The 53,776-nt window shown below is 67.5% G+C and carries 45 protein-coding genes and 6 pseudogenes (1 of these 51 only partly in view); 24 read left to right on the top strand and 27 right to left on the bottom strand.

The genetic code is table 11. The features are described from left to right. Positions 1-570 precede the first annotated feature (570 nt). From ABTZ94_RS01985 to ABTZ94_RS01980, 3 genes and pseudogenes are all read left to right on the top strand, one after another. Complete coding sequence (locus ABTZ94_RS01985) at positions 571-768, top strand: hypothetical protein (protein WP_351196505.1); 198 nt, start codon at positions 571-573, stop codon at positions 766-768. A 45-nt stretch (positions 769-813) separates the two neighbouring features. Then, the gene (locus tag ABTZ94_RS37730) at positions 814-1,176 is read left to right on the top strand and encodes a helix-turn-helix domain-containing protein (RefSeq protein WP_502967163.1); all 363 of its coding nucleotides are present in this window, start codon (positions 814-816) and stop codon (positions 1,174-1,176) included. Beyond that, positions 1,167-1,868, top strand: a pseudogene (locus tag ABTZ94_RS01980) (IS630 family transposase). The gene ABTZ94_RS37730 and the pseudogene ABTZ94_RS01980 overlap by 10 nt, the downstream one beginning before the upstream one ends. A 139-nt stretch (positions 1,869-2,007) precedes the next feature. Here ABTZ94_RS01980 and ABTZ94_RS01975 read toward each other — a convergent pair. Beyond that, positions 2,008-3,339 carry a type III PLP-dependent enzyme domain-containing protein gene (locus ABTZ94_RS01975; RefSeq protein ID WP_351196503.1) on the bottom strand — a complete coding sequence of 444 codons (1,332 nt, stop codon included), beginning with the start codon at positions 3,337-3,339 and terminating at the stop codon, positions 2,008-2,010. Between the two features lie 234 nt (positions 3,340-3,573). Here ABTZ94_RS01975 and ABTZ94_RS01970 point away from each other — a divergent pair, with 234 nt between their 5' ends. After that, the gene (locus ABTZ94_RS01970; protein WP_351196501.1) at positions 3,574-4,944 is read left to right on the top strand and encodes an APC family permease; all 1,371 of its coding nucleotides are present in this window, start codon (positions 3,574-3,576) and stop codon (positions 4,942-4,944) included. A gap of 62 nt (positions 4,945-5,006) precedes the next feature. Here ABTZ94_RS01970 and ABTZ94_RS01965 read toward each other — a convergent pair whose 3' ends face one another. Continuing rightward, entirely contained in the window at positions 5,007-5,600 is a 594-nt protein-coding gene (locus ABTZ94_RS01965) for a response regulator (RefSeq protein WP_351196499.1), read from the bottom strand. Positions 5,601-5,793: 193 nt separating this feature from the next. Here ABTZ94_RS01965 and ggt point away from each other — a divergent pair, with 193 nt between their 5' ends. Further along, positions 5,794-7,569, top strand: coding sequence for a gamma-glutamyltransferase (gene ggt / locus ABTZ94_RS01960; protein WP_351196497.1), 1,776 nt, complete (start codon positions 5,794-5,796; stop codon positions 7,567-7,569). A gap of 10 nt (positions 7,570-7,579) precedes the next feature. Here ggt and ABTZ94_RS01955 read toward each other — a convergent pair. Further along, positions 7,580-7,957 (bottom strand): annotated as a pseudogene (locus ABTZ94_RS01955) (transposase); the annotation flags it as partial. Here ABTZ94_RS01955 and ABTZ94_RS01950 point away from each other — a divergent pair. Beyond that, positions 7,917-8,525 (top strand): NUDIX domain-containing protein, encoded by a 609-nt coding sequence (locus ABTZ94_RS01950; RefSeq protein ID WP_502967162.1) that lies wholly within the window; start codon positions 7,917-7,919, stop codon positions 8,523-8,525. The pseudogene ABTZ94_RS01955 and the gene ABTZ94_RS01950 sit on opposite strands and share 41 nt — an antisense overlap. A gap of 215 nt (positions 8,526-8,740) precedes the next feature. Here the strand turns inward: ABTZ94_RS01950 and ABTZ94_RS01945 are convergent, their stop codons facing one another. From ABTZ94_RS01945 to ABTZ94_RS37725, 4 genes and pseudogenes are all read right to left on the bottom strand, one after another. Next, entirely contained in the window at positions 8,741-9,178 is a 438-nt protein-coding gene (locus ABTZ94_RS01945; RefSeq protein WP_351196492.1) for a DUF6892 domain-containing protein, read from the bottom strand. Positions 9,179-9,371: 193 nt separating this feature from the next. Next, positions 9,372-9,620 (bottom strand): DUF7660 family protein, encoded by a 249-nt coding sequence (locus ABTZ94_RS01940; RefSeq protein ID WP_351196491.1) that lies wholly within the window; start codon positions 9,618-9,620, stop codon positions 9,372-9,374. A gap of 292 nt (positions 9,621-9,912) precedes the next feature. Beyond that, positions 9,913-10,157: pseudogene (locus tag ABTZ94_RS01935) on the bottom strand (DUF6357 family protein); the annotation flags it as partial. Positions 10,158-10,174: 17 nt separating this feature from the next. Next, entirely contained in the window at positions 10,175-10,486 is a 312-nt protein-coding gene (locus ABTZ94_RS37725; protein ID WP_502967161.1) for a hypothetical protein, read from the bottom strand. A gap of 408 nt (positions 10,487-10,894) precedes the next feature. Here ABTZ94_RS37725 and ABTZ94_RS01925 point away from each other — a divergent pair, with 408 nt between their 5' ends. Continuing rightward, positions 10,895-11,410 carry a GNAT family N-acetyltransferase gene (locus tag ABTZ94_RS01925; protein ID WP_351196489.1) on the top strand — a complete coding sequence of 172 codons (516 nt, stop codon included), beginning with the start codon at positions 10,895-10,897 and terminating at the stop codon, positions 11,408-11,410. A 244-nt stretch (positions 11,411-11,654) separates the two neighbouring features. On the opposite strand, the gene ABTZ94_RS01920 is transcribed toward ABTZ94_RS01925, so the two are convergent. Next, complete coding sequence (locus ABTZ94_RS01920) at positions 11,655-12,473, bottom strand: NAD(P)H-binding protein (RefSeq protein ID WP_351196487.1); 819 nt, start codon at positions 12,471-12,473, stop codon at positions 11,655-11,657. Positions 12,474-12,546: 73 nt separating this feature from the next. On the opposite strand from ABTZ94_RS01920, the gene ABTZ94_RS01915 reads away from it, so the two are divergent. Then, on the top strand, positions 12,547-13,491 hold the full coding sequence (locus ABTZ94_RS01915; protein WP_351196485.1) for an AraC family transcriptional regulator: 945 nt from the start codon (positions 12,547-12,549) through the stop codon (positions 13,489-13,491). 129 nt (positions 13,492-13,620) lie between these two features. Here ABTZ94_RS01915 and ABTZ94_RS37720 read toward each other — a convergent pair whose 3' ends face one another. Both ABTZ94_RS37720 and ABTZ94_RS01905 read right to left on the bottom strand, forming a co-directional pair. Then, the gene (locus ABTZ94_RS37720) at positions 13,621-13,827 is read right to left on the bottom strand and encodes a hypothetical protein (protein ID WP_502967160.1); all 207 of its coding nucleotides are present in this window, start codon (positions 13,825-13,827) and stop codon (positions 13,621-13,623) included. Between the two features lie 36 nt (positions 13,828-13,863). Further along, positions 13,864-15,116, bottom strand: a protein-coding gene (locus ABTZ94_RS01905; protein ID WP_351196483.1) for an IS3 family transposase whose coding sequence is annotated in 2 segments (ribosomal slippage) — positions 13,864-14,834 and positions 14,834-15,116 — 1,254 coding nt in all. Because the reading frame shifts where the segments join, the coding sequence is not laid out codon by codon here. Positions 15,117-15,579: 463 nt separating this feature from the next. Between ABTZ94_RS01905 and ABTZ94_RS01900 the strand changes: the two are divergent. Further along, positions 15,580-15,916: pseudogene (locus ABTZ94_RS01900) on the top strand (helix-turn-helix domain-containing protein); the annotation flags it as partial. A 542-nt stretch (positions 15,917-16,458) separates the two neighbouring features. Next, positions 16,459-16,866 (top strand): muconolactone Delta-isomerase family protein, encoded by a 408-nt coding sequence (locus ABTZ94_RS01895; protein ID WP_351196479.1) that lies wholly within the window; start codon positions 16,459-16,461, stop codon positions 16,864-16,866. Between the two features lie 245 nt (positions 16,867-17,111). Here the strand turns inward: ABTZ94_RS01895 and ABTZ94_RS01890 are convergent, their stop codons facing one another. Both ABTZ94_RS01890 and ABTZ94_RS01885 read right to left on the bottom strand, forming a co-directional pair. Then, a complete protein-coding gene (locus ABTZ94_RS01890) occupies positions 17,112-17,462 on the bottom strand; it encodes a hypothetical protein (RefSeq protein WP_351196477.1) in 351 nt (116 codons plus the stop codon). A gap of 2 nt (positions 17,463-17,464) precedes the next feature. Beyond that, positions 17,465-17,929 (bottom strand): prevent-host-death protein, encoded by a 465-nt coding sequence (locus tag ABTZ94_RS01885; RefSeq protein ID WP_351196475.1) that lies wholly within the window; start codon positions 17,927-17,929, stop codon positions 17,465-17,467. 675 nt (positions 17,930-18,604) lie between these two features. On the opposite strand from ABTZ94_RS01885, the gene ABTZ94_RS01880 reads away from it, so the two are divergent. Next, a complete protein-coding gene (locus ABTZ94_RS01880; RefSeq protein WP_351196473.1) occupies positions 18,605-19,804 on the top strand; it encodes an argonaute/piwi family protein in 1,200 nt (399 codons plus the stop codon). Between the two features lie 171 nt (positions 19,805-19,975). Then, complete coding sequence (locus ABTZ94_RS01875; RefSeq protein WP_351196471.1) at positions 19,976-20,383, top strand: hypothetical protein; 408 nt, start codon at positions 19,976-19,978, stop codon at positions 20,381-20,383. Between the two features lie 239 nt (positions 20,384-20,622). Here ABTZ94_RS01875 and ABTZ94_RS01870 read toward each other — a convergent pair whose 3' ends face one another. From ABTZ94_RS01870 to ABTZ94_RS01830, 9 genes are all read right to left on the bottom strand, one after another. After that, positions 20,623-21,549, bottom strand: a complete 927-nt coding sequence (locus ABTZ94_RS01870) for a restriction system modified-DNA reader domain-containing protein (protein ID WP_351196469.1) — start codon at positions 21,547-21,549, stop codon at positions 20,623-20,625. Positions 21,550-21,747: 198 nt separating this feature from the next. Continuing rightward, positions 21,748-22,389 carry an AAA family ATPase gene (locus ABTZ94_RS01865; RefSeq protein ID WP_351196515.1) on the bottom strand — a complete coding sequence of 214 codons (642 nt, stop codon included), beginning with the start codon at positions 22,387-22,389 and terminating at the stop codon, positions 21,748-21,750. Between the two features lie 461 nt (positions 22,390-22,850). Continuing rightward, a complete protein-coding gene (locus ABTZ94_RS01860; protein WP_351196467.1) occupies positions 22,851-23,297 on the bottom strand; it encodes an OLD family protein in 447 nt (148 codons plus the stop codon). Between the two features lie 34 nt (positions 23,298-23,331). Then, complete coding sequence (locus ABTZ94_RS01855; protein ID WP_351196465.1) at positions 23,332-24,777, bottom strand: HsdM family class I SAM-dependent methyltransferase; 1,446 nt, start codon at positions 24,775-24,777, stop codon at positions 23,332-23,334. 52 nt (positions 24,778-24,829) lie between these two features. After that, positions 24,830-26,179 carry a restriction endonuclease subunit S gene (locus tag ABTZ94_RS01850; RefSeq protein ID WP_351196463.1) on the bottom strand — a complete coding sequence of 450 codons (1,350 nt, stop codon included), beginning with the start codon at positions 26,177-26,179 and terminating at the stop codon, positions 24,830-24,832. After that, positions 26,179-27,474 carry a type I restriction-modification enzyme R subunit C-terminal domain-containing protein gene (locus ABTZ94_RS01845; RefSeq protein ID WP_351196461.1) on the bottom strand — a complete coding sequence of 432 codons (1,296 nt, stop codon included), beginning with the start codon at positions 27,472-27,474 and terminating at the stop codon, positions 26,179-26,181. Before ABTZ94_RS01845 ends, ABTZ94_RS01850 begins: the two co-directional genes overlap by 1 nt. Beyond that, positions 27,393-27,962, bottom strand: a complete 570-nt coding sequence (locus ABTZ94_RS01840; RefSeq protein WP_351196459.1) for a DEAD/DEAH box helicase family protein — start codon at positions 27,960-27,962, stop codon at positions 27,393-27,395. Before ABTZ94_RS01840 ends, ABTZ94_RS01845 begins: the two co-directional genes overlap by 82 nt. Continuing rightward, a complete protein-coding gene (locus ABTZ94_RS01835) occupies positions 27,877-28,692 on the bottom strand; it encodes a DEAD/DEAH box helicase family protein (protein ID WP_351196457.1) in 816 nt (271 codons plus the stop codon). Before ABTZ94_RS01835 ends, ABTZ94_RS01840 begins: the two co-directional genes overlap by 86 nt. Then, positions 28,689-29,219, bottom strand: coding sequence for a hypothetical protein (locus tag ABTZ94_RS01830; protein ID WP_351196455.1), 531 nt, complete (start codon positions 29,217-29,219; stop codon positions 28,689-28,691). The genes ABTZ94_RS01835 and ABTZ94_RS01830 overlap by 4 nt, the downstream gene beginning before the upstream one ends. Positions 29,220-29,481: 262 nt before the next feature. On the opposite strand from ABTZ94_RS01830, the gene ABTZ94_RS01825 reads away from it, so the two are divergent. Then, positions 29,482-29,664 carry a hypothetical protein gene (locus ABTZ94_RS01825; RefSeq protein ID WP_351196453.1) on the top strand — a complete coding sequence of 61 codons (183 nt, stop codon included), beginning with the start codon at positions 29,482-29,484 and terminating at the stop codon, positions 29,662-29,664. A gap of 524 nt (positions 29,665-30,188) precedes the next feature. Here ABTZ94_RS01825 and acnA read toward each other — a convergent pair. Next, entirely contained in the window at positions 30,189-32,903 is a 2,715-nt protein-coding gene (acnA, locus tag ABTZ94_RS01820; RefSeq protein WP_351196451.1) for an aconitate hydratase AcnA, read from the bottom strand. 317 nt (positions 32,904-33,220) lie between these two features. On the opposite strand from acnA, the pseudogene ABTZ94_RS01815 reads away from it, so the two are divergent. Next, positions 33,221-33,592 (top strand): annotated as a pseudogene (locus ABTZ94_RS01815) (TnsA-like heteromeric transposase endonuclease subunit); the annotation flags it as partial. Between the two features lie 8 nt (positions 33,593-33,600). Here ABTZ94_RS01815 and ABTZ94_RS01810 read toward each other — a convergent pair. After that, positions 33,601-34,041 carry a hypothetical protein gene (locus tag ABTZ94_RS01810; RefSeq protein ID WP_351196519.1) on the bottom strand — a complete coding sequence of 147 codons (441 nt, stop codon included), beginning with the start codon at positions 34,039-34,041 and terminating at the stop codon, positions 33,601-33,603. A 74-nt stretch (positions 34,042-34,115) separates the two neighbouring features. Between ABTZ94_RS01810 and ABTZ94_RS01805 the strand changes: the two genes are divergently transcribed. From ABTZ94_RS01805 to ABTZ94_RS01790, 4 genes are all read left to right on the top strand, one after another. Further along, entirely contained in the window at positions 34,116-34,751 is a 636-nt protein-coding gene (locus ABTZ94_RS01805; protein ID WP_351196517.1) for a hypothetical protein, read from the top strand. Between the two features lie 409 nt (positions 34,752-35,160). Beyond that, positions 35,161-36,432, top strand: a complete 1,272-nt coding sequence (locus ABTZ94_RS01800; protein ID WP_351196449.1) for an MFS transporter — start codon at positions 35,161-35,163, stop codon at positions 36,430-36,432. 217 nt (positions 36,433-36,649) lie between these two features. Further along, positions 36,650-36,847 carry a hypothetical protein gene (locus ABTZ94_RS01795; RefSeq protein WP_351196448.1) on the top strand — a complete coding sequence of 66 codons (198 nt, stop codon included), beginning with the start codon at positions 36,650-36,652 and terminating at the stop codon, positions 36,845-36,847. Between the two features lie 683 nt (positions 36,848-37,530). Continuing rightward, the gene (locus tag ABTZ94_RS01790; RefSeq protein ID WP_351196446.1) at positions 37,531-39,060 is read left to right on the top strand and encodes a helix-turn-helix domain-containing protein; all 1,530 of its coding nucleotides are present in this window, start codon (positions 37,531-37,533) and stop codon (positions 39,058-39,060) included. 1,391 nt (positions 39,061-40,451) lie between these two features. Here ABTZ94_RS01790 and ABTZ94_RS01785 read toward each other — a convergent pair. Beyond that, complete coding sequence (locus ABTZ94_RS01785) at positions 40,452-41,021, bottom strand: DUF4303 domain-containing protein (RefSeq protein WP_351196444.1); 570 nt, start codon at positions 41,019-41,021, stop codon at positions 40,452-40,454. A gap of 150 nt (positions 41,022-41,171) precedes the next feature. Here ABTZ94_RS01785 and ABTZ94_RS01780 point away from each other — a divergent pair, with 150 nt between their 5' ends. The 3 genes from ABTZ94_RS01780 to ABTZ94_RS01770 all read left to right on the top strand — a co-directional run bounded on the left by ABTZ94_RS01780 (position 41,172) and on the right by ABTZ94_RS01770 (position 44,272). After that, entirely contained in the window at positions 41,172-42,410 is a 1,239-nt protein-coding gene (locus ABTZ94_RS01780; RefSeq protein ID WP_351196513.1) for an IS110 family RNA-guided transposase, read from the top strand. 129 nt (positions 42,411-42,539) lie between these two features. Continuing rightward, positions 42,540-43,793: an IS256 family transposase gene (locus ABTZ94_RS01775; protein WP_351196442.1), complete on the top strand. Its 1,254-nt coding sequence runs from the start codon at positions 42,540-42,542 to the stop codon at positions 43,791-43,793. After that, a complete protein-coding gene (locus tag ABTZ94_RS01770) occupies positions 43,790-44,272 on the top strand; it encodes a hypothetical protein (RefSeq protein ID WP_351196440.1) in 483 nt (160 codons plus the stop codon). The genes ABTZ94_RS01775 and ABTZ94_RS01770 overlap by 4 nt, the downstream gene beginning before the upstream one ends. Positions 44,273-44,540: 268 nt before the next feature. Here the strand turns inward: ABTZ94_RS01770 and ABTZ94_RS01765 are convergent, their stop codons facing one another. Continuing rightward, positions 44,541-45,719: a hypothetical protein gene (locus ABTZ94_RS01765; RefSeq protein WP_351196438.1), complete on the bottom strand. Its 1,179-nt coding sequence runs from the start codon at positions 45,717-45,719 to the stop codon at positions 44,541-44,543. 1,095 nt (positions 45,720-46,814) lie between these two features. Between ABTZ94_RS01765 and ABTZ94_RS01760 the strand changes: the two genes are divergently transcribed. Further along, positions 46,815-47,690 (top strand): hypothetical protein, encoded by an 876-nt coding sequence (locus ABTZ94_RS01760; RefSeq protein ID WP_351196436.1) that lies wholly within the window; start codon positions 46,815-46,817, stop codon positions 47,688-47,690. A gap of 619 nt (positions 47,691-48,309) precedes the next feature. Here the strand turns inward: ABTZ94_RS01760 and ABTZ94_RS01750 are convergent. Then, the gene (locus tag ABTZ94_RS01750) at positions 48,310-49,503 is read right to left on the bottom strand and encodes an IS4 family transposase (RefSeq protein ID WP_351196434.1); all 1,194 of its coding nucleotides are present in this window, start codon (positions 49,501-49,503) and stop codon (positions 48,310-48,312) included. Between the two features lie 70 nt (positions 49,504-49,573). On the opposite strand from ABTZ94_RS01750, the pseudogene ABTZ94_RS01745 reads away from it, so the two are divergent. After that, a pseudogene (locus ABTZ94_RS01745) lies at positions 49,574-49,837 on the top strand (NF041680 family putative transposase); the annotation flags it as partial. A 173-nt stretch (positions 49,838-50,010) separates the two neighbouring features. After that, positions 50,011-52,089: an AIPR family protein gene (locus tag ABTZ94_RS01740; RefSeq protein WP_351196432.1), complete on the top strand. Its 2,079-nt coding sequence runs from the start codon at positions 50,011-50,013 to the stop codon at positions 52,087-52,089. Positions 52,090-52,200: 111 nt separating this feature from the next. On the opposite strand, the gene ABTZ94_RS01735 is transcribed toward ABTZ94_RS01740, so the two are convergent. Next, positions 52,201-53,776, bottom strand: the 3' portion of a protein-coding gene (locus ABTZ94_RS01735; protein WP_351196430.1) for a type I restriction endonuclease subunit R. It continues 1,502 nt past the right edge of the window; the window shows 1,576 of its 3,078 coding nt (coding positions 1,503-3,078); the start codon falls outside the window, past its right edge; it ends in the stop codon at positions 52,201-52,203.

Here is a 53,776-nt window from a genome sequence, read left to right as displayed (position 1 = left end):
CGCAGATCTGCGTCCGGCGGCTGACGTCTCAGAGCATGACGAGCTGGATGCTTCTTCTGGCCCCCCAGACGTTCTTCCATGTCAGCCCTGGGTATTCAGCGTAATTCGGTGATCTGACGCCCCGGGTAGCAGAAAGGTGCCGCTGACCTGCAAGGATGCGAGTGTTGAGTCCGTATCCGCTGCGAGTGTCAGGGCACCAATCTGGTGAGTGAGCCTACAGGGTGGGACCGGCGGCTGCCGTAGTCGCCGACGGGAGGGGGCTGGTCGGGCATGCCGGGGCGGTGTTGCTGCGTCGGCTGGCGGACCGTACGGGGCTGACGTCCGCGCTGGCACTGGTGCTGCAGGGCGGAGGCGGCCACGGCTGGCGTGATCGTGGTGCGGTGCTGGTCCAGCTCACGGTCGCGATCGCGTTGGGGGCGAGGAACCTCGGCGAGGCTGAGGCCCTGCAGGCCCACCATCAGGGGCTGTTCGGGCCTGCGGTGTCGGGCTCCACTGAGGTGTCCCCCGGAGTGTGGACACAGAGCGGTGGCCGCAGATCTCGGTATCACCGCGGAATCGCTGCGGACGTAGGTGCGCAAGGACGAGACCCAGGCCACGCCCGAGGGCCGCGACGGCAGCGTGAGCGCTGCCGAGGAGCTGGCTCGGCTGTGGGTGGAGAACGTCCGGCTGCTCAAGGCCGAGCAGGAGTGGCAGCTGGAGCGCGAGATCCTGCGTCGGGCAGCTGCCTATTTCGCTCGGGATTGTGTCCTGAACACGAAGGGGAATTGACAGTATGATCCGAAACGCTTGTGATTCTGGGTTGTTGAGCTGGGTGTGAGTGATCTGGTGGGGGACGCGCGGCACTTGTCGCCGTCGGCGCAGGAGGTGCTGCGTCTTCGGGCGGTGGTTGCGCTGGTGGCGGGGCGGGAGAGGGAGGACGTCGCGGCAGTGTTCGGAGTGTCGCTGAAGGCCGTGGGCAACTGGTGGGCGCGGTGGCAGGCCGGTGGTCGCGACGCGCTGCTGGCACGGCCGAAGGGCCGGCCGGTGGGGGTTCACCAGGTCCTGGCGGAGGGCGAGCAGGCCGCGGTGCGCCAGGCGGTGCTCGACCACCGTCCGTGTGATGTGGGCCTGGTGGGGCAGTTGTGGATGCGGCGTCTGGTCGGTGACCTGATTGCGAAGCTGTACCGGTGCGGCTGACCGAACCGGGAGTGGGCAAGTACCTGAAACGGTGGGGCCTTTCCTTCCAGCGGCCCGACAAACGGGCCGTGGAGCAGGATCCCGAGAAAATGGCCCGCTGGCATGAGGAGACCTGGCCACAGATCCGCGCCCGGGCGGGGGCCGACGGTGGCGAGATCCTCTTCGCCGACCTGGTCGGAGTGTGCTCCGATCAGGTCACTGGCCGGACCTGGGGCAAGAAGGGCAGGACTCTGATCATCGTGCGGCGCACCGGCAACCGGTTCTCGGCCAACTCCATGTCCGCGATCAGTACCAGGGGCCGGATGTACTTCATGGTCTTCACCGAGTCCTTCGACTCGGCCATGATGTGCCGCTTTCTGGACCGGCTCGTCGGACACTTCGACCGCAAGATCCATCTGGTGGTGGACGGGCACTCCGCGCACCGCTCGAAGAAGGTGAAGGACTGGCTCGCCGACCACGCCGAGTAGATCGAGCTGCACTTCCTGCCGCCGTACTCGCCCGAGCTGAACCCCGATGAGATGGTCAACGCGGACCTCAAGCACAGGCTCCCCAAGAGCCACCAGGCCCGCAACCAGGACCAACTCGCCGCCGAGACCGCCGGTTCTTCCGCCGCCGCCAACGCCAGCCCCACATTGTCCGCGGCTACTTCCACGGCCCCCACGTCCGCTGCACCCTCAACGCGAACCCCTTGAGTTTCTGATCAATATCTGGTATTAACGCTGGACCTGCTGCCCGATCCCGTCTATCTGGACGACATCGGCGTCCTGCTGCTCGCGCTGCGGTCCTTGCACGCGGCCGCAACGCGGAGCCGCTCCATCAGGTGACGGGTGCTCAGTTGCCGCCCGACTCGGCGATCAGCTCCTCGATGGTCTGCGCCCGGCGGATGACCGTGAAGTGCGGTGCACCGGCGGCGTCGAGGTCGAAACCGTAAATGGCGGGCCGGAGCAGGCTGTTGTAGCCGAAGGGCGTGGAGGCGTAGTACGCGCCTGTGTCCAGGAGCGCCGCCAGATCGCCCGGCTCCAGCGCCGGCAAGGCGCGGTCCCGGGCGATCAGATCGCCCGCGAAGCAAGCGGGCCCGGCCACGTCCTGGTGGATCACCGGTCCGGTCTTGCGCCGGCCGTCGGACCCGTACGCCGCGACCCGCAGCGGCCAGGACTCGGGGGCGAACACCGTCCGGGTGGCGACCTGCACACCGGCGTGGGTGACCGCGATCCGGCGGCCGCCCGCGTACTTGGTGTACTCGACCCGGGCAAGCAGCAGCCCCGCCTTGGCCAGCAGTGAACGGCCGAACTCGGTGACGATGCCGTAGCGGCCGTCGAAGAGCCCGGGCACCTCCGCGGCAAGCAGCTGCGCGTAGTCGCGGTGGGAGGGCGTGACGGCGTCGGAATCGAAGTTGACGGGCAGCCCACCGCCGATGTCCAGCGTGCTGATCTGCTGCCGGCCCGCGGCCGCGTTGATCTCCTCGGCCAGTTCGTACGTGACCCGGACGCCGTCCACCAACCGGGCGAGGGAGATGCCCTGCGAACCGGTGTGACAGTGCAGTCGGTTCAGCCAGGGGCGGGCCGCGAAGGCCTCCAGAAGCCAAGCCCGCGCGCCCTCGTCCCGCAGCGCCACGCCGAACTTCGAGGTGGCGGTGGCGGTGCTCATCGCGTCGATACTGCCCGCGCCGAGCTGTGGGTTGATGCGTATGCCGATCGGCGCGGTGGGCGCGCTGGCGGTGCGCTGGGAGTCGATCCGGGCGAGCTCCTGCGGGTTGTCGACGTTCACCGCGATGCCCTGGGTGAGGGCGGCCTCCAGTTCGGCGACGGTCTTGGCCGGGGAGTCGAGGACGATCCGCTCTGCGGGTACGCCCGCCGCCCGGGCCAGCGCCAGTTCACCCGGGCTGGCCACCTCGCAGCCGATGCCGAGACCATTGAGCTGCCGCAGTACGGGCACCAGCGATGCCGCCTTGACGGCGAACGTGTGCTGAATGCGCTGTGGCTGAGCGGCCACCTCCGCGAAAGCCTCGTGCAGGGCGCGGGCCGAAGCCCGGACGGCCGAAAGGTCCAGCAGGGAGACGAGTGGTCGGTCCTCGTCGAGCAGCCCGTGCCCCACGGCGGAGCCGACCATCAGGTCGTACCGGGTGGGAGCGGGGGCTTGTTTCGTGCCGGTGACGTAGTCCATGGCGGCGAGCCAAGCACAGCGCGCCGACAGCCCAAAACGTGGTTACGGCAGATCCCTTGGCGGCTGGGGAGGCGGTCATCCCGCAGGGATGATCCGGCCGCACCGAGGCCCGTCATATGGTTCCCCGGCAGTCGGAGACCCCCTTCTCCGGCCCCACCGCGCGGACCCGAGGCGCGGCGTGACAACGGGTACTTCACACCTCCTTCGAGATCCCGAACGGGGCGACGCCTTCCCATGACTACACCGCCAACTTCCCCCTCCGGCCCAACTGCCGCTACGGAAAGACCCGATGACAGCACGCCGCTCAAGAGAGCCATCGGCCCCAAGCTCCTGATCCTCTTCGTCATCGGAGACATCCTCGGCACCGGCATCTACGCCACCACGGGCAAGGTCGCCGGAAAGATAGGCGGCGCGATCTGGCTGCCGTACGCGATCGGCTTCGTCGTCGCCGCACTGACCGCCGCCTCCTATGTGGAGCTCGTCGGCAAGTACCCGAAGGCCGCGGGTGCCGCGCTCTACACCCAGAAGGCCTTCAAGACCCCGTTCCTGACCTTCATCATCGCCTTCATGGTGATGTGTTCGGGCCTGGCCTCGGCCAGCGCCGCGGCCCGCGCCTTCAGCGGCGCCTACCTCCAGGAATTCGTCGACATCTCGCCGACGCTCGTCGCGATCCTCTTCATCGTCGCGCTCGCGGCGCTCAACCTCCGCGGCGTGGCGGAGTCGGTCAAGACCAACGTGGTGCTGACCATCGTCGAGGTGACCGGCCTGCTCGTCATCATCGGAATCGGCGTGGCGGCTGTCGTCACCGGCGAGGGCGACGCCTCCCGGCTGACCGACTTCGAGGCGAGCGGCACCGGAACGGCTCTGATCACCGGTGTCCTCGGCGCCACGGCGCTCGGCTTCTTCGCCTTCGTGGGATTCGAGGACTCGGTCAACATGGCCGAGGAGACGAAGGATCCGACCCGCAGCTTCCCCCGTGCGATCTTCCTCGGCGTGGCGGTCACCGGCACGATCTACCTGCTGGTCGCCGTCGTCTCCTCCCTCATGGTCAGCCACACCGACCTGGCCGAGTCCTCGGGTCCGCTGCTCCTCGTCGTCAAGGAGAGCGGTGTCGAGTTCCCGCCGAAACTCTTCGCCCTCATCGCGCTCTTCGCCGTCTCCAACTCGGCCCTCATCAACATCATGATGGCCTCCCGGCTGTGCTACGGCCTCGCCAACGAGCGCGTGCTGCCACGCGCCATGGGCAGGGTCCTGCCCGGCCGCCGCACGCCGATCGCCGGCATCCTCTTCGTCACCGCGCTGGCCATCGGCCTTGTCTCCACCGGCGAGATCGAAGGCCTCGGCGATACGACGGCCTTCCTGCTGCTCTGTGTCTTCGCCGTGGTCAACGTCGCCGTGCTCGTGCTCCGCAAGGACGAGGTCGGCCACCGCCACTACCGCGCGCCGACCTGGGTCCCCGTGGTGGGCGCGATCACGGCGGCCATCCTCGCCAGCCCACTGGCCGACCGTGCCGCGGAGGTCTACATCCGCGCCGGCGTACTGCTCGCCATCGGCATCGCTCTGTGGGGCGTCAACAAGCTGGCCCTGCGCAGAGCGAACGACTGAGATCCGTGGCCGGGGCCGGCGACCGGCGGGCATTCCCGCCGTCCGCCGGCCCCGGCCACGGATCAGAAGAGATCGCGCCGGCTGGCGAGGCCGAGCTTGCGCAGCAGCCCGCGTACATGCGTCTTGACCGTGGGCAGCTGGAGCTGAAGGGTCTCGCCTATCTGCGCGTTGCTGTAGCGCAGCAGCATCAGGCCGAGCACCTCCTCCTCCCGCGGCGTCAGCCCTGGTGCCCCGCGCGGCCGGGCGCGCGCGGCGCCTTCCGCGGGGGCGGCCGACGGCATCCACACCCGTCGGCCGCGGTAGGTGTCCCGGATGCTGGTGATCAGCTGGCGCCGGTCGGTGCGCCGGTGCACGAAAGCGTCGGCTCCCGCGAGGAAGCAGGTGGAGGCGTCCGCCGCCGAATCGAAGGCGGTGTAGACCAGCACGGCCGGCGGCTGCGGCAACCGCTTGACGACCCGGCACACCTCCGGGCCGCGCAGCTCGCCTTCGAGCCGGAGCGCCAGGATGAGCACATTCGGCGTCAGCGCGTGCGCGGCCGCAATTGCGTCGGCGACGGTGCCCGCCTCGCCGACGATGGTCATATCCGGCTCCATCTCGACGGCTGCCCGCAGTCCGAGCCGAACGATCGGGTGGTCCTCCACCAGCAGGATGCGCATCTCAGCCCCCAAAAAGTGACGGCAGTGTACTGCCGCATCGGGCACCACGGGCCGTGGCCGCCCCCTCATCCTTCAGGGATGAAGACGTGCATGACAGCACAGACTTACGCTCCGCACGGAAAAGCGACCCTCAAATCCCCAAAAATTAAAGGGAGTTGCCTTGCTACTGACTAGTTGGCGTCCTCGAGTCGCGGTGACCACCGCTGCCTGCGCCGTGACTCTCGCGCTCGTCCCCGCCCACCACACCGTCGCCGCATCCGCACGGACACCGGACAAGCAGCCGGTGGCCATCGGGACCGGCGGCGCGGTCGCCTCGCTCGACCCGTACGCGACCGAGTCCGGGCTCGAGATCCTGCGCGCGGGCGGTAACGCCGTCGACGCCGCCGTGGCCGTAGCCGCCACACTCGGCGTCGTACGCCCCTACGACGGCAGCATCGGCGGCGGTGGCTTCATGGTGCTGCGCGACGGCAGCACCGGCAAGATCACCACCATCAACTCCCGCGAGACCGCGGGCTCGCAGGTGACGCCCGAGCACTTCCTGGATCCGGCGACGGGTGAGCCGCTGTCGTTCACCGAGGCCCGCCGCTCCGGGCTCTCCGTCGGTGTCCCCGGCACCGTCGCGGGCTGGCAGTTGGCGCTGGGCAAGTACGGCACGATGAACCTGGCCGAGGTGATGGATCCGGCGACCATGATCGCGAAGCGGGGCTTCGTCGTCGACGCGGAGTACCAGGCCCGTACCCAGGACAACTTCAGCTATCTGAACGCCTTCACCAGCAGCCAGGACACCTGGCTGATCGACGGTGCGGCGCCGAAGGAAGGCACGGTCTTCCGCAACCCGGACATCGCTAGGACCTACGAGCTGATCGCCAGGGACGGTGCCGACGCCTTCTACAAGGGCCCGCTCGCGAAGGCCATCGCCGATGCCGTCACCAACCCCCCGGTCTCGGGCACCTCGCCCACCGAGGTACGCCCCGGCAAGATGACAACGGAGGACCTGGCCTCCTACCGAGCCACCGAACTCGCCCCGACGCACTCCGACTACAACGGCTATGACATCTACGGCATGGCAGGTCCTTCCAGCGGTGGTACGACGGTCGGCGAGATCCTCAACATCCTCGAACCGACGGACCTGTCCGGCCTCTCCGAAGAGGAGATCCTCCACAAGATCATCGAGGCCTCGGCCCTGGCCTTCGCCGACCGCGAGGCCTATCTCGGCGACCCCGACTACGAGTCGGTGCCGTACAAGGGCCTGATCTCCGACGAGTACGCCGCCGAGCGCCAGGCCCTGATCACCGACGCCGCCTCGGCCAAGCCGGTGGCCTCCGGCAACCCGTGGCCGTACGACGGTGGCGCGGGTGTGGGCCTGGACCTCGCCGCCAACTCGCCCGCCGGCGGCCAGACGACCCACCTCACCGTCGCCGACAACCAGGGCAACATCGTCAGCTACACCTTCACCATCGAGGGCATTGCTGGCAGCGGTATCACCGTGCCCGGCTACGGCTTCCTGCTCAACAACGAACTGACCGACTTCAGCTTCGACCCCAAGCACCCCGCCAACGCCCCCGCGGGCGGCAAGCGCTCCCGCTCCAGCATGAGCCCGACCATTGTCCTGAAGGATGGGGAGCCGTACGTGGCGCTCGGCACCCCGGGCGGTTCCCGCATCATCACCACGGTGCTTCAGCTGCTCGTCAACCATCTCGAGCTCGGCATGCCGCTGCCCGAGGCCATTGCCGCACCGCGGATCTCGCAGCGCAACACCACCTCCACCGAGCTGGAACCGCCGCTGTACAACTCTCCGACAGTCGACGCCCTGAGGGCACGGGGTCAGAAGGTGTCGCAGAACGTGGTGATGAACAACGCGACGGGTGTGTCGTTCCTGCCCGACGGCACCATGCTGGCGGCCGCGGAGCCTGAGCGTTACCACGGCGGCGCCGCCGGCGTCGTCCGTCCCACTGGGGCGCAGTACTGACTTCGGCTGCTCAGGGTGACGGTGGATCGTCGAGGGTCAGGCCGGTGCCGGCTATGAAGCCGTCGAGGGTGGCCGGCCGGTACTGAAGGCGTTTGAGCCGGTTGCGTACGAGGGCTTCGAGTCGGTCGAGGGCGACGACGGCGAGGTTGGCGAGGCTGCGTTTGACGTGTGCCCATACCCACTCGACGGGGTTGAGGTCGGGCGAGTAGGCGGGCAGCAGGAACACCGTCAGCCAGGCCCGTTCGGCGATCAACTCTCTTATGACGTGGGAGACGTGGGTGTTCAGGCGTTCCCAGACCAGCACGATCGGTGCCTTGACGAGCTGATGGGTGCCGTCGATCAGCGCGATGAAGTCGTGCTCGCCCATGCTGCGGCGCCGGCTGGGACCGCGTCGACTACATCCCCGACCCGCATCGGTCGCTGACCTCCGCTTCGTCTTCTACGCTGTCCACACCCCCGGCACAGACGCACCCTGGCAGCCCAAGACGGACGTCAGCCTCACGGAGCTCAAGGGCAAGGTGACGGACCTGGACGGACAGGCAACTCCCCTGAACGCCTCTGCGCTGATCTACAACTCGTACGGTGAGTACCTGCTGCACCTGCGGGACATGCGGGAGGATATCTGGGCACCAGGGTGCTGGGCCCTGCTGGGCGGCGCCCACGAGCCCGGCGACCGTACCCCCGAGGACACGATCCGGCGCGAGCTCAGAGAGGAAGCAGGCATCGCTCCCAGGCGGCTGGAGGCGTTCCTGGACGAAGAGGTCCAAGACGCAGACGGCCTGACCGTGCCGGTCCGGATCTTCGCCACGCTCTGGGACGGCGACCCGGCCCGGCTCCGTCTGACCGAAGGCGTGATGCTCGCCTGGTTCCCTCCAACCACCGTGCCCCGCCTCCGCCTTGGCGGAAAAACCCTCGACCTGATCCAACGCCACGCCCGCACCCCTGCACGCGGATGACGCACGGCCCGCGCGCTCGCCCCCCTGTCCCCACAAGCCCCCCTTTCCGCGCCAAGCATCAGGCGAGTACTCGCCCGAGCTCTTCACCCATCTCACCACCCGGCTTGGCCCCGACAATACTCAGGATGCGGCGGCAAGCCCGGCGGTGGACTCGGTCGCCACCGGCCCGGCGGTCTGTACGACGCCGCGGGCGCAGCCGCCGCGCTGGAACTTGGTCAGTGGGCAGTGACGCCGCGGGCCGCGAGGACGTCCAACTTGTCCGGGACCGCGAGCAGGGCCTCGTCCGCGCCGACGATGCGTTGGAGATTCGGCACGAGGGCGAGATCTGTGAGTGAGCGGACATCGAAGAGCTCGTCCTCGCCGTCCCAGACCGGCGCGCACTCCTGGTACACCTGGTGACCGCCGTCGATGGTCAGTTCGTCGACCGTGAGGAGCAGTTCATCCGGTATATCCAGTCCCTCGAAGTAGGCGCGCGCCTCGGGGAGGACCTTGTAGGCCAGGTCGTTGTCGACCGCGTACTGGTAGAGGTCGGTGATCCCGCTCTGCTCGCGCATGTGCTCCCCAAGGCTGAACTGCGGCGTCAGCACCTCGTCCCAGTACATGAGCTTTTCGATAACAAGCAGCTTGAAGTTGAAGTCACTGAAGGCGATCATGCGGTCAATGTAGAACAGGGCACTGACAGGGCCCGCACCGCCGCCCCACATCACCCTCACCGCTGTCGCCCGTCACTTCGGTGTCTGGCCCGCCACCATCTCCACCCTCGAACGCGGAATCCGCCGAGACGACAAACTCACCCACGCCTACCGCGACTGGCTCCACGCGGCCTGACCGTTAGACGCGAACACTTCACTCATAGACAGTGGCGGCCTGAAGCGCTCTGGCCAGGAAGGTCCAGTCCCCGCCTTCTGGGAATTCCTTCCCGACGTTCTGGTACCAGCCCGGCGAGTCATGCATCCATGCCGCAAGAGCCTCAAGGAAGCGGTCGAGGCTCTGGTTCTCCCATTCGTGTCCTCTGCGGAGGTAGTCCTGACTCAGTTCTCGAACGAAGGAGACCAGTTCGTCGCGGCTGCGGACTTCGTCGGGAGTCAGTGACATGCAGCGAAAGTACCTTGCGCCTCGTGCCTCAGAACGCTTGACGAGCAATAGGAGCATCATCGACCCCGCACCTGGAGGCATCCCGGTACCGGGCCCTCGGCGACCGACGTTGCTGAAACTGATCACCACCTGCCTCATGACTTCCTCGACGGGCAGGTGAAGCGACGGCATCCCCAACCGCTCAGGAGAGCGATGCGGCCGAGTCAGCTGGCTGCGTCGGCCATTGCGCGGACTCCTGTACCCGCTCTTTCGCAGGTCCTTCCGACGGCGCGTGCGCGGGCTCCCGCTGGGACTACCCGGCATCGCGCCGCCGGCGCGCGCGCTCGAGCTCAGCGGCATCCGACATCCAAGAGCCGTGCTGTTCGAGTGCGGCGCAGCCGCCGCGGACGAAGGCGCTCACCAGGTTCCGGTACCCGCCCATCCCGTCGACCAGGCTGTACTCGACCCGGTACTGCGGATCCGACCCGCTTTGCCCTCGTGCACCGTCGTGATCCGGGCGATGGAGTCCGCGTAGAAGTGGAGCTGGATCCCTTCGCCGTCCGCCACCCATTGGCTTACCTGTGTCGCGAAGCTGTGGGCGTTTCGGACGTGCAGGGCGTTCGCGACTTCCCGGGGAGTCCAGGCCCGGTCCGGGTTGCGGGCCATGAAGTGCAGGGCGCGGTTTCGGTAGCCGGCTCCGACCGGTCCGGGGCCGCGGCTGGCGCGCCTCCCGTCCCGCGGTGCGTCGTGCGCGGGGGCAGAAGGAGAGATAGGTCGGCGGGATCGCGACGGTGATCGAGCAGAGTGGTCGCCAGCCGGAACAGCGCCAAGGCTACAACGAAGTACATTCCGACCCGGGAGGGCAGGCATCGCAGCCGCCGCTGCACGGTCCGGGCCTCCTCAAGAGTGAATCGATGAGCTCGGCGGGAAGGTAGCGGGTGAGCTCACCCAAGTGACCGGCGCGAAAGCGAACTCGCCTCGGCTGTCGGGCGGTTGAGCCACAGTAGTGACACACTGATCCAGCAACGGGACCTCGCATGACAGGACGGTCTCGGTCGATCCACTGCTCTACACGAGGTCCCGTTTCCTGTCCGGCCAACACCTTCAGATTCACCCCTTGACGAGGGCCGCCGCCCCTTAACTACGCGGCGTTGGACGCCAGCCGCATAGCCCGTGTCCAAGATTCGGGGTCAAGGCCCCGCTTTCCCCCCCAGGGCCGCCGCGCCGACCCCTGAGTGGGGTGTCTCGGCACCATGACGTGCAGCGGGTTGGGCGTTGATGCTTACTATCGAGTCATGTTGTCTTCTGATTCGTTTGAACGTGATGAGCGTGGTCGGCCTGGCTTCGTGGTCCGCGAGTTGGATCTGGCTGATGAGGCGACGGCGGCAGCAGTGCACAGAGTCGGCCGCCACGCCTATGCGGTCGAGGCCGATTTGATCGATTTCGATGGCATACCGGCTTTGCGAGAGAGCCTGGAAGAGATGCGATCCCAGCCCTTGCGTTGGATCGGGGCGATTACGGATGACGGAAGGATTGCTGCCTTCGTCGCCTGGCAGCTGCTGGCGAGCGAAGGCGCCCTCGACATCGACCGCGTGTGCGTGGACCCCACGTGGTTCCGCCGAGGGCTGGCATCACAATTGCTCGGCCATCTCATGACTGACCTGGTCCCCAGCGGTCCCGTCCTGGTGAGCACCGGTGCCGACAATCTTCCGGCAGTTGCGCTTTACGAGCGCCTCGGGTTCTCCCGTATGGGCACCATCGAGCCCGCTCCCGGATTGCGGCTAGCTCAGTTCCAGCTCATCCGGGACTGAGCTGAACAGCGTCTTGAGAAGAGGCCGGCCCATGTCGATGACTGGGGCGAGACCGCCTCAGAGGTGGTGCAACAGCCGTCGACCATGAGCACGCCGCACGTCGGCTGGGCGCGAATGAGCCAGTACGGTCCGCCGAACCGAAGCCGCGCAGCAGGGAGTCACCAGCTGCGCGGCCGGCGCAGCATGCGGGGCTGTGTACCTGGGCGCTCCGCAGCGTCCAGGCAACGCTCCACATCCAGGTTGGTCAGGTGTTCCACACTCCCGTCGCCGCGGTTTTGCTGACGTATTCCTCGAAGGAGCGTGGAGCGCGGCCAAGGGCCTCCTGTACACCCTTGCTGACGTAGTCGTCATTCCCGTGCCGGATACCGTCGAGGAACAAAGCAATAGCTTCGGCATCCGCGGCAGACATGGCCGCAGCGATCTGGGCGGCGGCGTAAGCGTTCGGTGTCTGGTAGCGGTGGCGGAGTTCACGGCCCGTGGCCTCACCGATGATGCCCAGTGCCTCGGCGAAGGTGAGCGTCCGCGGTCCGGACAACTCGTAGGTCTTCCCCACGTGACCAGTGCCAGTAAGGGCGGCGACCGCCACGTCGGCGATGTCCTCCACGTCGATGAACGGCTCACGACCATCTCCCGCAGGAGTCGCAAGCTCACCGGTGAGGACCTCGCCCAGGAAGAAGTCCGGCGCGGCGAAGTCCTGCGCGAACCAGCAGGGCCGCAGCACGGTCCACTCCAGCCCCGACTCCCTGACCGCAGACTCCGTCTCCGGTACGCCACCGTCGTGGTCGATGCCGCGCACGGACAACTGGACGATCCGCCGCACCCCGGCCGCCTTCGCCCGGTCAACGAACTCTGCGCGCTCGGGCAGGCCGAGCGTTTCGGTCGGGACGAGATAGACGGCTTCCGTACCGGACAGCGCCGCGTCCCACGTGCGGGGGTCGGCCCAGTCGAAGGGCGGGGTGCCGGAACGGGAAGCGGAGCGGACGGTGTGGCCGAGAGCCTGAAGGCGGGGAACGACGCGGCTACCGGTCTTGCCGGTCGCACCGAGTACAAGTATCTGAGTCATGCCCCCAGTCAAGACGGATGAGGCCGGACGATCCATGGTCAAAACGATCGTTTTCCTGTGTCATCGTTCCACTATGGATCTCCTCGATGACTACCTTGCCGACGTCCGGGCCCGCGGGGCAGTGTTCTGCAGCACGGTGAGCGCGCCGCCCTGGGGGCTGCGGTTCACCGAACCCGCACCCCTCGCGCTCGCCGCGATACTGCGCGGCGAGGCATGGCTCGTACCCGCCGAGGGCAAACCGGTCGGGTTGCGCCAGGGAAGCGTCGCGCTCATACGGACACAGTGGCCCTACACGGTCTCGGACCGTCCGGACAGTCCTCCGCGGGTCCTGGTCGACGGTGACGACCGCTGCACCCTCACCGACGCCCCCGCAGAGCCGGGAAGCCTCTGGTCGGTGGTTGGCCGCACCGTCGGCGACACGACTGACGCCGGTTCGGACCTGCTGGTCACCGCCGCCTACCGGGGCGGTGGCGCCTTGTGCGAACCGCTGCTCGACGCGCTGCCTCAGACAGCGGTGGTGCGGCCGGATCCGAGCCTGGCGTCGCTCCTGGACCTGATCGCCGCAGAGGTCGAGCGTGACGAGCCGGGCCAGCAGGTCGTTCTGGACCGCTTCCTGGATCTGCTCCTCGTCCGCGTCCTGCGGGCGTGGTTCGCCGGAGCTGAGAGCACTCCACCACCGGGGTACCGCGCCCTTGCAGACCCACACATCGGACACGTACTGCGGCGACTCCACGAGGACCCGGCCCGGCCATGGACCGTCGCCTCGCTGGCAGGCGAGGCGGGTATGTCCCGTACGACCTTCGCCCGCCGCTTCTCTGCTCTGGTCGGCCGACCCCCCCTGGCATACCTCACCGACTGGCGGATGGCACTGGCAGCTGACCAGCTTCGCGTGCAGGGCGCCACGGTGCAGTCCGTGGCCAGAGACGTGGGATACGCGGACCCCTTCGCGTTCAGCGCGGCCTTCAAACGCGTGCGCGGAGTCAGCCCGACCAGCCACCGCGACGGCGCTCTGCGGTGACCACGCTGCCCGCGCCATCAGCCCAGAAGTTGCCTTACCGGGAGGCTGCCGCTCGGTGCCGCTTCCGGCGGCTGCGCGTGGGTTCTTGGCCCGGACGCCGATGGGGTAGTCGGCGCACGCGATGTCGTTTCACTTGGTGAGTAGGCGGTAGCCGATGAGGGCTGCTGCTATGCCGACGAGGGCAAGGAAATACTCGGCCTTGCACTCGTAGCGGCGGTGCAGGCGGGCGACATCCCGCGAGCCGCGCCGGGTCGTCGATCGCCGTGCCAGTGTGGACTTCCCCACGCCACCGGGGCCGTGGATGTGGAAGAAGAACTGTGTCGCCTCCTCGGGCACCTATCGCAGTGAACCGCCCCGGGTTCGGTGGAGATCTCAGATTGTGGTTGTGACCTGGGGTTTCGTGGATTTCATGTAGTGGTTGGTCTCGTATTCGACGGGCGGGACGTGGCCTATCTCACCGTGGAGTCGGCGGTGGCAGTACCAGTCGATCCACTCGGCGGTGGCGAGCTCGACCTGAGAGAGCGTCTTCCAGGGCCGGCCGGGTTTGATCAGTTCAGTTTTGAACAGGCCGATCGTGGACTCCATCAGGGCGTTGTCGTAGGCGTCGCCGACCGAGCCGATTGATGCCGCGATCCCTGCTTGGTCCAGATGCTCGGCCAGCGCGAACGATGTGTATTGCGATCCCGCATCCGAGTGATGTATCAACTCACCCTGCATATACGGGAATCCGTCCCGGTCGCGCTGCCACAGCGCCATCTCCAGCGCGTCCAGGACGAGCCTGGTCTCCTTGGTGGCAGCGGCGGACCAGCCGACGATGCGGCGGGAGAAGGTGTCCACGACGAAGGCGACGTAGACGACCCCGCTCCAGGTGGCGACGTGCGTGAAGTCGGCGACCCAGCAGCGGTTGGGTGCGCTGGCGACGAAGTCGCGGTCGAGGAGGTCCGGGGCCCGCTCGGCGGCCGGATCCAGGAGCGTGGTGATCACCTTTTTGCCGCGGACGGCGCCGGTGATGCCGATCTCGCGCATGAGGCGCTCGACGGTGCAGCGGGCCACAGTATGGCCCTGCCGGTTCAGCTCGCGCCAGATCTTCCGGGCTCCGTAGACACGGTAGTTGGACGTGTAGACCTCCTGGATCCGCTCCTTCAGTTCCTCATCGCGCACGGAACGGGCGGAGGGGGTAGCGAGGCGCTTCTTGTGGGCGTAGTAGGTGGAAGGGACGATCTTGCAGTCGTGCTCGGTGAGCGTCCTGCAGATCGGCTCGACGCCGCCGAAGCGGTCCCGGTGCTCGTCGATGAACGCTACGAGCGTGTGTGTGGCCGGTCGAGCTCGGCCGCGAAGAAACTCGCCGCGGCCTTCAGGATCTCGTTGGCCCGCTTGAGTTCGGCGTTCTCCTTCCTCAACGCCTTGAGCTGGGCGGACTCCTCCGTCGTCGTCCCCATCCGCTGGCCCGCGTCGATCTCGTGCTGCTTCACCCAGTTCCGCAGCGTCTCGTGGGAGCCGATGTCGAGCTTCTCCGTGACCGCCTGCAAGGCGGCCGTCTCGTTCGGGTAGTCGTCGCGCACTTCGGCGACCATGCGCACCGCACGACGGCGGAGCCCAAGCGGGTATCGGGAAGGTCGTGCCATGACTCGATCCTTTCATGAAATCGAGTCTCCATTCGAACCGGGGCGGTTCACAAAACACCTGGTCAGAGGCGTGTCGAGGGATACAAATAGGCACTAACTCGCAGTTGGTGAAGCACCTCAGTTCACATGCTTCGGTTGCGGTACTTGAGATCGCGACCTCCCCTGAAATCCGACGTTGCGATCGACCCGGGGTCCGAGCCGAGCTTCCGCGCTTGGCACCGGCTTCGGCGGCCATGGGTGGGCATGGCAGCGCTGCTGCGGGCAGGCGAAGACCAGTCGTCCTGAGCGAAACCGACGCGTTCGGCTGACGAGTCGAGAGCGGCTCGTACGTGAGGAAGGAGGCTGTCGGTGTGAGGTCTCAGGAGATGCTTAACCGTTTGTGCTCTGGACATGGTTGACACATTCGGCTGAACGTCCGCTATCCCCCAACTGCCGGTGCGGCAGGGGTGCTTCCGTCGGAGTCATGGACGTACAGCAGTTGGCCGAGTACCGCTACCGGGCTGTCCGCGAAGTGCTCGGCGGGTCTCCGATCGGTGAGGTCGCGGCCCGGTACGGCACCTCGCGCCAGACCCTGCACAGCTGGCGGCGGCGGTTCGAGCAGGAGGGCGTGCCCGGTCTGCTGGATCGCTCCCGCCGGCCGCGGAACAGTCCCACGCGCCTGTCCGCCGAGGTTGAGGCCGAGATCTGCGAGCTGCGCCGCCGGCATCCTGGTCCGCGCCCAGGAACAGCAGCATCCGCGCAAGTACCGCCGGTGGCAGCGTGAGGCGCCGATGCACCTGCGGCAGATGGACCTGGCCGGAAGGAGGCAACTGTCGGGTTCATCAGCTGCAGCAGACGACACAGCCGAGAACAGCAGCGATGTACCACGGTCAGTTCGACACTCGGCACATACGGCCGTGAGCGCAGAGCACGCCGACAATCAGAGCGCCTCGCGAACACGACGGCCGCGCCACCCGGCCTCTCCGGTCGTACTCGAGGACCTCCGGAAGGCGGGAGCCGCCAAGGCCGAGGGCGCGCCTCCTCTGTCACAGGCGCAAGTCGACCGGATCGTCGCCATCCTGCGCCACGCAGGCTCTCAGGGCCAGTGCACGCCGTGGACGCGGAGCGCCACACCGGACGGCTGGGGGCCGTGGGAGCGGTACTCGGCACCGGCGGCACGGGGTGCGGTCACGCTCCTCTCGCGTTCGCGCTCACCCAGTGCCCGCAGCGCGAGCCCGCTGGTCTGGTCCTCCCTGATCGCGACCGAGACGGACTACTGGACCGGGATGGCACCGGCGATGCTGGTGATCGCCCTCGGCTTCGGGACCGGCGTCATCGCCCGGACCAGGCCGCAGTCTATGGAGTGGACCACGACAACCGGAGATCGCCCAGGCGCTGCTCACCTCCGCCCAGCACCTCGGCGTCGCCCCCGGCCTCTCGATCCTGGCGAGCGTCGCCGCTGCAGTCAACGCCGCGCCGCGACGGCTGGCGCGAGTACTTCGTCGAGTTCGTCCTGGGCGACACCAGTGGCCTGGCTCCGGAGCAGCTCGCAGACAAGTGGCAGCAGGAGGCAGTGGCTGCCGGCAACGCTGCGCCGGCGGGCCTGCTGCGCCGTCTCTGGCCCCGCCCGGACGGGCTCCCTGCCCTCGGGGTGTGGCAGGCGACCGACCGGGCGCTCGAGGGTCTCCCCATGGCTCCGTGGCTCATGATGCCGGTCACTCACCTGGATCCACACCCGAGCGACCCCGTCGAGCAGGCGCTCGCAGTGTGACGAGAAAGCCCTCTCTCTATCGAGCATGCACGATTTCTTGGACTAGCGGCGCGAGCCCTCCAAGCTGACGAAGCCGCTTCACGCAGAGACTTCCCCTCCGCGGAGTGATCGGGGAGATCGAGTCGCCCTTTCCCGAGGCCGCGCCGCCCTCGAGTGAAGTCAAAGTCCCTGGTCGCGGCAGCCACACGGCGATCATCCCCATCGGATGCGCGCTCACCGACGATGCGCGACGCTGCGAAGCCCCCCTACTTCGTCTCGTTCGGGTGGCTCGTGTGCACCTGCTCCAGGAAGACCGTGCGCTCGTGGACGTAGAACCAGATGCGTGCGGTGCCCTTCGCAGTCGGTTTGTGCTGCCACCGCTCATGGGTCGCGCCGCCACGCTCGATGACGCCGAGCTCACCCTTGAGTCGATAGTTCGTCGGCGTCGTGGACAGTGGCGTCCGCGTGAGGAAGTCCCAGGTCTCCGTCATGGGGTTGCGGATCGTCGCGACGAGGTTGCGCCATCCCTTCTGCGCGTCGGCTGTGGCGAAGCGGATCTCGTACTCGATCTTCTTCGGAGGGCGAGGAACCAGCTCGCCCTTCCTGGCGGCCGCCACGGCTACGGACGCTCCACGGTCTCATCGTCGTCGAGCCACTCCAGACCGGCGCTGCCGCTGCTGAGCCCGGCTGCCACGGCGGTGGCCGTCTCCTTCCAGGAGGTCAGCTCTGCGATCGCGAGGTGCGGCTGGTCGGTGGAGAACGACGCGCGCGCCGCATCGACGAGGTCCTGCGCGCAGGACTCCCGGTCGGCCGGCGACAGCGCGAGCATCCAAGGGAAGGCCTTGGACATCCGCTCGGCGAGCGAGCCGCGGTCGTCGAGGGTGACGGTGATGAGCTGCGCGGCAAAGTTCAGCAAGCGGGCACGACCCTCGGCCTCACGCTGCGACATCAGGACCAGAGCCTCGCCGTCGCGCCGGGTCACCGTCACGGGGTGGTCCTCGGCCTCGGCGAAGACCTCGGCGGAGTGCTTGCTCAGGTCCGAGGAGCGCCGAGTCGCCACGGGGAGGTCTGCTGCGATGGTCATGGATCCATAGTATTCGGAACGTATTCGGAAGTCCAGTGGAGGCCGCGGAGTGCGCGCGCCAGACTCGACCTCCGGATGCGGTCCGATGTCAGATCTCAGCCTTCCTTGATGCTTGAGTCAGACCCGAACTCACAGCCGGTCGATCGTCGAGATGGGGAGCGCACTTACAGAGCTGCTTACCTGCCATGCATAAGCAGGTCGCGGGTCTCGTCCGTGGGCAGCGCTTCGACCAGCAGCGCGACTCGACCAGCGAGGTCATTGCGGATCTCGTCCAGGAAGTGCGCCAGGTAGCGCCGGTTGCGACCGCGAGATCACAACGCTGGGACCCGGCCGAGGTCGTCCGGATTCTCCTGGAAACGGAGATCAAGGGCCGGGACGAGGCGACCCGGCGCAATCACCGCCGTCTTGCCCAGCTGCCTTCGGGCAAGACCTCGTACCGGGCCCGCAGGGACAGGGCGACCTTGTACCGATCGGCGGCCCGGGCTGCGGCACGCATCCGCTGCGTCTGCTGGGTGGTGCGCACGGTGCCGCCGGCCTCGATCAGCAGGCGCCGGGCACCGCGCCGCGTCTCTCCCGCGGCTGCGGCGAGTTCGGTGAGCGTTGCGCCGTGCTGCTCGTACAGGGTGCGCAGGCCCTGTTCAGAAGCCGGCCTCCGCCACCGCCGACGCGGTCGAGATGTACGCCGACGCCGCGCGGTCCCTGGCCGAGACCGGGCGCTGCCGCGTTGTAATCTGCGCCCGCCCGGAAGAACTCCAGGACCGCGAAGAACAGCCGCCGTCGGAGGAGTCCGCAGCCGAACGCATAGAGGATCAGGACGAGCGAGAGACTGGAGGCGGCTTCCACGACCTGCTCAAGGCCACCGCGCTCACGCTGCCCGCTCCACTGCAGCTGATGCGCAAGGAGACCTGGACCGGGACGCCGGCCAGGACCAACGGGCAAACACTCCGCCCCCTGCAGGACGAGGCCACCCGGGCCTGGAACCTGCACACCGCCCTGTACTACAAGTCCGGCGGGACCCCCTGGCGCATGCAGCGCCACAGCTCCGACCTGGCCACCTGCTACGTCGGGGTCAGCTTCTACCGCAGCGCGAACGGAAACGAGCTCCATACCGCCGTCGCCCAAGTGTTCAACGAACGCGGCGACGGCGTCGTCGTCCGCAGCGGCACCGCGCAGATCTCCAAGACCGACCGCCAGCCCCACCTGACGCTCCCCGACGCCCGACAACTCCTGCTGGACGCACTGACCGAGTACCGCACCACCCACGGCCACCAACCCGCACGCATCGTCGTACACAAGACCTCAAACTTCACCACCGGGGAGATCGACGGCTTCCACGAGGCCGCCGATATGCGCGACATCGACCATGTCGACATGCTGTGGATCCAGCGCCGCGGCGCCCCGCACCTGTACCGCACCGGGCAACTCCCACCACTGCGCGGCACCAGCGTCCAACTGGACGCCCGTTCCCTGCTGCTGTACACCCGCGGCTCAGTGCCGTACTTCCGGACCTACCCCGGCCTTGTACGTCCCCCAGCCACTGCTGATCCGGCCCGCAACGCACGGCACAGATCTGCTAACCGCCAGCACCGACATCCTCGCCCTGACCAAGATGAACTGGAACAACGCCCAGCTCGACGAACGCGCCCCCCTCACCCTGCGCACCGCCTACCGAGTCGGTTCCATCCTCAAACACGTCCCGGACAGGGCCCGAATCGCCACCCGCTACGCCTACTACATGTAGAACTCGATCGCCGCCCCGGCCGCCGAGCTTTCCGCAGTTTCGGCTGCGGCGGCAGCGGTCGTGGCGGTGGCCGATCCGACCATCCGCCGCTTCCGCGGCGTGGCTGTCAGCGCGCTACTGGTAGACGGTGGTGATCGGCGTGGAGACGCTGGCTCCGCTGCCGGGGGCGGCGTAGGAGATGGTCCACACGGCGGCTGTCCTGTTCGGGTAGCCGTACAGGTAGCCGCCGTTGTCGCAGCCGTAGTTCAGGCGCTGTCCCGCCAGCGTCGCGGTGCCGCCACCGGCGAACGAACGGGGCGCCCGCCATGGAGTACCAGGTCCACCGCATCAGCGGCGCAGGCTTTCGGCGGATCATCCCCGAGGCCATGTCCATCCCCACCCTTCTTGAATGGCGTCTGTGCCAGCGCGGCAACCGCATGGAACTGCGCGACCAGGGCGGGACCGTCTGGGCTCGCGCACAGACCAGCCTGCCGCCCCGGTGGCACCAGGCGGCCGCCACCAGCAAACGCGTCCTGGTGCTCTACGGGTTCGGGTTCATGCTCCAAGAACCCATAGAGCAGCGCGCCGCCTTCGCTTCACCGCAGGCCTTCGCGGAGCACTTCCACACAGCCGCCGCCTCCGGACTGCTGACCGCAGCGTTCGTGGCGTGGGACGGTACCCGGCCGCCCAAGCGCGCCCGCCGCCAACACGACCGTAAGCGCCGCAAACGATGAAGCGGGAACAGTTCACCGAACGCGACCGCACCGGGCAGCGGGCACGGAGCGCGAACTGTGTGAGGATCAGGCGGCCTTGAGGCGCGCCGCGATCGTCAGTGCGCGCTGCGCCCGGCCAGCGGTCATAGCCCGCTCCAGGTCGCACGCCGCCGTGGGCGGGGGCCAAGAAAATCCCGTGACTGCCGCGGGCGTTGCCCTCGCACCTTGTCCTTGGCGTTCCCATGCCTCGCCTGCGCGGTTCAGGCTGGTGCGGGTGGCGGGAAGTGCGTGGCGCGGAACTCGGCGAGGGTCTGCTCCACACCGGCGATGGTCAGACGCCAGAAATCCCAGCCGTCGATCTTGTTGCTGCCGGTCGCCGCCCTGGCGGCGGTGGTCGGGGTGCGCCAGGGTCGGCCCAGGACTTTGATCTGGCCCTCGTGGTTCAGGACCGCCTGGTGGACCTTCTTCTCGCGCCGGCCGGTGAGGGAGATGCCGGCCTTCAGGTCGTCCGGGTCCAGATGTTCCAGCAGGTCTTGCAGGTCGACTCGGGAACGTGTCGGGTCGATGGTGGGTGTGGTGCCGGGCGTCGTTGCGGCCGGGGTGGGCGCGGCGGCGGGCCGGTCGCAGGCGCGCTGCAGGGCCAGGGCCATGGCGGCTGCCGAGCTGTATGGCGCCTTGGGTCCCACCTTGTCGTCGATCAGCTGCTGGATGTCGGTCTTGTCACCGTAGCGGGCGAGTACGGTGACCTCACGCATGAGGCGGCTGCGGAGCGGGACGAGGTGGGAGTCGTTGAGCGCCAGGATCCGTATGGTTTCGTCGGCGCGGCACAGGCCGCGTTTCGCTTCGGCCGGCGAGTAGGGGGTGTTGCTGCGCCGGGCGTAGCCGGCGGAGTCGAAGCCGAGCAGGTCGGGGTCGCTGTGGTTGGCCGGGTCCAGGAGCAGCGGCTGTTCGCGGTCCAGGTCGTCGGCTGACGTGCGGGCGCGGGTTCCGTCTATGAGCGGGAACTGGCTGCCCTTGGCGCGGCCTTCCCGGACGCCGTTGTAGCGGGCTCCGCCGCTGTTGCAGTGTCTGCAGGCGATGCGGTAGTTCGACATGTCGTAGGCCAGCCACCAGTAACCCGGGTGGCCGGGCACGTCGAGTACTTCGGATTTCGGCCGGTAGTGGTCGACGGTGATGTCCGCGCGCACGATGAGGGTCTCGCAGTACCAGCACTTGTCGCCGACGAGGTCGAGGAGCAGGTTGCGTACGGCGTCCTCGGTCCAGTGCGTATTGAAATCATGCTTGGTGCCGGCGACGACGGCGGCCCTGACCGCGTCAAGGGTGCGTTTGGCCTTGGCGGCCCAGGCCGACGGGGCGGTGAGCCATGTTCACGTGTCTCATCGGTGTCAGATCACCGACGAGAAACGCTCGTGGAACAGCTCGGCGAGGAAGGCCGCCACGAGCGGATCACGGTCGGAGTTGGGAAAGTCCATGGTCTCCAGCTGGGCGGTGACATCGCGTAGTGCGGCCTGTTTGACCGGGTCGCCGTCCGCCTCGGGGAGCAGCGCGTACTGTCGGTCGATCAGTTCCTGGGTGTGCTCGTCGAGTTGGGTGGGCAGGTCGAACAGGTCGGTGGTCAGCAGACCGCCGGCGCCTTGTCCGCGCGGGTTGGCCCGGGGTATCACCGCGGTGGCCTGGCCCTCCACGTCGGTGGTGACCACGCGGATCTGCTCGCGGGTCATGTTGGCCACCAGGAGCGGTTCGTGGGTGGCGGTGAGGAACTGCGAGTGCTGATGCGGCCCCAGCACGCTGCGCACGGAGGAGTACCAGCGCCGGCTCCACTCGGGGTGGAAGTGGGAGTCGGGTTCGTCCAGAAGGAACAGCGACTCATGCGCCCGCTGGAGTCTCAGCAGACCCAAAATGGTAAGGAGTTGCTGCTCCCCCGAGCTCAGATCGTCCAGGCCGACGGTGAGCGCGCCGGGTTTGTCCAGGCGGACGTCGACGGTGAGGTATCCGGCATCCAACAGGGTGGCGAGCAGGCCGAACATCGACAGGTCGCTGTCGAAGAGGTTGCGGAAGGCGCGGACGTCCTCCGCGGCGCCCAGGTCGATCTGGAACCCGTCGGCGGGGCTTGCGGCTCCGTCCACCGGGTCGGCGTCAGGGATGAGACCGAACCGCCCCGATTCGGCGGCGGCCGCGAACAGGGTGCGGGCGGGCCCGCCCAGGCCCCAGTACGGAAGGGCGGCCAGGTGCGGAGCGCGTGCGGCGCGTGGCGCGCGGATCCGTAGGACCGCGGAGGCCACCCGCTGGAGGTAGGAGTGGCGGCGCAGGTAGGTGCCAAACGAGTCGGACCAGTGGGTGGTCTGTGCGAGGAGCAGCAGCGGCAGGTGCGCGGGCGTGCACAGGAACACTGGCGTGTACAGGGGGCAGTTGATGGGCAGGGTGAGCTGCTCGGTCCACAGCTCTCCTTCGTCCGGGGTGTGGTGTGCGCGCCACTGGTCGAAGTCCTTCATCCACTGCCGGCGCCATTGGCCGATGCGGCGGGCGGCGAAGCGGCGGTGCTGGTCGAACTCGCTGGTCCAGGGGGCCTGGGCGTGCGCCTGGTAGCCGAAGACGTGATCGGGCAGATGCTGCGCCCACACCCGGCCGCACGGATCGCCTGGCCCAGGGAGGTGTCCACGGTCAGCTCGGGTGAGGTGTCGGGGGAGGTCTGAACGACCCGGACCGTCCTGTCGTGGACCTCGTAGTCGAGCTCGAAGGCGAAGGCCGCACTGCGCCCGGGCCGGTGCAGGGCGCCGAAGATCTCGGCGAGCGCGTGCAGGGCTCGGGACTTGCCGCCGCCGTTGGGGCCGATCAGGGTGGCGATGGTATGGCCGCCGTCGAGGGCTCCCGCGAGGTCCAGCTCGAAGTGGCGCAGGCCCCGGTAGAAGGGAAGTCTCAGTCGCAGCAGCCGCACGGCATCCCCCCGGTCGTGGCACCCGTGGTCGCCATCACCGCTCAGCCTCACGATCCGGGCTGTCCGCGTGCACACCGTAGGGGCGCAGCGCTTCGGTCAGGAAGGCGAACTCGGCCAGGGCGGCGCCCAGTTCAGCGGTGATCTCCTGGGCCATGCGGTGCAGGTCAGCCTCGGGCTCTTCCAGCGCGAAGGGCCCGGGCGGGGGTTCGGCGACCTGAAGGTCCAGGTTGACACCGCTCCTGGCGAGCAGCTCCTGGACCGCGAAGGACCGGAAGCGGGGTGTCTCGACTCGTTCGCTGCGGAGCCGTCCGGGCCGGTAGGCGGACACAAAGTCGCCGTAGTCGGGACCAGCCTGCGTCATGGTCTTGGCCGTCGCCGTGTGCGGGGAGCGCAGGTCGTACACCCACAGCCGTGTCGTGGACGGGCTGCCGTCCGGGCGCGGGTCGGGCTTGTCGAAGAACAGGACGCTGGCCTTGACGCCGCCGGCGTAGAAGATTCCCGTGGGAAGCCGCAGCAGGGTGTGCACATCGCACGCGGCCAGCAGGCGCCGTCGGATCAGCTCACCGGCCCCGCCTTCGAACAGCACACTGTCGGGCACCACTACAGCGGCGCGGCCGTCGGTCTCCAGCAGGCTGTGGATGTGCTGGAGGAAGTTGAGCTGCCGGCTGGTGGTGAGGGTCCAGAAGTCCTCCCGGTAGGGCTCCTCGCTGGTGGAGCGGCGCCCGAACGGAGGGTTGGTGAGCACCAGCGTCGCCCGCCGCACCGGCGGGCGGGCCAGCGCGTCCCCGACGGTGATGCACGGATGGGTCTCGTCGGCCCGGGTGACGCCGTGCAGGACCAGGTTCGTCGTGGCCAGCCGCGCGGTGGCGTCGACGAGTTCGGTGCCGAAGAAGGCGCCCTGGTCAAGCCGCTTGCGCTGGGCCGCGGTGACACCTGAAGGAAAGTTGTCGACCAGATGGTCGAAGGCTTTGATCAGGAAACCGCCGGTGCCGCAGGCCGGGTCGGCGACGGTGTCGTCGATGCCGGGCCGCACGCACTGCACGATCGCCTCGATCAGCGGCCTGGGCGTGAAGTACTGGCCGGCGCCGGTCTTCGTGTCCGTGCTCATGCGGACCAGCAGCGCCTCGAAGACGGCGCCGATGTCGCCTGCGGACCACTGGTAGCGGTCCACCACATCGACGATCAAGCGGTGCAGAAGGGCAGGGTCCGGGATGCGGTTTTGTGCCCGCCGGAAGAGCAGCCCAAGCGTTCCGGGCCGGGCGGCGAGCAGGTCCAGGATCTGCTCGTAGACCGGGATCAGGTGGTCGCGCTCGGTCGAGGTGAGCCGTGCCCAGGCGTCGAAACCGAGTACGTCCTGCCCATTCAGGGGGCGCTGGCGTTGTTCGTGGGCGCGCTTGAGGACGATCAGGCTGGAGAGCTGCTCGATGTACTCCAGGCCCGAGGTGCCGCGTTGTCTCGCAGCACGTTGCCGAAGTTCCACAGCCGGTCCACCAGGGCCTGGTCGTATCCGGGGCGGGAGGAGACGGTGGGGTTCACAGCACAAACTCCTGTTGCCCGGACGGGGAAAGCGGAGGGGACAGGTGACCGGTAAAGGCGCGTTCCAGGAGGTTACGCCGCAGCCGTCCGGCCACCACGAGAGCGCGTTCGGCGGCCGCGGAGGCCGCGTTCAGGGCCCTGGTGTGCGCCTGGACCACCGCGACCAGATGGTGCTGCTCGTCTACGGGCGCGACGGGCACCGGCATGAGCCGGATCCTGGCCAGGCTGATGGACGCCAGCCCCACGCTCTGGGTGGCGTTGCGGTGGCACCACTGGCGGCCGAAGCCGTTGGCGTGCCAGGCCAGCAGGACGGGGTGGAGCTGATGGGCGGTGATCCGGACACGGAAGAGGTGGCCGTGGTGGACGCAGTGAGGCAGCTGCTCCTCCCAGATCCAGCCGCGGCCCAGGCTGTCGCTCGATCCGCCGCCGGTCAGCAGCACATCGCCCGCCCGCAGCCGGGCTGCCTCGGCCCGTGGCCCGGGCAGCCGGATCGTACGGACGCCGTCCAGGTCCAGGCGGCCGCGCTGCACGTTGGCGACCCGCAGGCAGGAGACGTCCACATCGGCGGGATGCCACCCCTGCTTGCCGGGCGGGGTGATGCCGCGGGTGACCTCGGCGACGTCGTGCAGGCGGGTCCATCGCCAGTGCGCGGGCAGGTGGGGCAGTGTCCCGTCACCGGCACCCGCGCCCCGGGGCCGGCTCGCGGGAACCCGAGCTGTTTCGGCGAGAGCGCCGCGCCCTGCCCGCGCGGTCAGGGTGCGGCTCAGGACGTCGGCCTGGTCGAGGGCGTTGCCGGTGCGGATCGTGGTGGCGTCGATGCGGGCGAGGTGTTCCTCCAACAGGCCGACGATCCGGCGCTGTTCCACCACAGGGGGCAGCGGCAGCAGGACGTCGGCCAGATCACGCTGGTTGATCCGCCAGATCGCTGCGCCGCCCTGGCGGGCACGTGCCTCGATCTGGCGCCGCATGACCGGCGACTTCCACAGGTGTGCGAGGTAGCGCGGATCGAGGGCATCCGGGCGTACGCGCACTCGGATCATGGTGGCGGGGATGGCCGTCGGGGTCGGGGGGCCGTCCGCCAGGGCGCCCTCGCCGACCAGGGAGAGTGAGCCGTTGACCCGGCCGACCAGCACATCCCCGCGTTCGGCCAGCAGTATCGCGTGGCCGTTGTCACTGCGGTCGCTGCTCTTGGACTGGGTGAAATCCACGGTCGCCGCCCGCAGCGCCGTCATGCGCAGTACGGGCAATCCGCCCTCGCCGGGGCGCGGGGACCGGCCGTTGACCAGCGGTTCGCTCAGCACGTCGGCCAGCCGGACGACCCTCCAGCCGGCAGGCACCTCATTCATCACGCCAGGGCCCTGCGCAGTTCGTCCAGGAGGTCGATCGCGGCGTCGGGCCCGAAGGCGTCAAGGAAGCCGTCCGTGCCGCCGCGCGCCGAGAAGGGGACGCCGTCCAGATACGCCGGGGCGAAGCGGGTCTCGGCGGCCACCACGTCCGCGATCTTCTCGATCCACCACAGCTGGGCGGAGCTAAAGGGTCCGGCCCGTTCAATGAACTCGGCCAGCCGCCCGCGCACCGTCTCCTCTTGGCGGCGACGCCGGCTCGATGCCGTCACCCGCAAAGGGGCCGGCCGGTCGTACAGGCCGAGCAGCGCCTCTTGGAGTTCGGGGTTCTCGGCGAGCGGGAAGAGGGCCACGCGCCGGTCGTCCTCGACGGCTCTCTTGCCTCCCGCCCGGCGCAGTGGTGCCAGGTGATCCGAGTCGACGGAGTCGAGGAGACGGGTCACCAGCTCCTGCAGAGGCTGGCCCGCCAGCTTGCGGATCTCGGCGCCGTCGGCGTCACTGAGCGCGGGGATGAGCCGGGCGAGCCTGATGGCGAGTTCGGCCGTCTCCTGCGGCGTCACCAGCCCGTCAGTGGCACGGTGCAGCAGGCGCTCCAAGGCAGCCCGCCCCGCCTGCCCGGATGCATCCGTCACATTCACCAGCGGCTGGAGGTGACGCGAAGCGCCCACCGCGTCGACGACCACAAGCTGCGTCTTGGCAACCGCCCCCGGGGTGACGGCGCGTAGCTCCGCGGACGCGATGGTCTGAGTTCCCATGGCCAGCAGCTGCTCGTAGTAGGCGGCGGAGCGCACCTCGCGCAGGATCAGCAGGCACTCGATCGCCCGCATGTCACTGAACCCGGAGATCAGATCCGTCACGACCGCGATCCGGAACTGCGGTGTCGTGCGGAACTCCCGCAGCAGGTGCACCGCATGAGCGTCGCGGTGCGTGATCCGCCGGCAAAAGACGTCCCCGGCGCCGAACACGTCGCGGATGCGCTCAACGACCTCGTCCGCATGCGGTCCGTCCTGCGCCAACACCACGGCCTTGGGAACCACGCCGAGCGCGCCGCTCTGCTGCGTCCGGTCGGGGAACAAGGTCGGCAGCGCATCGCGGAAAGCCGTCACCACCACGACCAGGTGCTCGGAGGGGATAGCTCGCGCCGGGCCCTGCCCTGCGGTGGAGGCCAGCTCCTCGTCCAGGTCCTCGTAGCGGGCGCGGCGGGAGCTCTGGGCTTTCACACCGACAGCGTCGACGGGGGTGGCGAACGCCGGCTGCCGGTCGTCGGCGACCCGGATCTCGTAGACGGAGTAGTCCACGGCGACGCCGTCGGCGACGCCTGTTCGTAAGTGTAGGAGTCAACCAGGTTGCCCTTGAAGAATCCCAGAGCGGTAGCGGTCGGCGTCGCGCTGAAGCCGACGATGGGAGCGTCGAAGTATTCAAGAAGGGCACGACGCTGTCCGTAGAGCGCGCGGTGGCAGTCGTCGACGATGACGAGATCGAACGCGTCGGGCGGCAGCGCCTCGCAGTAGGTCACTTCCAGGGGTGTGGCATCGGGATGCGCTTGCCGTTCGGTGGTCTCGTACGCCGACACGCGGTCGGATCCGTCCTCGGGCGTTGGCGTGCCGGCGAGCATGGCCGACAGCCGCTGCACCGTGGCCACGGCCACGGAAGCCGACGGGGCCAGGCCGTCCGCGGTCAGCTCCTGGACGTGGTACACGTCATCGAGAGGGCGCCCTCCGTCCGGCATGCTGAACTGGCGCAGCTGAGCGATCAGTTGGTGTACGGCCAGCTTGCGGTCGGCCACGAACAGGACCCGGCCCGCGCGCGTAGCGGAGCTGCCGGTAGGCGGTGAACACCCCGGTGAAGCTCCGCCCGGAGCCGGTGGCCATGCGCACCAGCGCGCGCCGCTGACCGGCCGCAAGGGCCTGCTCGATGGCCTGCACCGCCCCGTGCTGGGCGACGCGGAGCTGGTCGAATCCCTCGTCCTGCCGCAGCAGGTAGGCGGCCTGGCGGGCCCGGTAGGTCGGCGCCGCGCTGTCTGCCTCCGCCTCGCGCTGCCAGCGGGCCAGCGTGCGGGGCTGGTGGAAGCCGCTGACGAGGCGAGCGTGGGATTCGGGGTCATTGGCGTCGCAGAACAGCAGACGCCGGCCATCGCTCACATACCGGTACGGCAGCGGCGAGCGCCACACGGGCCACGGCAGGGAGCCCGCCGGTGCCTCGGCCAGTGCGCCCGCCTGCTCCATGGCGTCGGTGAGATCGGTACCGTCCCGCTTGCACTCGACGATCCCGACGACCTGTCCGCCGACCGTCAGCAGCATGTCGGCGCGGAGTCCTCCGGCCAGGCGGGGTTCCACCAGGACGCAGCCGAGGGAGCGGTTGAGCTGAGTCTCCTCTCCTGCGCCCAGGACGTCCCATCCCGCCTTGGCGAGCCTGCGCTGCGCTTCCGCGGCAATGTCGGATTCGCGCAGCGGCTCATAGGCGGCATCGCGCGCGCTGACGATCAGCTGTTCACGTTCGGCGACCGCCAGGGTCACCGGCGAGACGCGCAGGTCGAATGCGCGGCGCAGACGGGGCAGGTCCTCTTCCAGCGCAGCGACCCGCTGGCCAGAACACTGAGATCGGACGCGGCGGCGTGGACGAAGTTCATCGGCTCCGCGTCGCCGGTCAGGGCACGGAAGAACCAGGCGGCCAGCGTGAAGCAGCGCTCGACCAGATGCGCCGCCGCCTCCCGCCCCTCGCGTGTACCGCCGTCGAAGCGGTGAAGGTCGTTGAATGCGTCCAGAACCCGCGGCGCGAGCACCCCGGCGCGGGACAGGAGGTCCAGACGGACCGACTGATCGCCCGCGGGCAGGCGCACCCCGGTCCGGTGGCCGAGCTCAGCGGCGAGAACCTCACCGAACTGGCGTGCCGCCGCATCAGCGGGAGCAGTAGCCGCGCGGGCCTCACACGATGCGCCGTGAAGAACAAGAAGCGGCTCGTGGGGAAGCAGGAACCCGAAATTGGCTGACGCGAGAGCCAGGTCCGTGAACCGGCTTTCGAGCGCGCTCGGCTCCAGAGCCACGCCGACCCTCCCTACCTGCACTGCGGCGCCGCGGAATCCGCTACAGAACGGCTCTCACCCTACCGTCCGGGCCCCTGCGCACAACACTGACGCTTTGATCTGATACGAGTGATTTACGCACCAGCTCCGACGGATCCGCCCGCTCGTTTTACATCCGGCCCGCACCGCATGACGACCTCGATCGAAGATGGAGCCCGGACCGGCGGGCGCGGCTCACCGCATGGGGAGCCGCGCTCACCGGTGCCCCTTATCGGTGTTGCTGATGCAGCACGCGGAGGTGTCCGTCGATCTTCAGCGGCTGGCCGTGTTCGCCGAGGACTACCGGGATGAATGGCCGCCTGACAGCCAGATCACCCTCGACCGACCACTTACCGCCGGCGCCGACCGCAGGCACGATCACCCACTCCACCGTTCGAACGAATGTGTGATGATCGGGTTAGAGTGACCCCCACGGTCGACTGGCAAATGGGGTGATCTGAGCAAAACCGTTTGGCGGCAAGCCTGCCAGCGTTCGCTCCTCGCAATTCTCCTTCGCCTGCCCCCATCGATCGAGCCAGTCCAGATCGACGCGCCAACCATGACCGCACGCCCCGCACAGCATGCGCCGGGCGCGCGAGAAGTCGATCCGCCGTTCCATGGCTCCATCCTCCCGTCGCGCTGGGCAAAGCCACAAAGGCAGGACGAGGAGGAGCATGGACTCTTCACGATCTCGCAGGCTTCCTGCGACGCCATCAAACGCTCCGTGGGAGTCAGTCAACTTCTAGCCCCTCGTGTGACGGTGAGCCCTGCCCCAGGCAGCTCAGGGCAAACGGCGGATCAGCGTCGGCGGGACACGTACCGGCCACTACCCGATCAGCATGAAACAGCAAGCGCCCCGCCAGGCCGAAGCCTGACGGGGCGCTCGTGCGAGACTCTAATGTGACCGCCGGTAGCAGCGAGTCAGCGACTCTGATATCAGAGCCGATCAGGTCAAGAACCGGCAAGTTGGCGCAGCACGTAGTGCATGATGCCGCCGTTGCGGTAGTAGTCCGCCTCACCGGGGGTGTCGATGCGGACGACCGCGTCGAACTCCACACCGGTGTCGGTGGAGACCTTGACCGTGCGCGGCGTCGTGCCGTTGTTCAGCTCGGTCACACCGGTGAAGGAGAAGGTCTCCTCGCCGGTGAGGCCGAGGGCCTCGGCGCTCGCGCCCTCCGGGAACTGGAGCGGAAGGACGCCCATGCCGATGAGGTTCGAGCGGTGGATGCGCTCGTACGACTCGGCGATGACGGCCTTGACGCCGAGGAGTGCGGTGCCCTTGGCGGCCCAGTCGCGGGACGAACCGGAGCCGTACTCCTTGCCCGCCAGGATGACGAGCGGGGTGCCGGCGGCCTGGTAGTTCTGCGAGGCGTCGTAGATGAACGACACCGGTGCGTCGGCCTGGGTGAAGTCGCGGGTGAAGCCACCCTCGGTGCCCGGGGCGATCTGGTTGCGCAGGCGGATGTTCGCGAAGGTGCCGCGAATCATGACCTCGTGGTTGCCGCGGCGCGAGCCGTAGGAGTTGAAGTCGCGGCGCTCGACGCCGTGCTCCGTCAGGTACTTGCCGGCCGGGGTGTCGGCCTTGATCGCACCGGCCGGGGAGATGTGGTCGGTGGTGACCGAGTCGCCCAGCTTCGCCAGCACGCGGGCGCCGGTGATGTCGGAGACGGGGGTCGTCTCCATCGTCATGCCCTCGAAGTACGGGGGCTTGCGCACGTAGGTGGACTGCGGGTCCCACTCGAAGGTGTTGCCGGTCGGGATCGCCAGCGCCTGCCACTGGGCGTCGCCCGCGAAGACGTCCTGGTAGGACTTGTTGAACATGTCCTCGCCGATGGAGTTGGCGACGACGTCGTTGACCTCGGCCTCGGAGGGCCAGATGTCCGCCAGGTAGACCGGCTTGCCGTCCTGGTCGATGCCCAGGGCGTCCTTGGTGATGTCGACCTTCATCGAACCGGCGATGGCGTACGCGACGACCAGCGGCGGGGACGCCAGGTAGTTCATCTTGACGTCGGGGTTGATCCGGCCCTCGAAGTTACGGTTGCCGGAGAGCACCGAGGTCACGGCCAGGTCGTGCTCGTTGACCGCCTTGGAGACCTCTTCCGGCAGCGGGCCGGAGTTGCCGATGCAGGTGGTGCAGCCGTAGCCGACGAGGTTGAAGCCGACCTTGTCGAGGTACGGGGTCAGGCCCGCCTTGTCGAAGTAGTCGGTGACGACCTTCGAGCCCGGGGCGAGGGTGGTCTTGACCCACGGCTTGCGAGTCAGGCCCTTCTCGACCGCCTTCTTCGCCACGAGCGCCGCGGCGACCATGACGTACGGGTTCGAGGTGTTGGTGCAGGAGGTGATCGCGGCGACGGTGACGGCGCCGTGGTCGATCTCGTACGACGTGCCGTCGGGGGCCGTGACCGTGGTCGGACGCGACGGGACACCGTTGGAGGAGGCCGGGGCGTCGGAGGCCGGGAAGGACTCCTTGCCCGACTCCTCGTCCTCGGAGACGTAGTTGCGCACGTCCTGCGCGAACTGCTCCTTGGCGTTGGCCAGGATGATGCGGTCCTGCGGGCGCTTCGGGCCGGCGATCGACGGGACGACCGTCGACAGGTCCAGCTCCAGCTTCTCGGAGAAGTCCGGCTCGGCGGCCGGGTCGAGCCAGAGGCCCTGCTCCTTGGCGTACGCCTCGACGAGCGCGACCTGCTGCTCGTCACGGCCGGTCAGGCGCAGGTACTTCAGCGTCTCGTCGTCGATCGGGAAGATCGCGGCGGTGGAGCCGAACTCCGGCGACATGTTGCCGATGGTGGCGCGGTTCGCGAGGGAGGTGGCGGCGACGCCCTCACCGTAGAACTCGACGAACTTGCCGACGACGCCGTGCTTGCGGAGCATCTCGGTGATGGTCAGCACGAGGTCGGTGGCGGTGGTGCCGGGCTTCAGCTCGCCGGTCAGCTTGAAGCCGACGACGCGCGGGATGAGCATGGAGACCGGCTGGCCGAGCATCGCGGCCTCGGCCTCGATGCCGCCGACGCCCCAGCCCAGCACGCCGAGGCCGTTGACCATCGTGGTGTGCGAGTCGGTGCCGACGAGGGTGTCGGGGTACGCCTGGCCGCCCCGGACCATGACCGTACGGGCCAGGTGCTCGATGTTGACCTGGTGGACGATGCCGGTGCCCGGGGGGACGACCTTGAACTCGTCGAAGGCGGTCTGGCCCCAGCGCAGGAACTGGTAGCGCTCCTTGTTCCGGCCGTACTCCAGCTCGACGTTCTGCGCGAACGCGTCGTTGGTGCCGAACTTGTCGGCGATGACGGAGTGGTCGATGACCAGCTCGGCCGGCGCGAGGGGGTTGATCTTGGCCGGGTCGCCGCCCAGCTCCTTGACGGCCTCACGCATGGTGGCGAGGTCCACGACACACGGCACACCGGTGAAGTCCTGCATGATCACACGGGCAGGCGTGAACTGGATCTCCTGGCTGGGCTGCGCCTGGGAGTCCCAGCCGCCGAGCGCCCGGATGTGGTCGGCGGTGATGTTCGCGCCGTCCTCGGTGCGGAGCAGGTTCTCCAGCAGCACCTTCAGGCTGTAGGGGAGGCGCGCGGAGCCCTCGACCTTGTCCAGCTTGAAGATCTCGTACGACTCGTCGCCCACGCGCAGCGTGCTGCGGGCGTCGAAGCTGTTCGCCGACACGACAGTCTCCTTCATCAATGTGCGCGTACTCCGCGCCGCGCCTCATTACGGCGGGCGCCGCGTGGTGCCGCCTACGGCCCTTCGACCATCCGCTGAGGTAAGGTTTGGTTAGGCAACCCTTACCTGCCGGCGGACTGCGGTGCGCCTTCGGCATATATCTCGATGTCGAGATAACTCTAGTACATCACCGCCGCACGGTCATGCTCGGGCCACACTGACCGCTGTCATCCAATCGAGGCGTTTGACAGCGAACCCAGTCGTTTCGGCTTCCTTGCCGGCGAACCTAGTCGTACGAGGTGACGCGCTGGGGGTGCTGGATGGCCGTACCGGTCGGGGTAAATCTTGCAGAGCCGTACGTCGAGCTGTCGTACGTGGATGCTGTACGCGAGCGTCGGCGGCGTCCACTGCTGGACTGTGTGACGGCCCGGTTCGAGGACGTGGCCGCCGTACGGCCGTTTCGCTGGGCGCGCGGTGAGCGTCACTTCTCCGGCTGGTACTGGGCGGCAACGACCGGGCAGCACGTCGGTTTCGAATCGTGGCTGGAGCGGGACCGGCTACTGCTGATGGACTTCGATCCCGAGGTGGTGGGAATCACCTCGCAACCGTTCTGGCTGCACTGGCACGACGGCGAGCGGGAGCGTCGGCACGCTCCGGACTACTTCGTACGCCGCACGGACGGCTCGGCGGTGCGCACGCTCTATCGGCTGTTCGACAGGCTGGCGGCCGGAACCCACGCGACAGGCTCGGCAACCACGCGCCGCTCGGTGAACGCGCGTCCGGCCGGTCCGTTCGGGGAGGTGCCCGCCTGCGCGCCGGGCGAATGGATGCAGATCGACTCCACTCCGCTGGATGTCCTGGTACGGCTGGACGACGGCATTGCCGAGAAGGTCGAGTTGACGGCCGTGATCGACCTGGCGACCAGGTCACTGGCCGCTGTGGTGCTGCGACCGACGACAAAAGCGGCCGACGCCTCTGCTCTCCTGGCCCGGAGCATCACCCCGGAGACGATGCGTCCTGGCTGGTCCGAGGCCCTTCGGATGTCGAGGTCGGCGATGCCGCACCGGCGGCTGCTGGCTTTGGACGAGCGACTGGAGCACGCGGCCGCGAAGCCGGTGATCGTGCCCAGAACCGTCCGCACGATGCACTGCGGGACCCGGACTCTCCGAAACGGGCTTTCTCGCCAAACGAGAAGTACGCGACGCTGCTGGAGTCGTGCGGCTACGTTCCGGCCCCGCTCAGCGGCGAGGAAGCGCCAACCACCTCAAGCCCAGTTACCTGCACCGTTTCCTCTGCGGCCCACCGTTCTGGTTCGGCAAACCCAGTCTCTCCCGCCTCGCAGCAGCCTCCGGCCGCCCCAGACGCTCGCTCGAACGGGCCCTGGCCGACGTCGCATCGCCACGACGACGCAACAAGCCGAACGTCCGCTACCCCAGCACCGTCCCCTTGGCCGACCGCCCGGACCTGGCCCTCCGCATCCGCGAGACTGCCCAGTCCGGGACCGCGACCATCCGTCACCTGTCCAGACGCCACCAACTGCCCTCCCAGACCATCCGCACCATCCTGGAAATGCCAGCGCCGAGCACCTACAGGTCCTGGAAAGGTCCCAGGACGGGGCAGCCAGCCAGACGGCCCGCCCCCGCGATCAACGACTCAACACGAACCCTGATTGACGCCATGCTCGCCCAACGCCTCGATCTCCGAGAGATCTGGAACCGGCTGATGGACGACCACGACGTCTCAGTGTCCTACTCCTCCATCAACGTCTACTTCCGGTCCCGTCCGCATGTGGAACGTCACGCAATTCCCCATCAGCAGCGCCGGCTTCCCCACGCAAGCGTTCGCCCCTGAGTCTCTCGCGCGAGCCCGAGATCGGATCCATGACCAGCCTGGAGGAGTTCACCCCATACACTTCATACCGACTTCACTGGTCCCCTACGAGATCACCCTGAGAGCCGAAGCTCAGAATGAGAGTGCGGACCCCAACCTGGTAGTGCACTTTCATAGTGTGAACCCCTAGATGAGAGTGATGGGGTCGCCTTCGGGGGGGGTGCGCGTGTCGCCACGGCGATTAGCGCTGGTCACGGCTCCTCGGGCGGGTGAGGCGTTCGAGCGAGCTGATGCGCAGCTCCTCGCACGGCGCGGTCCGGCGTTCATCTCCGTCGACGACACGCGTCTTGGTCCCCGCCGACGCATCGTCATCTCGGCGGCGGAGGTCCAACACTAATGATCACCGGAGTCACCAGGGGGAGCCCGCAGCATGACCGGCACCACGGAGGCCCTTGGCGGGTCGGCTGCAGTCGACGATGCAGCACGAAGCGTCACGCGCCCGTTCTACGTATACGCCGTGCTCGCCAACACGCTGTTCCAGCGCGGCGTATTCGTCCTCTTCCTTTATCAGCGAGGCTTCTCCGCCGGGCAAGTGGCCCTACTGCAGACACTGCTCTACCTGGTCAGCGGACTTGCGGAGTTGCCGACGGGAGTCATCGCCGACCGAATCGGCAGGCGTGCCAGCATCGTGATCGGCCAGGTGCTGATAGCTGGATGTCTGCTCGGTCAGGTGGCGTTCTCCAACTACTGGGTGTTCCTGGCGCTGTTCATCGGGCAGGGCGTGGGCATGGCATGTGTGTCCGGTTCGGACACCGCCCTGCTGTACGACCTGCTCGTGCGTCGTGGTGCAACGGCCAGCTACGTCAAGATCAAGTCCCGGTTCACCATGCTCGGGACGGTCACCTCGGGAACCGCCATCGTCTTCGGCGGCCAACTGCAGCAGATTTCCTGGGGAGTCGTCTACGTCGGTTCGGCGGCGTGCCTCGTCCTGGCCGTGGTGGTGCTGATGTCACGGGTGCCCGAGATCCGCGGCGCGGACGCGGTGGACGAGCAGGACGGAGCCGAGGAGGAGCACGGCGACGCCACAGCATGGCGGGCGATGCTTCGGGTCGCCACGCCGGCGCTCGTGACGCTTGTCGTGGTGTCCGGATTGATGCATGCGACTTTGACGCCGTACATCATTTTTACGCAGAAGACCCTCTCCGATCAGGGAGCGGGCACCGCGTTGGTCAGCGTGGTCATATCGGCGGGATTCTTCGCCGGCGGGCTCACTCCATTGCTGTCGGACCGCGCGGACCGGCGCATCGGGTATCGGGTCATCGTCCCGGTGTCTCTCCTGACGCTCGCCGTGGCGCTCGGCCTGAGCGGCCTCGGCCTTGTCTGGGTCACCATCGCCGCGTTCCTGGTCCTGGTCGGAATTCCCGAGATCACCGCCGTGATCGTGGACAACGTGTTCAACGAGGCAGTGCCGTCGCGCCACCGGGCGAGCCTGCTGTCGATGATCGCATTCGTGGAGTCGACGCTCATCGGCATCGGCTATCTCGTCCTCGGCGCGCTCATGGACGGGTTGGGCTCCAGTGTGGGCATTGCCACCTACGCCGCGGTCCCCCTGCTGGCATGTCTCCTGTGGCTCCCGGTGCTCTTCCGAGGGGCACAGGTGACCACCGAGATCGAGAAGCGCGCCGACCAAAAGGCATCCTGAAACAAACCATCTCGAGCAACGCCCCTGCCCGATGGCGGGGGCGTCGAAAATGGCCCCTCGAATGGAGTCGGTGCGGAAACGTAGCCGGAAGGGAGTGGCGTGGAGAATCGGTTCGCGGGCAGGTGCTCGGTGTGGGTGTCGGCGGGCGGCGGGTTTCTCGGCAAGGGCCTCGACGGAAGCTGGGAAGTGCGGTGCCAAGAGCCGCTACAGCAGGACCATGCGCGAGCGGCAGTTGTCCAACGGCTGCGGTCACTGCGACGCGCTGCAGGGCAACTTCCCCGTCCACGACGAGGCAATGGGCCGCGTCGCCGCGAGCGGCGTGGACGGGCTGGACACGTTGCTGGTCGCTGCCTGCCCGGTGCTGGAGTGGCAGGCCGTCGTCCACGACAACAGCGGCGGCGTGACGGCGATCTGAGCTCACACGCAGCGAGAACCCCCTGGTCAGCTCCACTCTCATTTCCCATGCCCCAGAATGGCCTCGATTAGATATTCATCAAATCAACAGTGGCCAGATCAGAGGGCATGTCAAGTCTCATCTTCAGCGGCGGCTCTCACACCCGATGCCAGAAGCTGACCCGCAGCACAGTGAGCACGCGCGCGTTGTTCGGCAACGAGAAGCTGCTGCGCGCCGCTCTTCGAACGGACCAGCCGCACGGTGCGCCTCACCCCTCTCGGCCGTCGGCTGCACGAGGAGGTGGAGCCCGGCTACCGGCGTGTCGAGCGTGGTGTGGTGCGAGCACAAGCCGAGGCGCGGGCCGGTCCGAACACCGGCTCCAGTACTGATGCGTGTACTGATCCGGCTGATCCGACGCCAGGCTTCGGCCCCGCCCGCGCCGTTGCGCAGCGGTGACCCGGCCCCGTCCGACCTGCGGGGCCGGGCCCGGGCCGGTGCCGCCCACCCCGGACGGACGTACACCGCGCGCCGTCGCGGCGAACCGGGTGGACCATGGAACGCACGGTGCACCCGTGACTCGCACCACCCGTCACACCGCCCACCACACGCTCAGGGCCGGACAACTGCCGTGACTGCACACAACCGTCACCCGAACGGCGCACCCCGCCGCAAGTCTCATCTCATATCTGAGATAGCCTTTCGTCATGTCAGACGACTACCTCGTACGCATAGGCAAGCTCATCCGTGACGCCCGTCAGCACCGGGGCTGGACACAGAGTCAGCTCGCCGAGGCGCTCGCCACCAGTCAGAGCGCCGTCAATCGCATAGAGCGCGGCAATCAGAACATCAGTCTTGAGATGATCGCGCGCATCGGTGAAGCACTCGACAGCGAGATCGTGTCGCTCGGCTACGCCGGGCCCATGCATCTGCGAGTGGTCGGTGGGCGCCGGCTCTCGGGCTCCATCGACGTCAAGACGAGCAAGAACGCGTGCGTGGCACTTCTCTGCGCCTCACTGCTCAACAGGGGCCGTACGGTACTGCGCCGCGTGGCCCGCATCGAGGAGGTCTACCGCCTCCTGGAGGTGCTGAACTCCATCGGCGTGCGGACGAGGTGGATCAACGAGGGAGTCGATCTGGAGATCGTCCCGCCGGCCCGGCTCGACATGGACGCCATCGACGCGGACGCCGCCCGCCGGACCCGCTCCATCATCATGTTCCTCGGTCCGCTGCTGCACCGGATGGACTCGTTCAAGCTTCCGTACGCGGGCGGCTGCGACCTCGGTACGCGGACCATCGAGCCGCACATGATCGCGCTGCGCCGGTTCGGGCTGGAGATCGCCGCGACGGAGGGGCTCTACCACGCCCAGATAGACCACTCGGTCACGCCCGACCGTCCCATAGTGCTGACCGAGCGCGGGGACACCGTGACCGAGAACGCGCTGCTGGCCGCCGCCCGGCACGACGGCACGACCGTCATCCGCAACGCATCCTCCAACTACATGGTCCAGGACCTGTGCTTCTTCCTGGAGGCACTGGGCATACGCGTGGACGGCATCGGCACGACCACACTGACCGTGCATGGCGTCCCGCACATAGATGTGGACGTCGACTACTCCCCCTCCGAGGACCCGGTCGAGGCGATGAGCCTCCTCGCCGCCGCCGTGGTGACGGAATCCCGGCTGACGATCCGTCGGGTACCGATCGAGTTCCTCGAGATCGAGCTCGCGGTGCTGGAAGAGATGGGTGTCGACTGCGACCGTACGACTGAGTACGCCGCCGACAACGGCCGTACTCGGCTGGTCGACCTCACGGTCCGCCCCTCCAAGCTGGAGGCGCCGATCGACAAGATCCACCCCATGCCGTTCCCCGGGCTCAACATCGACAACGTGCCCTTCTTCGCGGCCATCGCCGCCTCGGCCCACGGCCAGACCCTCATCCACGACTGGGTCTACGACAACCGGGCCATCTACCTCACCGATCTGAACCGCCTCGGCGGCAGGCTGCAGCTCCTGGACCCGCACCGGGTACTGGTCGAGGGCCCGACCCGGTGGCGCGCCGCCGAGATGATGTGCCCGCCCGCGCTGCGGCCCGCGGTGGTGGTGCTGCTCGCCATGATGGCGGCGGAAGGCACGTCCGTACTGCGCAATGTGTATGTCATCAACCGCGGTTACGAGGAGCTGGCGGAGCGGCTCAACTCCGTGGGCGCGCAGATCGAGATCTTCCGGGACATCTGACCGGCGCGGTGTTGTGCCCCTTGGGGGCAAGGGGCACAACACCTCAACATGCCATCTGACCTGCGAATACTTACCTTCACGGCCCTTCACTGATCACTGTTGTTTTTCAGCACCTTATGCAACGCACGTGCAAGATGATCTTGAATGGTTGACGGTACGTCAGGCAAATCTGAGCAGCCGTCAGCCTTTACGCAGAGTTGTCGCCGAAGCGACCTCGAAACGTCCGATGTCGGTCGTGTCACGCCGACCGCGTGTGGTCGACGAGGTGAACCGTTATCTGCCCGATGTCTCCGGCCTCGCGACGCAGCCTGGGGCCCGGCGGCGCATCCGACTCCTCCGGCTGACTACCTCGCCACGACAGAGGACCCACACCACGCGGGCGCGGGTCCTCTGTCGTAGACGGGCCCCGTGTCATGTGCTGAGCCTGCGCCCAGCTCGTGGGAGCAGGGGCCTGCCGTTGCCGGATGGGGGAACCTGAAGGATGATCACCCAGTATTCACCCCCTGCATCGGCCGCGGGGCGCAAGGGCCCATGTACGTCGCCGCGGTCTGGACGTTCACGAAGGCAGTCTCAACGGCGGGCTTGGGTTGGTAACGCATCGTGTGTCTCCGAGGCAAGCGCTGCCGAAGCAGCGGACGTTCCGTCCCACCGCCTGCGCGCCGAGATGCTGCGCATGTCTGCCGGCGAGGGGCATCAGGATCCGAAGAAGCAGCGGTTTAGAGCAGCCGAATCTTCGTGATAGCTACTGCTGCGGTAGGCGGTTCCCCATGAGCCCGGATCCGCCGGTTCGCGATCCCGGTGGATCCCGGCTGAGTGTCAGTGGAACCGGCCATAATCGGAGCGTGTGCAGCGAACGTCAGTAGCCGTCGCTCTTCTGGGGCTCCAGATGCCCAAGAGGAACCCACCGGGTGCACCGAGCAATGCTCAAGACCTAATAGCAGTGCACGGTGACGGGTGACCCCTACTCAAGACCTGGAGCTGGACTCCTCTCCACAGGCAGAGGGCCCCGTCACCGTGTATCTGCCGGAGTACGCCGCACATCTCCACGATGACGTCATGATCGTGACCTGAGCCGTCCGTACGGCCACCTCTCCCTCATCACGCGAGCCGCCGAGCTCCTTCCAGAGACCGGGGACCGTGCGGGGAGCTGGGGCTGCGAACTGCTCATCGGATGTCGGGCCATCGAGCCCTCCTATTAGGTCGCGGCGCGCCCTTGTCAGTGGCCAGTGGGAACTCCCCAAGGGCGGCCAGTTGATGGGGAGTCACCTGGCCATGGTCCGTCACGGAGCGTGGCGTTCGAGAGTGCCGTAGACCTCCTGAGATCTTTCGACTGATTGTCAGTGCGTGTTTCTCGTCCGGTGTCGGCACGGACTGATCGAGGTAGCCGCTCCCTACGGTTGTGCTGAGGCCGTTTCGATCCAGCGGGCGAACCGGTCGGCTTGGTTCGGCGGGTTGAGGCGGCGGATCCACCCTGCCTCGCGCGCGGGGTCCTCGTCGTCGGGGTCGGAAACAGCGAAGACTACGACGTGATCGGTGCCTGGGCCGAAGGTGCCGGCGGCGACGAGCGATTCGAGCACCGCCACACACGCGTCGTACAGTGCGTCCCGGAACCTCGTGAACTCCGCGTCGTCGGCGTGCTCTGCGGCGTACAGGCGCCGGCAGATCGACGCGAACTGCTTGGCGGCGACGCCCTCCATCGCCCACTCCGCCGGAGTCCACTCGTAGTACTCCGCCTCGGCCGGGTACTCCGCTCGCAGTTGAGCCAGGTGCGAGACGGTGTTGGCCGCACAGCACACTGTCATCGCGCCAGCGTCGGAATACAGCGCGTACCCGCAGTAGTCCGCAGCCGGACGGGCATCGAGTAGCCCGACGAAGGCTGCCCGCGCCGCCCGCTCCACCTCTACCCGCAGCCAGTCCTCACCGTCAGGCACGAGGGCACCAGTCACCACAGTGCGATCCATGGCCCCAGTATCCCCGGATCCACCCCGACCCAGGACGACTACGGAACGTGATATCGGAACTGGCCATACCTGGGGAGTTCGAACTGGCCGCTGACACGCCCTGCGCAGGTTCACGCACCAGGACAAGCACGAAGAGTAGGGAGCTTGAAATTGACGATCACGTGCGGGATCGACTGGGCGGAAGACCACCACGACGTGGCGCTGGTCGACGAGACAGGAAAGCTGGTCGCCAAGCAGCGCATCAAAGACGACGCGGACGGTTTCCGCCAGCTGCTTGCCCTGCTCGCGGAAGCCGGTGACTGCGCTGAGGCCCCGATACCGGTCGCGGTGGAGACCGCTCGCGGCCTGGTGTTCGCCTGCCTGCGCACCACCGGCCGCAAGGTGTACTCGATCAACCCGATGGCGGTGGCCCGCTACCGCGAGCGTCACCGCAGCGCCCGCGCGAAGTCCGACCACGCCGACGCGATGACACTGGCCAACATCCTGCGGACCGACGCCGACGTGCACCGGCCGCTGCCCGCCGACTCCGAACTGGTACGGGCGATCGCCGTTCTCGCCCGCGCCCAGCAGGACACGGTGTGGAACCGCGCCCAGCTCAACAACCAGCTGCGCTCGCACCTCAAGCAGTACTACCCGGCCGCCCTCGCGGCGTTCGCCGTCCGGGGCGTGGGCCTGGACTCCCGGGAGTCCCGCGCGGTCCTTGCCGTGGCACCCGACCCGCACACCGCCGCCCGCTTGACCCGTGCCCAACTGCGGGCCGCCCTGCGCAGGTCCGGACGGCAGCGGAACATCGCGGTCTGGGCGGAACGGCTGCGCACCATTTTCACCGGCGACTACCTGCACCAGCCGCCGCTCATCGAGCAGGCGATGGGGCGGCAAACCCTCGCGCTGGTGGCCCAGTTGGATGCCGCCTGCCGGGCGGCCGACGACCTCGCCGAGGCTGCGGCCGAGGCGTTCGCCACGCATCCGGACGCCGAAATCCTGGGCAGCTTCCCCGGGATCGGGCCGCTCACCGGCGCACGCGTTCTGGCCGAGATCGGTGACGACCGCACCCGCTTCGCCGACGCCCGCGCCCTGAAGGCGTATGCCGGCTCGGCGCCGGTCACCATCGCCAGCGGCAAGAGCCACCTCGTGCGCCACCGGCGGGTGAAGAACCAGCGGCTGGCCGCCGCAGGCTACGTATGGATCTTCGGGGCACTGCCCTCCCCACGGGTCAAGGCCGAATACGACCGACGCCGGGACCTTGGGGACCGGCACACTGCCGCCATGCGCAACGTTTTCAACCGCTTCCTGGGGTGCCTCTACCACTGCCTGCAGACCGGGCAGAAGTTCGATCCCGGCAAGGCGTTCCCCGCCGCGTCCACGGCGCCGGTGACGCTCGCGGCTTGACTTCTTAACAAGCTCGGATGTCTGTGGATCGGGGCTCGGGTGGCACGCGAAGGGCGTACCTTCCCGAGTGATCGATTGAAGGTCACCGAGTAGGCCGGCGTTCGCAGCGCCGGTCGGGAAGGCACGCCCGTGCTCAGCGTAGTCAACAACGACGGCACCACGCCGAACGGCTCCCTGATCGACGAGATCGTCCGCGAGGGCGCCCGGCGGATGTTGGCCGCCGCCTTGGAGGCGGAAGTCAACGCTTACATAGCCGAGTTGGCCGGTGAGCGGGACGAGAGCGGTCACCGTCTGGTCGTGCGCAACGGCCATCACCAGCCGCGGAAGGTCACCACCTCCGCCGGAGTCGTGGAGGTCAAGGCCCCGCGTGTGAACGACAAGCGCATCGATGAGGCCACGGGCGAACGCAAGCGGTTCTCCTCGGCGATCCTGCCGCCCTGGGCACGAAAGTCCCCGAAGATCAGCGAGGTGCTGCCGCTGCTCTACCTGCACGGCCTGTCCTCCGGCGACTTCGTGCCCGCACTCGAGCAGTTCCTCGGCTCCCCGGCCGGCCTTTCGCCCGCCACCGTGACGCGGCTGACCGTCCAGTGGCAGGCCGACCACAGGGCGTTCATGGACCGCGACCTGTCCGCCACCGACTACGTGTACGTCTGGGCCGACGGCGTCCATCTGCGCATCCGCCTAGAGGAGGCGAAGGCCGCGGTCCTGGTGCTGATGGGCGTGCGGGCCGACGGCACGAAGGAACTGATCGCGATGACGGACGGATACCGCGAGTCGTCCGAGGCATGGGCCGGGCTGCTGCGGGACTGCGCTCGCCGGGGCATGCGGGCCCCGGTCCTGGCCGTCGGAGACGGCGCACTCGGCTTCTGGAACGCACTGAACGAGGTGTTCCCCGAAACCCGCCATCAAAGGTGCTGGGTTCACAAAACGGCCAACGCTTTGGACGCGCTGCCGAAGTCGGCCCAGCCTGCGGCCAAGCGCGCGATCCAGGAGATCTACAACGCCGAGGACAAGGAGCACGCGGCCAGGGCCGTCCGCGACTTCGAGCGCGCCTACCAGGCGAAATACCCCAAGGTCGTCAAGCGGATCACGGACGACGAGGACGAACTGCTGGCGTTCTTCGACTTCCCCGCCGAGCACTGGATCCATCTTCGCACCACAAATCCGATCGAGTCGACCTTCGCCACGGTCCGGTTGCGGACGAAGGTCACCAAGGGCGCCGGCAGCCGGGGAGCCGCCCTCGCCATGGTCTTCAAGCTGATCGAATCCGCGCAGGCCCGCTGGCGCGCGGTCAACGCACCCCATCTCGTGGCGCTGGTGCGGGCCGGCGCCCGTTTTGAACGCGGCCACCTGATCGAGCGCCCCGAGGAGGCCGCCGCGTGAATGGCCTCAACGGCGCCGATGACCGTTCCGCCGAGGACGAGCACCAGCGATTCGCCCGCTACCTGCACGAACTGGCCGTCGTCCGTGACGAAGACGAAGCCGATCTGGTGACCAGAATCCTGCGCGACCCGGACACGACGATGGCGCAGTCGGCCATCGTCCGCCACCTCGACCTTCGAGCAGCGCTACTGCTGACCGACGATGGGTTCACCGGCTGGGCCCGCGCAATGGCCGAGATCAGCGCGGAGCGGGAGTTCCTCGCCCGCCGTCTGCTCGAATGGACCCTGTTGCGGTCAATCACCGTGGGCGAGCCGTGGGGCTCGGAGGAAGTCACCACCGGATCCGACTGGTTCCAGCGCAAGGCTGTCGAGACCCTGCCCTCACCCGCCGTCCTCACCCTGCTCGCCAAGACCGGAAGAACCCGACGCGTCCGCGCTGACGCCAGTCGCCGACTGCGTCAGCGACACCACCGCGACTGACTTGATCCACAGGTCTTGACTATTCCTCCAGCCCGGGGCAGCGTCGCTCTCAGGGGATCTGTCGGATCGGATGCGTGGGACAGGCGTAAAAGTCCCCAGCATCGCCCTGCCACAGCTCGCTTCAGAGGGGGAACCGAAGCGCTTGAGGCGCTCCTCACCTGCTGGGGCCTCCGGTTCGTGGGAACGGCTGCTTGGAAAGCCGGTCTTGTGCTCCGGCGATCACTCTGCATTACGGCCCCGCGCGCCGCGCGTGGACCTGCCATCGTTCCTATAGGCCACTCAGCTCGCGTAGCGCGACGACGAGTGCCGACCCATCCGCTCGCGCCGGCCCCAGGCTCGTACGGATCTCGGCGCTCTGGCGCAGTACGAAGGCCCGCTGCTCATCGGGAAGGTCGTCCAGCACCGTACGGCACGGGGTGAACAGCTTCGGCTGAGGCAGCCGTCCCAGCACCGGCATCCCATGTCGTGCCAGTTCGGTGTCGACCAGGCCATCGAAGGAATTCGGACCGTGCTCATCGGGTGCGCACTGAAGCAGGAGGCCAGTGATCGGTACGTCGGCGAAGGGGATCCTCGCCAGGCGACCGTGGAGCCACGCCACCGCCGACTCGGCGGGGGTAAGTTCGATGGTGTCTCTCTGTAGTTTCCCTGCATGCACCGTGGTGCTTCTAGTCACCTTCGGGAATCCCCCGAAGGCAACGACGAGGTGATCGTCGGCCAAAGGGGAGATGCCCGCCCAAGGAAAGTCCACAGACTGGTGTTTGACCATGATCACGTGGTCAAAGTGCGCCCGAGCTTTGGTAATGACGGCTTTGTGGTTGTCGTTCAGGTAGTTGACTGTGCTTTTGAACATGGCTCCAGGTCCGCCGGTCAGACGGGAACGCTGCCATGGTTGCTCGTCATTGAGGCTGTCGCGGCCTTCGAGTCGCAGCACCAACGTACACAAACCCTGCTGAGCCCAGGCCGCAGCTAGCTGCTCGGCTGCGTGCGTCAGTCGCCGCTCGTCCCTCATGTCGTCGATCAGTTGAAGGACGTGACCTCCCGGGCCCTCGCCCACAGGGCGGCCGATCACCTGACGTTCGTGGAGGATCGCTGAGGTGCCACGGGCGAGGGTGCGCTGCCGAGTGGAGCGTGCACCTTCGCGTCTCACCGTTCGAACGGCGAGCCCGCCCGAGGCGAAGGTCTGAACGCACTCCTTCTGGTCGCAGCGATGTGTGTCGGCGTCCGCGGTAAGTCCTGGGCCAGCGACTGTGTCGGCGAGGACCACTGCGAGGGCGTCATCATGCAGAGGAACGCTCGGCGGCAGAGCCCGTTCCACGGTCCAGGCCAGACGACTCCCTTCCGAATCGGGTTGGCTGGTGATTGTCACGGTGCTGTCGTCGGTCAACTGCTCCCAAAGGTGCAGTCGACGCATCACGGCACTGGCCAGATATGGGTCGGCGGCTTTCACCTGCGTGCTCCGGCCAAGTGGTGGTCGGCTCGTCGAGCGTGCCGGGCGACTGCTTCGAGCAGGCCGCGGCAGTGGATCGTGAGGGGTGTCCTCGGTCCACAACGGGATATAGCGGAGGGCTTCCGTCGCCGACTGATGCGCGGCCAGGACTGAGGACAAATTGCAGGTGGAGCGCGGGCCAATCAGCAGGACCCGTCCACCACCACTCCTTCCGAGAATCAGCTCGATGCCGCCGCGCCTCGTCGTAGCGCGGAGGTCGGCCACGCCGTGCCGGGACCTGCGCCTGTCCCGATACGGGAGCAGTGGCAGAACTGCGCTGACAAGCTCCGGCGACTCCACACGCAGGACAAGTCGATCAGTGAAGGGCAAGACCTCGCTGATCCCCAACGGGTGACAACCTTGCCCCCTACCCAGGGCCTGGAGCAGGTGCGACTCCAACCGCTCCTGGTCACGGTTCTTGGCTGCTGGCACCAGCGCGGACCAGTCGCTCAGCTCGCGTAGGCGCCGCCTGGCCCCTGTCAGGTTTTCGCCTGTGAACTGGCGTCGGACGCTGACGAGATGCTGTTCGAGGGGCATCACGCACTCCTTCTGTTCTGCCCCGACCCGGCAGAAAGCGCGTGGAGACCAATGACGGACGGCTGGAGTGGAATTGAACGAGGAGGGTTGTCCGTCGGCGCCAGGGTCGGTTCAAAGCGTCCGGAACTGGCCGCCGCGACAGCCAGGCGAGATGAGGGAACATCAAGGGATGACGAGGCCGCAACTCCATCCGCACGCGACCACCAAATATCACCCCCAAGGGTGACGGAAGACGTACCTGCGATCGAAGATTGCAAGCCTCCCGATCGTTGAGCGTCACCCCAGCCCGCCTTCAGGATCTCCTTTGCCTCGTCATATCCTTCGGTATGACATCCCGTGGCCCTGGTATGATGACGTGGCACAGCCGCGGAGACCGGCTGGCGGTCGAGGGCCCCTCCCGGGATGGGTCCGCCACGGGCCAAAGGGTGCGATACCCCGTCTCCTCGCGACATCAATTACAGCCAAGACGGCTTTCCTCCTGCTGACCGGGCAGCACCTTCATCTGAGGATAGGCCCGTCATGCCCTACACCAGCGACAAAGCCCGCCGCGCACAGTGCCGCCACCTGCTCGACCTGAGCGCCCACGATCTGATGCCCCTGCTCGATCCGGCTGGGCGGATTCACCTGGACACCCCAGACCCGTCCCAACAGATCTTCCAGGCGATGCTGCAGCTTTGCCTGTTCAGCCGTCATCGTGAGCACCCCTTTGACCGCATGGGCGGGCGAACCTTCCCCGAATTGCTGTTGTACTACAGCGTCGTGCTGCCGCGCCCGGACCGTCTCGTTCTGCGTCTGTCCTGCGCTGCCCGCGTAGCGCGCTACCTCCTGCCGACACTCACCACCGCGTCGGACAAGCCCGCCGAACTCACCGGTCTTCCAGGACTTCGTCTGGAAGAAGTCGGCCGCCGCAGTCTCCTGATGCGGCACCTAACGACCGGTGGCCGCCTGGAGTTTCAGGACAGCCGACAGCAGTTGGGAGGATGGGACATGCAATTGCTCGATGAAAGCGATCAGGGGCGGCAACTACTGAAGGGCGCCACCCACATGACATCGGCCGAGGAGGGCTTCGCCCACTACTGGGCCCCGACCCCCTGCACCGCCCTGCGCAGCGCCCTGATCACTCGTGGACACCTCTGGTGGTCCACGTTCGCCCATGGCGCTGTCACCGAGTACTCCCGCCGCCCTGAGGGGCGGTACCGCGTCCGCTGGGCCAAGGGCTACCTGGTGGACGAGCTTGGCGCACTGTTGACCGCATCGGCCGTGGCCATTCCCGGCGCTGTCTATACCCCTGCGGCCTGCCAGGGTGATGCTGGCGTTCTGCGCCTGGCCGACGCCGTGGTCGAGCTTGAGGGACCCCGTACGGCCAAGGAAGGCCAATGGGACGATGACAACTGACGCCCACTGGGGGTTCGGCACACCCGGATTGCGGCCACCCCAGCTCGCGAAGTGCGGCAGTCCGGAGAGCCAGCCGGGCAACCAGCTGTTCTCCCCATCCGGATGCGGAATACCCCGAGTCTCCCCTTGATTCAGGGGCGGATCGTCCTGGCCGTCGATGTCAGCAACTGGCTGCGGCCGGACGCGAACACCAGCCCGGACAGGCTGTTCTGCCACACCTATGGCCGGGCCAGCGGCACCCGCTGCTGGTCCGTCGCTCGGCGTGGCCGACTATCCCGAAGGGGAACTACCGGTCATCGCAGGCACAGTGGTTCACCTACAGGCCGACCACCTGCCCGGGGACCGAGATCCCAAGCCGGTGTAGCTGTGGTGGTCACGTTGCGATGCCACTGCTGCCGATGTGGACCGGCTCTGGCAATCGTTTCTGCGGCGATTCGATCTTGAACCAATGCCGTTAGGTTAAGACTCTGATGGGGGTGGTATGAGCGTGGGGTTGCGGGGTGGTGTGGGAGCTTGCCGGTCGTCAGGTTTCTTGATGCGGTAGCGGGAGATGACGCGTTTGATGACGCGGGGGCTCGTCCGCGGTCGCCGGGGTGGGTTGATGTTGGCGAGGAGTTCGTCAAGCATCAGGCGGGCCGGGCAGTGGTGGTGAGGGGGAAAAGTCCGCCGGCGGCATCAGCGCGATGCGGCGGGCGGCGCGCAGGCAGGTGGTGAAGGACAGGCGGTCGGGGTCGAGGGCGTCGGCGTTGGCGCGGGCGGCTTCGAGCATGTGCACGCGCAGGGCGTAGTGCACGAGCAGGTGGCCCCAGATCTGTTGGAGGATTCCGTCCGGGGTCTTGCTGGTCAGGACGGTGCCCGCGCCGATCTGTTGGGTCTTGAGTTCCTTGAAGGTCGTCTCGATCTCCCATCGCTCGGTGTAGAGGGCGGCCAACTCAGGTCCGGGGTAATGCTCGTGGTCGAGCAACGTGGTCAGGAGTGTGTAGGTCTCCTGGCCATCGTCGAGTTGGTAGCGCAGAGCGCGGACCTGGATGCCGTGCTCGCGTCGGCGGTCTTCGTACCCGTAGATCGTGGTGATCCAGGAGCCGTCGGGCAGCAGCCGGTCGGGCTCGAGTCCGTAGCGTTTGCCTGCCAGTCGCAGTAGAAGATCCGCTCCGGATGCCGACCAGGCCCGCCACAGGTCCACACCAGGCAGGCCCCGGTCGCCCAGGACCAGCATGCCCGGGCTCATCGACCGGGCCAGGTCCCGGGCGGTCAGCGCCTCGTGGACCGAGTACGCGCTGACCACCGCGTCGACGACGGCATGCGTGCCGCACTCCACCAGCCCCACGATCTTGGCTTGCGGAAACGCCGCCCGCTTGTACGGCGCCTTGCCGGCCTTGGGCCGGCCGCCGTGGCGCCCGAACTCCTCCTCGTTGGCCGGGGAGTCGGCCAGGTCGACGCTTGTTCCGTCCACCGCCATCAGCCGCAGTCCCCGCCAGAAGGCCCAGCTCTCCGCGGGCCCGGCCAGCGGCACGGCGGCACGGGTGAACAACGTCCGCAACGGTTCGGCTCCCAGCCGCTGACGCGCCAGAAAGATGGACGGCTTGCTCGGCTCCCGCCAGGTTCCCAGCAGGCCGATCTGCCGCAGACCGAACGTCGTCTTGCGCATGACCTCCAGATACGGATCCGGCGAGAACAACGCCATCCCCAGGACGAAATACACCATCAGCCGAGCCGGCAGCAGCCGAGACCGGCGCTCCACCCGCCCGCACGCCTCAAGCACCTCGTCCACCAGCCCCGCCGGATACACCCGTGCCAGCAGCCCGACACTCACCACATCACGCAACTCAGGCCCCACAACCGCCCCTGAACATCCGTCATACACGATGAAGGAGCAGGTTAACCTAACGGCATTGGATCTTGAACATACCTTCAGAATGCTCAAGCAGACCCTTGGCTGGACCGCTCCGAAACTTCGCGATCCGGCCGCGGCGGACTGCTGGACCTGGCTGGTCATCGCCGCCTATACCCAACTCCGCCTCGCCCGGCCCATGGCCGACGACCTCCGTCGGCCATGGGAACGGCCGGCACCGCATGGACGCCTCACGCCCGTGCGCGTCGTTCGACCACGCGACGACCTATGTCGCCCCGAACAGCGCCCGGCACCGCCGCAGATGCTCGGCGCTGCAGCAATTCGCTGCTCTCAGTCCCTTCATGACTACACAATGCGGCGAAGCGCTTGACGTGCAGGCTCTTAGGCAAGCAACCTGAATCGCTGATGAGGCGTGGGCATACCCCCGCCACCGTCCCAGCCCGGCCGCCAGCCGCCGACAGGAGCACAGTGACCGCTCTGCACGCCCAGCAGCTCGAACACGCCCTCGATGAGCAGTTCACTGGGATCACCGCCGTTGACGATCTATCTCAGTTTGGGGAGCGAACCCGGCGGAGCTCATTTCTCTCCCGTTCCCTGGCTGCCCTGGCGATCCGCGAGTTCACCGGCTATCCGCTGGAGCGCTGCGCCGAGTTCGTCATCGACTCCTTCGGTGACCAGGGCATCGACGCCGTGGCGGTCGATCTCACCTCGGAAGAGCCCCAGGTCTGGGTGGTGCAGGCGAAGTGGAGTAGCGACGGCACAGCCACCTTCTCCAAGAGCGCTGCCCTCGACCTAAAGAACGGTCTGGAACTACTGATCGCACGGGATTACCAGTGTTTCAACACTAAGCTGACGCCACACATCCCCGACCTGGAACGGGCGCTCAGTAATCCGCGGGTACAGATCACCCTGCTGCCGGCCTGGGCGGGGACCCAGCCGATGGGAGCCGAGGCCAAGGAGGTGCTCGACCGGTTCTGCACGGAGTACGAAGACTCCGTGCGCCTGCGCGCCCTTCGGCTGCCGGACTTCATCCGCATCCTGCGCTCCGGAATCGCCGAACCCCAGATCAAGTTGAAGGCCTCGGCCTCGGCTGTCGATGTCAGTCCGATCAAGGAGCCCATCCTGGCGTACCACGGCACGATCGGAGGCGCAGAGGTCGCCCGCTGGTACGAGGCCAACCACCACCGGCTCTTCCAGCGAAACATCCGCAATCCTCTCGGCGTCACCGCGGTCAATCGCACCCTTGTAGAAACCCTTCGTAAAAAGCCCGAGCACTTCTGGTACTTCAACAACGGGATCACGGTGCTGTGCGACAAAGTGATCATGGGCCCTCGGGGGGACCTGGAAATGGAGGGAGCGAGCATTGTCAACGGTGCTCAGACGGTCGCCTCCGTCCACGAGGCGTACCAGCAGACCCCGGATGTTGTCTCACGCGCGCGGATCAGCGTCCGCATCATCTCCTTGACGGACTGCCCGGAGGGTTTCGACCACGACGTCACCCGAACGACCAACACCCAGAACAGGGTGGAGCCCCAGGACTTCATCGCTCTGGAGAAGGTGCAGCAGCAGCTCCGCGACGACTTCCTGCTTCGGGTGCGGAAGACATATGTCCTACGCCGTGGCGAGGAGCCACCGCAGTCCAAGGACGACGGTTGCACCCTCAGGGAGGCCGCAACCGCGCTCGCCTGCGCTCACGCCTCTCCGGAACTGTCCTTCCAAGCCAACGTGGACATCGACCTTCTTTGGGATCCGAAGCAGCACCACCGGCTATTTCCGCTGCACCGTACCGACGCGGTGAAGACCTGGCGCACCATCCTGGTACTTCGGGAGGTCGAGCGGCAGATCGACGAACAACGGCCGCAGTGGGAGGGGCGCGCCGGCACGCTCGCCGATCTTGGGCGACTGCTCATCGCTCACGTGACCTTCCAGCGCCTGCCCCAAGGCTGGCAGGAGATTCCGGAGTCCGATTGGCCAACGATACCGGCGTGCGTCGCCCCACTCGTGGACGCCGCCGTAGCAACCTTGATCCACTGGATCGACACGGGGTACGGACCCAAGAGCCAGGTGAGCAGCATCTTCCGTAATGCGGAGCGATATTCCGACGTCGCCGGTTCAGCGCTGGCGACCCTGCAGGGCAATATCCAGCCTCCGCCTCTCTCAGCGGATTACCGCACGTCCGAGCGTGAAGGACAAGCACGGAAAGCCAAGGCAGTCACCGTGATCTTCGAGAACAACGCGCTGGAGGACGGGACGCTCCTGGAGTTCCGCCCAGTCCCTGGCCGCGAACAACAGCAGCTCACCCCCTGGCTCACGGCGGATCCGCGCCGGGCGCGTGCGACCTGGACCCGGCAGCGCCGTAACTGCCTGGTGTGGGCGGTGGACGGTGTCGCATACTCGCCGACCGGCCTGGCCCAGAAGATGCTCGTGGAGGCCGGTCACCAGAGCAGACCGCTTCAGGGCACGCGGCGCTGGTTCGTTCCGCAGCGAGGCTCCCTAGTGGACATCGCCGACCGGTTGCGCCAGGAAGCAGACGAAGAGGAAGAATGAGCTTGTTACCTAACCTCGCAGGACACAAGAGCAGCTGAGGGTGTCCGAACTGTCAGCCGAGACCACGAAGGCCCAGGCCGCTCAGGGCGGTCCGGGCCTTCCCCTTGTTCGTCAGTCAACGAGGTAGTGGGCTTCGATATAGGCGACGGTGGAGTCATACGGCTCCCCCACCGGCTTCAACATGTACCGGCGGAAGACCGCGGCGGTAGCGCGGCGGGCGCCTCGGTTGCGGGCGTCGGCGTTGTCCCATGCCCGAGCGAGGGTGTGGGTGACCACCTGATCGATTTCCTCGGCCAGGTTTCGCTCCGTGATGGTGAGGCCGACAGGTGCGTGGTCGTGGATTATCCGCGACAGGACACCGATGTGGTCTTCGTCCAGTACCACGACGGCTTCGTCGGGGTGCTTCTCAGCGTTGACGATGGCCCGGGCCACCCGAAGCGCTTCGGACAGGAAGTCCAGTGCGTCCTGGGCATTCTGGATGATCCGGTCCCGCAGCTGCTTGATCCGCTCCGCGAGGGCGGTGTACTTCGCGGACCCTGGTTCGACGCCCTTGTCGAGGGCAGCCTTGATGTGGTCCAGGATTTCCGCCGCTGACGGCGTGGATGTGTCCTCGCTGCCGTCCTTGTCGGTCTTGGGGCGGACGAGCGCCAGCAGCTCCTTGAGGATGGTGATGCCCTGGGCGTCCAGGCTGAGCGCTTCCTCCTGAGAGGCGACCACGGAGAAGGAGTGGACGTGGGCGTTGATGATCTCCAGGACCATCGGCCCCAGCTCAGCCAGTCGTTCCTTCCTCTCTTCGTCAGAGGACTTCTTGAAGAGGGTCGTGTACACGGACCCGAACAGTCCGAAGCCGTCGCTGTACTTGGCGATCCGCTTGTCAGTATTGATGAACGGGTACAGGCGGGCCAGGAGCCGGTAATCCTTGCTGAACACCTCGGCGGCGTCAGGGTTGGCGTCCAGAAAGATGTTAATGGCTCGAACGGACTGGTATCCGTGGACCGTCAGGTCGACTCCGTCCACGTCCGCGAGGAGGTCTTCGATGCGGGCGAAGGCGAGTCGGAATTCGGCGACCAGCTCGGACAGGTCAGTGACGAAACCGCCTCCCTTGCTGGGCCCAACTGCGGTGGGGTCGACGACGGCCCGCTGGACTTCTTCGGCCAGACCGATGTAGTCCACGACCACACCGGAGGTCTTAACGAACCCCGTCGGCGACACCCAGAGGCGGTTCGGACGAGTGATCGTCTGGAACAGGTTGTGAGCCTTCAGCGGCTTGTCCAGGTAGAGGACACCCTCGTTGGGAGCGTCGAACCCAGTCATCAGCTTCGCGGTCACCACCAGGAAGCACAGCGGGTCGTCCGGGCTGAGAAACCGCCGCTTTTGCTCCTCCTCCTCGGTCTCCGAGAGCTGGTACGTCTTCATGTCGACGTCTTCGGTCTTGGAGTCCGAGACAGAGATGTTCACCTCTGCAGTGATCTGCTGGTGCTTCCCGACCTCGCCGAGCACTTGGGATGCCTCGAACCCGGCAAGCAGCTCGTTGATCTCGTCTGTGTACGCCACAGCCAGCTCACGGTTGTAAGCGACAACCTGCGCTTTGAGGCCGTTTCGGTAGGCGCCGGCCAGGTAGTGGTCCACGATGTGCTGGCAGACCGCATGGATACGGTCAGGGTTGGCGAACACTGACGTAAGGCGT

The sequence above is a fragment of the Streptomyces sp. NPDC002785 genome (assembly GCF_040295565.1).
Lineage (GTDB): Bacteria > Actinomycetota > Actinomycetes > Streptomycetales > Streptomycetaceae > Streptomyces.
Note: the sequence above shows the minus strand (reverse complement) of the source record. Positions and strands in the feature narration are given on the sequence as shown.

Bases quoted from the DNA above. Each gene is read 5' to 3' on its own strand.
- ABTZ94_RS01940 (WP_351196491.1), bottom strand. From the start codon at position 9,620: ATGTCACTGACTCCCGACGAAGTCCGCAGCCGCGACGAACTGGTCTCC.
- ABTZ94_RS01950 (WP_502967162.1), top strand. From the start codon at position 7,917: ATGAAGTCGTGCTCGCCCATGCTGCGGCGCCGGCTGGGACCGCGTCGA.
- ABTZ94_RS01865 (WP_351196515.1), bottom strand. From the start codon at position 22,389: ATGTTCGGCCTGCTCGCCACCCTGTTGGATGCCGGATACCTCACCGTC.
- ABTZ94_RS01825 (WP_351196453.1), top strand. From the start codon at position 29,482: ATGCAGCACGCGGAGGTGTCCGTCGATCTTCAGCGGCTGGCCGTGTTC.
- ABTZ94_RS01965 (WP_351196499.1), bottom strand. From the start codon at position 5,600: ATGCGCATCCTGCTGGTGGAGGACCACCCGATCGTTCGGCTCGGACTG.
- ABTZ94_RS01915 (WP_351196485.1), top strand. From the start codon at position 12,547: ATGGATCTCCTCGATGACTACCTTGCCGACGTCCGGGCCCGCGGGGCA.
- ABTZ94_RS01970 (WP_351196501.1), top strand. From the start codon at position 3,574: ATGACTACACCGCCAACTTCCCCCTCCGGCCCAACTGCCGCTACGGAA.
- ABTZ94_RS01945 (WP_351196492.1), bottom strand. From the start codon at position 9,178: ATGATCGCCTTCAGTGACTTCAACTTCAAGCTGCTTGTTATCGAAAAG.
- ABTZ94_RS01925 (WP_351196489.1), top strand. From the start codon at position 10,895: ATGTTGTCTTCTGATTCGTTTGAACGTGATGAGCGTGGTCGGCCTGGC.
- ABTZ94_RS01785 (WP_351196444.1), bottom strand. From the start codon at position 41,021: ATGGATCGCACTGTGGTGACTGGTGCCCTCGTGCCTGACGGTGAGGAC.
- ABTZ94_RS01975 (WP_351196503.1), bottom strand. From the start codon at position 3,339: ATGGACTACGTCACCGGCACGAAACAAGCCCCCGCTCCCACCCGGTAC.
- ABTZ94_RS01875 (WP_351196471.1), top strand. From the start codon at position 19,976: ATGGAGTACCAGGTCCACCGCATCAGCGGCGCAGGCTTTCGGCGGATC.
- ABTZ94_RS01760 (WP_351196436.1), top strand. From the start codon at position 46,815: ATGCCCTACACCAGCGACAAAGCCCGCCGCGCACAGTGCCGCCACCTG.
- ABTZ94_RS01795 (WP_351196448.1), top strand. From the start codon at position 36,650: ATGCGCGAGCGGCAGTTGTCCAACGGCTGCGGTCACTGCGACGCGCTG.
- ABTZ94_RS01885 (WP_351196475.1), bottom strand. From the start codon at position 17,929: ATGACCATCGCAGCAGACCTCCCCGTGGCGACTCGGCGCTCCTCGGAC.
- ABTZ94_RS01850 (WP_351196463.1), bottom strand. From the start codon at position 26,179: ATGAATGAGGTGCCTGCCGGCTGGAGGGTCGTCCGGCTGGCCGACGTG.
- ABTZ94_RS01880 (WP_351196473.1), top strand. From the start codon at position 18,605: ATGTACGCCGACGCCGCGCGGTCCCTGGCCGAGACCGGGCGCTGCCGC.
- ABTZ94_RS01800 (WP_351196449.1), top strand. From the start codon at position 35,161: ATGACCGGCACCACGGAGGCCCTTGGCGGGTCGGCTGCAGTCGACGAT.
- ABTZ94_RS01790 (WP_351196446.1), top strand. From the start codon at position 37,531: ATGTCAGACGACTACCTCGTACGCATAGGCAAGCTCATCCGTGACGCC.
- ABTZ94_RS01920 (WP_351196487.1), bottom strand. From the start codon at position 12,473: ATGACTCAGATACTTGTACTCGGTGCGACCGGCAAGACCGGTAGCCGC.